The sequence below is a fragment of the Brevibacillus parabrevis genome (assembly GCF_022701015.1).
Lineage (GTDB): Bacteria > Bacillota > Bacilli > Brevibacillales > Brevibacillaceae > Brevibacillus > Brevibacillus parabrevis.
Genome location: NZ_CP064090.1, coordinates 5026405 through 5084075, shown reverse-complemented (window position 1 = coordinate 5084075; position 57671 = coordinate 5026405). Strand labels below are relative to the sequence as shown.

The 57671-nt window shown below is 52.2% G+C and carries 59 protein-coding genes and 2 other annotated features (2 of these 61 only partly in view); of the genes, 52 read left to right on the top strand and 7 right to left on the bottom strand.

From position 1 onward, the window contains the following. From hemY to IRJ17_RS23415, 4 genes are all read left to right on the top strand, one after another. Positions 1–174 carry the final stretch of a protoporphyrinogen oxidase gene (hemY, locus tag IRJ17_RS23430; RefSeq protein WP_173597479.1) on the top strand. It extends 1236 nt beyond the left edge of the window, so only the last 174 of its 1410 coding nucleotides appear in the window; its start codon lies off the left edge, out of view; it ends in the stop codon at positions 172–174. A gap of 176 nt (positions 175–350) precedes the next feature. Then, entirely contained in the window at positions 351–1817 is a 1467-nt protein-coding gene (locus IRJ17_RS23425; RefSeq protein WP_173597478.1) for a LysM peptidoglycan-binding domain-containing protein, read from the top strand. 14 nt (positions 1818–1831) lie between these two features. Continuing rightward, on the top strand, positions 1832–2830 hold the full coding sequence (locus IRJ17_RS23420; protein ID WP_122964245.1) for a phosphotransferase: 999 nt from the start codon (positions 1832–1834) through the stop codon (positions 2828–2830). Continuing rightward, complete coding sequence (locus IRJ17_RS23415) at positions 2817–3812, top strand: protein kinase family protein (RefSeq protein WP_122964244.1); 996 nt, start codon at positions 2817–2819, stop codon at positions 3810–3812. The genes IRJ17_RS23420 and IRJ17_RS23415 overlap by 14 nt, the downstream gene beginning before the upstream one ends. A gap of 40 nt (positions 3813–3852) precedes the next feature. Here the strand turns inward: IRJ17_RS23415 and IRJ17_RS23410 are convergent, their stop codons facing one another. After that, positions 3853–4038, bottom strand: coding sequence for a hypothetical protein (locus IRJ17_RS23410; protein WP_063230156.1), 186 nt, complete (start codon positions 4036–4038; stop codon positions 3853–3855). 176 nt (positions 4039–4214) lie between these two features. Here IRJ17_RS23410 and IRJ17_RS23405 point away from each other — a divergent pair, with 176 nt between their 5' ends. The 21 genes from IRJ17_RS23405 to IRJ17_RS23305 all read left to right on the top strand — a co-directional run bounded on the left by IRJ17_RS23405 (position 4215) and on the right by IRJ17_RS23305 (position 28015). Beyond that, a complete protein-coding gene (locus IRJ17_RS23405; protein WP_242772029.1) occupies positions 4215–6029 on the top strand; it encodes a PP2C family protein-serine/threonine phosphatase in 1815 nt (604 codons plus the stop codon). 15 nt (positions 6030–6044) lie between these two features. Next, positions 6045–7289: an ATP-binding protein gene (locus IRJ17_RS23400; RefSeq protein WP_122964243.1), complete on the top strand. Its 1245-nt coding sequence runs from the start codon at positions 6045–6047 to the stop codon at positions 7287–7289. A 105-nt stretch (positions 7290–7394) separates the two neighbouring features. Beyond that, positions 7395–7745 (top strand): STAS domain-containing protein, encoded by a 351-nt coding sequence (locus IRJ17_RS23395; RefSeq protein WP_063230159.1) that lies wholly within the window; start codon positions 7395–7397, stop codon positions 7743–7745. Between the two features lie 33 nt (positions 7746–7778). Beyond that, positions 7779–8025, top strand: a binding site (T-box leader). A gap of 40 nt (positions 8026–8065) precedes the next feature. Then, positions 8066–10738, top strand: coding sequence for a valine--tRNA ligase (locus IRJ17_RS23390; protein ID WP_173597477.1), 2673 nt, complete (start codon positions 8066–8068; stop codon positions 10736–10738). A gap of 43 nt (positions 10739–10781) precedes the next feature. Next, positions 10782–12155, top strand: a complete 1374-nt coding sequence (locus IRJ17_RS23385) for a bifunctional folylpolyglutamate synthase/dihydrofolate synthase (RefSeq protein WP_173597476.1) — start codon at positions 10782–10784, stop codon at positions 12153–12155. 1 nt (position 12156) lies between these two features. Continuing rightward, positions 12157–13539 carry a UDP-N-acetylmuramate--L-alanine ligase gene (murC, locus tag IRJ17_RS23380; protein ID WP_122964240.1) on the top strand — a complete coding sequence of 461 codons (1383 nt, stop codon included), beginning with the start codon at positions 12157–12159 and terminating at the stop codon, positions 13537–13539. 136 nt (positions 13540–13675) lie between these two features. Beyond that, a complete protein-coding gene (locus IRJ17_RS23375) occupies positions 13676–14677 on the top strand; it encodes a ketoacyl-ACP synthase III (protein ID WP_242772027.1) in 1002 nt (333 codons plus the stop codon). A 144-nt stretch (positions 14678–14821) separates the two neighbouring features. After that, positions 14822–16099 (top strand): hypothetical protein, encoded by a 1278-nt coding sequence (locus tag IRJ17_RS23370; protein WP_373926300.1) that lies wholly within the window; start codon positions 14822–14824, stop codon positions 16097–16099. Positions 16100–16269: 170 nt separating this feature from the next. Continuing rightward, entirely contained in the window at positions 16270–16509 is a 240-nt protein-coding gene (locus IRJ17_RS28245) for a DUF4321 domain-containing protein (RefSeq protein ID WP_122964237.1), read from the top strand. An 8-nt stretch (positions 16510–16517) separates the two neighbouring features. Next, positions 16518–17108, top strand: a complete 591-nt coding sequence (locus tag IRJ17_RS23360) for a Maf family protein (RefSeq protein ID WP_122964236.1) — start codon at positions 16518–16520, stop codon at positions 17106–17108. A gap of 101 nt (positions 17109–17209) precedes the next feature. Further along, complete coding sequence (gene radC / locus IRJ17_RS23355) at positions 17210–17908, top strand: RadC family protein (protein WP_122964235.1); 699 nt, start codon at positions 17210–17212, stop codon at positions 17906–17908. Between the two features lie 47 nt (positions 17909–17955). Next, entirely contained in the window at positions 17956–18999 is a 1044-nt protein-coding gene (locus tag IRJ17_RS23350) for a rod shape-determining protein (protein ID WP_063230168.1), read from the top strand. 15 nt (positions 19000–19014) lie between these two features. Continuing rightward, positions 19015–20001 (top strand): rod shape-determining protein MreC, encoded by a 987-nt coding sequence (gene mreC, locus IRJ17_RS23345; RefSeq protein ID WP_173597473.1) that lies wholly within the window; start codon positions 19015–19017, stop codon positions 19999–20001. Further along, complete coding sequence (mreD, locus tag IRJ17_RS23340) at positions 20002–20526, top strand: rod shape-determining protein MreD (RefSeq protein WP_122964233.1); 525 nt, start codon at positions 20002–20004, stop codon at positions 20524–20526. A gap of 40 nt (positions 20527–20566) precedes the next feature. Continuing rightward, positions 20567–23008 carry a peptidoglycan D,D-transpeptidase FtsI family protein gene (locus IRJ17_RS23335; RefSeq protein WP_122964232.1) on the top strand — a complete coding sequence of 814 codons (2442 nt, stop codon included), beginning with the start codon at positions 20567–20569 and terminating at the stop codon, positions 23006–23008. Between the two features lie 113 nt (positions 23009–23121). Continuing rightward, the gene (gene minC, locus IRJ17_RS23330; RefSeq protein ID WP_122964231.1) at positions 23122–23799 is read left to right on the top strand and encodes a septum site-determining protein MinC; all 678 of its coding nucleotides are present in this window, start codon (positions 23122–23124) and stop codon (positions 23797–23799) included. Positions 23800–23819: 20 nt separating this feature from the next. Further along, positions 23820–24614 (top strand): septum site-determining protein MinD, encoded by a 795-nt coding sequence (gene minD / locus IRJ17_RS23325; protein WP_122964230.1) that lies wholly within the window; start codon positions 23820–23822, stop codon positions 24612–24614. A gap of 58 nt (positions 24615–24672) precedes the next feature. After that, on the top strand, positions 24673–25803 hold the full coding sequence (locus tag IRJ17_RS23320; protein WP_122964229.1) for an FtsW/RodA/SpoVE family cell cycle protein: 1131 nt from the start codon (positions 24673–24675) through the stop codon (positions 25801–25803). Positions 25804–26037: 234 nt separating this feature from the next. Continuing rightward, a complete protein-coding gene (locus IRJ17_RS23315) occupies positions 26038–26238 on the top strand; it encodes a cold-shock protein (RefSeq protein ID WP_005832370.1) in 201 nt (66 codons plus the stop codon). A gap of 159 nt (positions 26239–26397) precedes the next feature. After that, positions 26398–27186 carry a M23 family metallopeptidase gene (locus IRJ17_RS23310; RefSeq protein ID WP_242772021.1) on the top strand — a complete coding sequence of 263 codons (789 nt, stop codon included), beginning with the start codon at positions 26398–26400 and terminating at the stop codon, positions 27184–27186. Then, positions 27179–28015 carry a M50 family metallopeptidase gene (locus IRJ17_RS23305; RefSeq protein ID WP_122964227.1) on the top strand — a complete coding sequence of 279 codons (837 nt, stop codon included), beginning with the start codon at positions 27179–27181 and terminating at the stop codon, positions 28013–28015. The genes IRJ17_RS23310 and IRJ17_RS23305 overlap by 8 nt, the downstream gene beginning before the upstream one ends. Here IRJ17_RS23305 and IRJ17_RS23300 read toward each other — a convergent pair. Further along, positions 28012–28503 (bottom strand): GNAT family N-acetyltransferase, encoded by a 492-nt coding sequence (locus IRJ17_RS23300; protein WP_217365240.1) that lies wholly within the window; start codon positions 28501–28503, stop codon positions 28012–28014. The genes IRJ17_RS23305 and IRJ17_RS23300 overlap by 4 nt on opposite strands. A gap of 151 nt (positions 28504–28654) precedes the next feature. Between IRJ17_RS23300 and IRJ17_RS23295 the strand changes: the two genes are divergently transcribed. The 7 genes from IRJ17_RS23295 (at position 28655) to IRJ17_RS23265 (ending at position 33993) form a co-directional block, all read left to right on the top strand. Continuing rightward, the gene (locus tag IRJ17_RS23295) at positions 28655–30145 is read left to right on the top strand and encodes an Rne/Rng family ribonuclease (protein WP_173597472.1); all 1491 of its coding nucleotides are present in this window, start codon (positions 28655–28657) and stop codon (positions 30143–30145) included. Positions 30146–30197: 52 nt separating this feature from the next. Then, positions 30198–30276, top strand: a sequence feature (ribosomal protein L21 leader region). Positions 30277–30286: 10 nt separating this feature from the next. Beyond that, positions 30287–30598 (top strand): 50S ribosomal protein L21, encoded by a 312-nt coding sequence (rplU, locus tag IRJ17_RS23290; protein WP_173597471.1) that lies wholly within the window; start codon positions 30287–30289, stop codon positions 30596–30598. 15 nt (positions 30599–30613) lie between these two features. Continuing rightward, on the top strand, positions 30614–30964 hold the full coding sequence (locus IRJ17_RS23285) for a ribosomal-processing cysteine protease Prp (RefSeq protein WP_122964225.1): 351 nt from the start codon (positions 30614–30616) through the stop codon (positions 30962–30964). Positions 30965–30971: 7 nt separating this feature from the next. After that, positions 30972–31265, top strand: coding sequence for a 50S ribosomal protein L27 (rpmA, locus tag IRJ17_RS23280; RefSeq protein ID WP_063230242.1), 294 nt, complete (start codon positions 30972–30974; stop codon positions 31263–31265). Between the two features lie 181 nt (positions 31266–31446). Then, on the top strand, positions 31447–32031 hold the full coding sequence (locus IRJ17_RS23275; RefSeq protein WP_122964224.1) for a Spo0B C-terminal domain-containing protein: 585 nt from the start codon (positions 31447–31449) through the stop codon (positions 32029–32031). Between the two features lie 13 nt (positions 32032–32044). Beyond that, positions 32045–33322 carry a GTPase ObgE gene (gene obgE, locus IRJ17_RS23270; protein ID WP_122964223.1) on the top strand — a complete coding sequence of 426 codons (1278 nt, stop codon included), beginning with the start codon at positions 32045–32047 and terminating at the stop codon, positions 33320–33322. A gap of 8 nt (positions 33323–33330) precedes the next feature. Then, positions 33331–33993, top strand: coding sequence for a PilZ domain-containing protein (locus tag IRJ17_RS23265; protein WP_242772018.1), 663 nt, complete (start codon positions 33331–33333; stop codon positions 33991–33993). Positions 33994–34519: 526 nt separating this feature from the next. On the opposite strand, the gene IRJ17_RS23260 is transcribed toward IRJ17_RS23265, so the two are convergent. Next, positions 34520–35350: a hypothetical protein gene (locus IRJ17_RS23260; protein ID WP_242772015.1), complete on the bottom strand. Its 831-nt coding sequence runs from the start codon at positions 35348–35350 to the stop codon at positions 34520–34522. Positions 35351–35781: 431 nt separating this feature from the next. Here IRJ17_RS23260 and IRJ17_RS23255 point away from each other — a divergent pair, with 431 nt between their 5' ends. Both IRJ17_RS23255 and IRJ17_RS23250 read left to right on the top strand, forming a co-directional pair. Beyond that, a complete protein-coding gene (locus tag IRJ17_RS23255) occupies positions 35782–36231 on the top strand; it encodes a DUF1641 domain-containing protein (RefSeq protein WP_122964221.1) in 450 nt (149 codons plus the stop codon). Between the two features lie 39 nt (positions 36232–36270). Then, positions 36271–37449 carry an NAD(P)/FAD-dependent oxidoreductase gene (locus IRJ17_RS23250; protein WP_173597470.1) on the top strand — a complete coding sequence of 393 codons (1179 nt, stop codon included), beginning with the start codon at positions 36271–36273 and terminating at the stop codon, positions 37447–37449. Between the two features lie 163 nt (positions 37450–37612). Here IRJ17_RS23250 and IRJ17_RS23245 read toward each other — a convergent pair whose 3' ends face one another. Then, the gene (locus IRJ17_RS23245) at positions 37613–37765 is read right to left on the bottom strand and encodes a hypothetical protein (RefSeq protein WP_167470286.1); all 153 of its coding nucleotides are present in this window, start codon (positions 37763–37765) and stop codon (positions 37613–37615) included. 187 nt (positions 37766–37952) lie between these two features. Here IRJ17_RS23245 and IRJ17_RS23240 point away from each other — a divergent pair, with 187 nt between their 5' ends. The 7 genes from IRJ17_RS23240 (at position 37953) to IRJ17_RS23210 (ending at position 45207) form a co-directional block, all read left to right on the top strand. Continuing rightward, a complete protein-coding gene (locus IRJ17_RS23240) occupies positions 37953–38396 on the top strand; it encodes an ACT domain-containing protein (RefSeq protein WP_122964219.1) in 444 nt (147 codons plus the stop codon). 24 nt (positions 38397–38420) lie between these two features. Continuing rightward, positions 38421–39722, top strand: a complete 1302-nt coding sequence (locus IRJ17_RS23235) for a homoserine dehydrogenase (protein ID WP_122964218.1) — start codon at positions 38421–38423, stop codon at positions 39720–39722. Then, positions 39722–40804 carry a threonine synthase gene (gene thrC, locus IRJ17_RS23230; RefSeq protein ID WP_122964217.1) on the top strand — a complete coding sequence of 361 codons (1083 nt, stop codon included), beginning with the start codon at positions 39722–39724 and terminating at the stop codon, positions 40802–40804. Before IRJ17_RS23235 ends, thrC begins: the two co-directional genes overlap by 1 nt. Next, a complete protein-coding gene (gene thrB / locus IRJ17_RS23225; RefSeq protein WP_122964216.1) occupies positions 40801–41730 on the top strand; it encodes a homoserine kinase in 930 nt (309 codons plus the stop codon). The genes thrC and thrB overlap by 4 nt, the downstream gene beginning before the upstream one ends. Before the next feature lie 23 nt (positions 41731–41753). Further along, positions 41754–42629: a prephenate dehydratase gene (pheA, locus tag IRJ17_RS23220; RefSeq protein ID WP_173597468.1), complete on the top strand. Its 876-nt coding sequence runs from the start codon at positions 41754–41756 to the stop codon at positions 42627–42629. 116 nt (positions 42630–42745) lie between these two features. Then, positions 42746–44167 carry a LysM peptidoglycan-binding domain-containing protein gene (locus tag IRJ17_RS23215; RefSeq protein WP_173598622.1) on the top strand — a complete coding sequence of 474 codons (1422 nt, stop codon included), beginning with the start codon at positions 42746–42748 and terminating at the stop codon, positions 44165–44167. Positions 44168–44178: 11 nt separating this feature from the next. Continuing rightward, a complete protein-coding gene (locus tag IRJ17_RS23210; RefSeq protein ID WP_122964214.1) occupies positions 44179–45207 on the top strand; it encodes a phosphotransferase in 1029 nt (342 codons plus the stop codon). Positions 45208–45267: 60 nt separating this feature from the next. Here IRJ17_RS23210 and IRJ17_RS23205 read toward each other — a convergent pair whose 3' ends face one another. Further along, positions 45268–47256 (bottom strand): bifunctional 2',3'-cyclic-nucleotide 2'-phosphodiesterase/3'-nucleotidase, encoded by a 1989-nt coding sequence (locus tag IRJ17_RS23205; protein WP_173598621.1) that lies wholly within the window; start codon positions 47254–47256, stop codon positions 45268–45270. Between the two features lie 256 nt (positions 47257–47512). Between IRJ17_RS23205 and IRJ17_RS23200 the strand changes: the two genes are divergently transcribed. After that, positions 47513–48082, top strand: a complete 570-nt coding sequence (locus tag IRJ17_RS23200; RefSeq protein WP_242772013.1) for a BofC C-terminal domain-containing protein — start codon at positions 47513–47515, stop codon at positions 48080–48082. 57 nt (positions 48083–48139) lie between these two features. On the opposite strand, the gene IRJ17_RS23195 is transcribed toward IRJ17_RS23200, so the two are convergent. Beyond that, positions 48140–49231, bottom strand: coding sequence for a hypothetical protein (locus tag IRJ17_RS23195; protein ID WP_242772011.1), 1092 nt, complete (start codon positions 49229–49231; stop codon positions 48140–48142). A 134-nt stretch (positions 49232–49365) separates the two neighbouring features. Here IRJ17_RS23195 and IRJ17_RS23190 point away from each other — a divergent pair, with 134 nt between their 5' ends. From IRJ17_RS23190 to yajC, 9 genes are all read left to right on the top strand, one after another. Further along, entirely contained in the window at positions 49366–49557 is a 192-nt protein-coding gene (locus IRJ17_RS23190) for a hypothetical protein (RefSeq protein WP_063230197.1), read from the top strand. Positions 49558–49681: 124 nt separating this feature from the next. Then, a complete protein-coding gene (gene ruvC, locus IRJ17_RS23185) occupies positions 49682–50182 on the top strand; it encodes a crossover junction endodeoxyribonuclease RuvC (RefSeq protein WP_063230198.1) in 501 nt (166 codons plus the stop codon). Continuing rightward, complete coding sequence (gene ruvA / locus IRJ17_RS23180) at positions 50179–50796, top strand: Holliday junction branch migration protein RuvA (protein WP_242772009.1); 618 nt, start codon at positions 50179–50181, stop codon at positions 50794–50796. The genes ruvC and ruvA overlap by 4 nt, the downstream gene beginning before the upstream one ends. Before the next feature lie 4 nt (positions 50797–50800). Further along, complete coding sequence (gene ruvB / locus IRJ17_RS23175; RefSeq protein WP_122964209.1) at positions 50801–51799, top strand: Holliday junction branch migration DNA helicase RuvB; 999 nt, start codon at positions 50801–50803, stop codon at positions 51797–51799. After that, on the top strand, positions 51796–52014 hold the full coding sequence (locus IRJ17_RS23170; RefSeq protein WP_063230201.1) for a DUF2905 domain-containing protein: 219 nt from the start codon (positions 51796–51798) through the stop codon (positions 52012–52014). Before ruvB ends, IRJ17_RS23170 begins: the two co-directional genes overlap by 4 nt. Before the next feature lie 183 nt (positions 52015–52197). Further along, positions 52198–54126 carry a SpoIID/LytB domain-containing protein gene (locus IRJ17_RS23165; protein ID WP_479722975.1) on the top strand — a complete coding sequence of 643 codons (1929 nt, stop codon included), beginning with the start codon at positions 52198–52200 and terminating at the stop codon, positions 54124–54126. A 43-nt stretch (positions 54127–54169) separates the two neighbouring features. After that, entirely contained in the window at positions 54170–55198 is a 1029-nt protein-coding gene (gene queA / locus IRJ17_RS23160) for a tRNA preQ1(34) S-adenosylmethionine ribosyltransferase-isomerase QueA (protein WP_173597464.1), read from the top strand. Between the two features lie 117 nt (positions 55199–55315). After that, positions 55316–56446 (top strand): tRNA guanosine(34) transglycosylase Tgt, encoded by a 1131-nt coding sequence (tgt, locus tag IRJ17_RS23155; protein WP_063230203.1) that lies wholly within the window; start codon positions 55316–55318, stop codon positions 56444–56446. A gap of 15 nt (positions 56447–56461) precedes the next feature. Next, positions 56462–56782, top strand: a complete 321-nt coding sequence (yajC, locus tag IRJ17_RS23150) for a preprotein translocase subunit YajC (RefSeq protein ID WP_063230204.1) — start codon at positions 56462–56464, stop codon at positions 56780–56782. Between the two features lie 60 nt (positions 56783–56842). Here the strand turns inward: yajC and IRJ17_RS23145 are convergent, their stop codons facing one another. Continuing rightward, entirely contained in the window at positions 56843–57244 is a 402-nt protein-coding gene (locus IRJ17_RS23145) for a TIGR04086 family membrane protein (RefSeq protein ID WP_122964207.1), read from the bottom strand. Between the two features lie 133 nt (positions 57245–57377). Between IRJ17_RS23145 and corA the strand changes: the two genes are divergently transcribed. Continuing rightward, on the top strand, positions 57378–57671 hold the beginning of the coding sequence (gene corA / locus IRJ17_RS23140; protein ID WP_063230206.1) for a magnesium/cobalt transporter CorA. 684 nt of this gene lie beyond the right edge of the window; 294 of the gene's 978 nt are visible here — the first part of the coding sequence; the start codon lies at positions 57378–57380; its stop codon lies off the right edge, out of view.

Below are 57671 nucleotides of genomic sequence, written 5' to 3'. Positions count from 1 at the left end.
TATGTAGTCGGACATCAGGCGTGGGTGCGGGACGTGAAACAAAAGCTGAAAGCCAGCCTGCCGGGGGTCATGGTGGCAGGGGCATCCTACGACGGTGTAGGTGTGCCGGATTGTATTGCCCAAGGAAAAAAAGCCATATTGGAATGGATCGCATCTGTGCAACCGGGGAGCTAACCCCGGTTTTTCCTTTTTTCGGTGCTAAACGGCTCGTCCTGTCCATATAGTATAGGGAAATGTCCTGCACTCGGTCGATCGGATGCCTGTACAACTCGTATCGACCTTGGCGCATCAAAGGCATCGCCCAAAAAAAAGCTTGGCGGAGCCCAAGTTTTCGAAAAGGAGGAGCACGAATGGCGTTACAGGATGGGCTGCTTTCGTTTGCCATCAAGGAGACCATTTTCCTCTCATCCGATAGAGCCGGAATCGGCGAATTGCAAGAGCTGGAACTGGTGCCTGATGTCGAGGTTCTGGAAAACGATTCGTATGTCTCGATCACGGGTTGCTTGCAATTGGTAGGAAAATACGAGCCGATCAGGGAGGCCGCAGAAGCGAACAGCGGCGGAACGGAAACTCTGGTTGAGGCAGTAACTTTTCCGCCGTTTCGTCAGGAAGCGTCGGAAGAGGTGCAGTACGGCTGGGAGGAGCAAATCGGCCATCGCATCCCGTTGAACATTACGATTCCGTTGGACCGGATTGCGGAAATTGGCGACATTTACGCGATTGTAGACAGCTTTGATTACAAGCTGGAATCTCCGCATCAAATGCTGATTGATGCAGATTTGAAAATCATGGGGATTCTTTTGGGCGAACAACAGGCTGCCCAGCCAGCGTCAGCCGATCAGGAACCGGCTGCAGAGGAAGCGAGAGCCTGGGAATACGCCCATGCGACGGACGAATCGTATCAGGAGTACGCTTCACCTGCCTCTCTGGACGAAATCGAGGAAAAGCTGAGTGCGCTCGAAGCAGAACTGGAACGGCAGGCATTGCCAGCTTCTTATGACTCGACTGAATCGCCGTCCGTTTTCGACGCTCCCGCGATTGCCTACAGCGATCCTGAGGATATCCCGTCGCAATACGGGGAAGTGCAGGAACATTATGGCGAGGTGCAGGAGGTGGCGCAAAGTGAGCCGCAAAAAGCGTGGATGGCCGATCCTGCCGCTTACGAAACGCACGGTCAGGCTGAGGCTCAGTACGACTCCCCTGCGTACGATGCGCTTGCCTATCAGGATGTTCAGGCCCGCGAGCAGGAGAGAAAACAGCATGACGCGGATGAACCTGTGCTTGCCATCCACGAACAGAACGAGATTGATTACGCTCCGGTAGCGAGTGAGCCTGACGAGTCTGCCTACGATGCGAATGCCGTACAAGAAGTGCATGCCGACCTCGAGGAAGAGGAAGCAGAGCCAGTAATTGCGCAGCCAGAAGTGGTGGAAGAGACAGAGCTGAAAGTAGCCATTTCCGGCAAGGCTTCCCGCGAAGAGAAGGCCAATGTCAACATCACCACCATCTTTTCGCAAGCCAGTCGCGCCAAACAGGAAGCGCAAGCCAGCGAAGCGGAGTCCTCGTCCAGCACCTCCCGCCACGGCTCTTCAGTGGGGGCGAGTCCCGGGACGATGGAGGCGATGCATAATCTCACCTCGTTCGTGCGGCGCAAGGAAGAGAGCACAAGTCAGTTGAAGATGTGCATCATTCAGCGTGACGAGACGCTGGAGCATATTTCCCAGCGCTATTCGTTGCCAGTGTCCAAAATCGTGGAAGTGAACAGGCTCGCTTCCGAACAGGTTGTCGCGGGACAAATTTTGTACATCCCGCAATAAAGGAGTGGGGGACCGTGGATAAGATCGATCTCTCCGAAGTTTGCCAGCATTATCGGGCGCGCGTGATTCGAATCACGCCGCTCGATGACTGCTATTTACTGGAGACTAACCGGGGCCCCAAGGAACTCCACGTCTGGCCGCGTGTGGATGTGATGCGCTGGTCGTTTGCCTGGCGCGAGCGATTGGCTCGTCAGGGGTTTCGCGTAGTGGAAAGGTTCATACGTACGCGAGAGACCAAGCCGTTTCTGGTTGTAGGCAAGCGTGGCGTCACCATGACCGACCACGCCCGGCACATCGAAGCGTGCGAGCCTGGGACGGAATGGGCTTACAGGTGTGGCCGAGTCATTGGCATGATGCACTTGTCTCAGCAGGAAAGTCCCATCTTGTCGGGGATCGATTACTTGAAGCAAGAGCAAATCGGTGCAGATGCCAAATGGACGAAGGCCAAGGCGTTCGCAGAAGCGTTTCGGAACAAGCACGGACGCGAGCCGGGAGAAAAAAGATGGGTAGCAGAGTTGATGCAGCCGATGCTTCAGCGAATGGAGCGCTCTTCGGCCATGCTCACTCATCCGAGTATTACGCCGGAAACCGTCAGTGTGTCGCATCGGGAGCTGCTGCGGGACAATTGGGGCATGGTGAAAGGCGAGCTGTACCTGAGGGGCTTTTTCCGGCCAGCCTTGTCCGTTCAGCAAAGAGACGTGGCGAGTTTTCTGCGGGATCATTACTTGACGCATAAAGATCTGGGGCAAATTGACGCTTTTCTCGACGGATACGAGGAGGTCAAGCCGCTCACCTACGGAGATTACACCGTCATGCTCGCTTTTATGGCTCGTCCTCGCGAAGTGTACAAAAGCATGGAAGCCTACACCAGACGGATTGCGAACAGGGAAGAAGCATCGGTAAAAGCGATCGAGCAGGCGCTGCGCATTCAAGAGTCGGTAGACCAGTTGCTTCAGCACATTGCGTACCGGGCTGAGCAGACGAGGAGGGAGGGAGTAGATGAGCCGATATGACGATGTTTATCCGTTGTTTCAAGAGTACGATATGTACGCGCAGAGCATCGATCTTCTAAAAGAACCAAACGTATTCAAGGCGACGACTCCCTACGGCTCTTACGTCTGCAAGCGGGCGAACGTGTCTGCCAAGCGGCTCGTTTTCGTAAGCGACATGCTGCGCCAGCTGCAGCAGCGAGGCTGGGATGGAGCGGTTCCTTTTACGTATACGAAATTCGATGACCCGTTTATTGTGCTGGGGGATGCGGTGTACTATGTGACGCCCTGGCAGCCGGGGAGCGAGGAGTGGACAGAGCAGCCGCTGGCGTGGGCAACTCCAGCCATCGAGCGGCTGGCCGAGCTTCATCATCTGACGCAAAACTATCGCTTCGACGATCCGCGACAGGTAGAGCCGCTGATCGACTCGCTGCTGAATCGCTGGCAGTATTGGCAAGGCCAGATGGAAAAGGCGGCGGAAGTGGCGGGAGGGCGGCAGTATCCTTCTCCGTTCGACCTCGTCTTTTTGGCAAACAAAGCGTTTGTGACGGAGATGAGCCAGACAGCCACCGACCTTTTGACCGACTGGAAAGAACGGCATGAGACACATGCGCATTTTCGCCTGTCGCTGATTCACGGCTATCCGCACCCCGCGCATATCGTGCCGGATCGCTCGGGGAAGGGAAAGCTGCTCAATTTTGATCGAGCCAGCTTTGACACGCCTGTGCGCGACCTCACCCTGTTTTACCGGACGTATTTCCAACTGGCGGGGGATGAAGCAGGCGCCTCCCAGCTGTACCATCGCTACGCAGCCATTTTTCCCTTGCGACCGGAAGAAATCGAGCTGTTGGCAGCGTTCCTGTCGTACCCGGAACGAATCATGAGGGACATCGACGTCTATTACCACAATCGCAAAGATTGGAGTGAGCTGTACGCGGTGAAGCGCCTGGAAAAAGATATGGACCGTCTGATGCGGTTGCACCGTTGGGTCCAGCAAGCTTTTTGACGAGCAACGTCTCACAAAGGTGGGGCGTTGCTTTTTGCATTTACAGCCACTCCAGCACGATCGCCACGTACAAAAGGGCGAGCAGGCCGAGAAGGATCACGTCAAACGAGGTGGGAAACAGGACGGTGCGGATGAACTGAAAAATCATCAAGGGAATCAACACTTGCTTGCATCCATATTTGATTCGCAGGTAGGTAGGGTTGTACTTCCAGCGAAAATTCATCATCGTTATCACCTCATTTCAGCATATGCGAGGTGGGCTGGGTCAGTGCCTAGATTTCCGCAGCGAAAAAACGAGATTTCTTTCTTGTTTACGTATATTTGAACATATGGGTTTGAGAATGGGAGGAAACGGGAACGTATAGGGCAGGAAGGCTAGGACGAACGTGTAAAGGTGAGCGAATGATCTGGAAAATAGCACTCTACTTGTCAGGGATAGGTATAGGTGTGTATTTGATTTTCTTATCGTGCGGCTTGCAGCGGCAACCGCATAGATGGTTTGACATTTCTTTTTTGCAAGGGATCGGACTGATTGCCTGGGGACTTGGCAGTTTGCTCGTTCTTGCTTTCGCCTGGATCGGTCACGGGCTAGGGGTGCCGTTTTGTTCAGGGACTTATCTGGCGGGCATCGTTTCCTTGCTCTTTTTGCTTTTGACGCACAGACCGCTGCGCGCGAAAACGCAAATCAAGGGTGCCCAGCTTTTAATGGACTGGCAAATGAGCACAAGGCAGCACACAGGCATCGTGCAGGTGATTCTTCTGGTCATCACTGCTTCCTTGCTTGCGCTGCCGGAAATGCCGTTTTATGCTAAAGTAGGATTGGCTATAGCTGTTGGCTATACGAGCGTTCGGACATACTTAAACAATAGGGACAACCAGCATCTCATGTCGGAGACGCTATCGTCGGTCAGCTCTCTGGAATCGAGGCTTACCCAGCAGCTCGCCCATACGGAGTGGATGAACAATCAGCTGTCTCTCGTTGAGGAACTCAAGCAAAATTACGAGGAATTGCTGATTGCGAGCAACAAAATCAGCGTGAGCGACGTCCATTACGATAGCATTCACCGCATAACGACTGAGCTTGTAGATGTCTGGTTTCATCAAATCAAAACACTTGCTTACATTGGCATCAGTTGGGAGTCCGAGCACGGGGATGTTTATTTTCACATGGAGCGGGGCAGACGCGACGACCATGGCGCTGCGCACTTCGTCGAGGAGCGGATTGTCGTCTCGGAGCAGTGGGACACCGCCAAGACACCCCGCTATGTCAGGCTGTTGGCTCAGACTGTATGCAACGAGTACGATATGGAAACAAAAGAGCTGGAGCAATCGTTTTTCCAGCTGCTGCTCGTGACCGTGCGGGGATTGATCTTGCGCTGCCTGCATGAGCACCAGTCGTCAGAGCTGAAAGAGCTTGAGCTGGAGATGGGCTTGGCTCGCAGAATCCAGTCCATGCTGATTCCGAAAGAGGAATGGCGGGTGGACGGATTGCGCGCCAGAACCGTTTTTGTTCCGGTCACTTACGTAGGCGGAGATTACATTGATTTTGTCCCGATTGATGAACGCTACACTTGTTTTATTGTAGCGGACGTATCCGGGCACGGTCTGCCTGCGAGCATTTGGGCGACAGGCATTCGCATTGCCGTAAGGGCGGTGCTGCAAAACAACGCGTCGCCGGACGACATTTTGCAGCGGTTGAATCAGCTGCTGTATACTGATTTGGCCAAAACGCGCTCGTACATTACCATGCTGGTCGCCGTCTACGACTCTGTCCAGCACAAAATTTTGCTTGCCAGGGCAGGCCATCCGCAGCCGCTCTATTTGTCGGCGACGAAAAAAGCGGTTCTGCGCTGCAACGGGGGCGTAGGACTAGGGCTTTTGGCGGATAGCACCTATCAGCTTGAGGAAGTACCCTTGAAAGAAGAGGGTATACTACTACTATACACAGATGGATTATTGGATACGGGAAGAAAAGATGTGCTGCGAAGCTCTCACGGTTTGCTCGAAGAACTTGCTGTTCTTTTGGACGAGCACGAGCCGGGCAGTGAAGAGACGATTGAGCGTGTGGAATCGTACCTGTGGGCGATGATGCGCCAAGGCCAGCAAACCGATGACATATCCGTTTTGATTTTGCAGTTTCAGTCCGGCTCTTCTGCTGGACATAGAGGAAAGGAAACTCCTGTACTGTTGGGAGTACCCGAGCTGAAGCGCCCGTGAATAGGAGGATGAACGGTGATTCTGTGTGAACAGTGTCCGGACAATCCCTCTTGTCGCAACTGTCTTCTGGAGCTCCGTTCTGGCGGGTCCGCCCAAAAAGTGTTGCCGCCGCGCAAGGTAAAAGTGACGGAGCTTGCGACAATGGAAACAAGTCAAGCGCAATTGATAGCAGTCAGCCGGACAGCTATCGGCCTGCTTAGTCCGTCCAAACAATTGCATGGACGCATGGAGGTCGAGCTCGCTTTCGATTTTCGCATTATCGGCAGCGGGCTGCAGGGAATCAACGGTGTTCCTTACTATGTCGTTGATATCGAGAAGGTTTTGCGCAAAGAAGAAGTTCTGGAGCGATTGCTTCTGGAAGAATTTCACACCTGGCATTTGCGTGGCGAATTGGACCCTACAGACGTATTAACTAATTGGAAAGATCGCGACGACGAGCGAGGACGGCTGATTAAACAGGAGCTGCAAAAGCTGTCGATCCTGCGGCAAATCGAATCGATCTTCCTCTACCTTTTTGATGACGGAAACATCCGCCCGCTTGGATCGAGTCGGGCAGATCCGGATGTCGAGACACAGATGCAGCGTCTGATCAACGAAGCGGCTGTTCGTGGCGCAGGCGAATCGCTGCGGGAGCAGATCGTCAGCGGCGACGGGAAAAAAGTATTCGAGATGTATGTTTCCGATCTCCCGGACCGTACCTGTGGGATTGCCCTGATCGATGTCACGGCAGCTATCGCGGAAGAACGGATGAGAAAGCGGCGCGAATGGGAGATTTACCGCGATATTTTAGGGGTGGTTACCGCCGGAAAGCTGCTGCTGCTAAGCGACGAAGAGCTGTTTTTTTTGCTGCGGGAGGGCCGGAAATCGCTGGCGATGGACATCAAGGAGCCAGGCGATCTGGCTTTGCTCAGGCGAGCGTTCAAGCGTGCTCTTGAGCCGTTGGGGCTTGTTGCCAACCGATTGCTGCAATTTTTGGTGGCGGTTAACGAAGCGGCTTCGAATACACTCAAGCATGGAAGCGGTGGAACGATTACTTTGTACATAGCAAACGATCTGGGACTTTGCCGGGTTGTCATTCACGACCAGGGGCAGGGGATTTTGCTGGAGGACTTGCCGCGAGCGACGCTGCAGCAAGGATTTTCGACGCGAAATTCCCTCGGTGCGGGCTTTCATGTCATGCTGCAATACTGCGATCGTATTTATTTGAGCAGCACAGCACAAGGGACCAAGCTTATTTTGGAGAGTGCGTTGCCAAGCTGATGAACATTGGGGAAAATACCAAATGTTTGCAAGTGGAGTGAACCGGGTAACATGAGAGAGAGAAAAGAATCAGGTGTACCGATACCTATTGAGAGGAGTTTGAGCATGGACTACCGAGCAACAGAGACGAACGGACAGGCGACGCTGTTTTTCGCTGGAGAGCTGGACATGGCGGTGGGAGATCGAGTGGGTGAACTGCTCCAGCAATACGGAGGGCGAAACCATTCCGTGACTGTCGATTTTCATGGTGTATCCTTTGTAGATTCTTCCGGTATTGGCAGTCTGTATTTCACAACGAAAGAATTGCTTGCCTCTGGCAAACAGGTAGAGATTGTCAATGTCCGGGAAGAAATTTTGGACATTTTAAGTGTACTGGGCTTTACCGAGGCGCTGGGCATTACGGTCGGAAAAGTAGGCGAAACCGGGTTTGACGCCAAACAGCGTGATTGTATATAATAAGCAAAGGCAATGATCCCACAACTACATATCGTATCAATGATGATCGGGAAGAGTAGGTCAGGAGCCCTTTTACAGAGAGGAGAATCAGTTGCTGGAAGATTCTCTAAGGAGACAATGGACTGAAGGTCGCCCGGGAGTTGTTTTTGGTGAACACGATGTGTCTAGCCGAAAGCGGTTCGCAGCCGTTATCTTGTTTGAGGGAACTTGCGATGGGCAGTTTTGCCTGTCGTCTGTTAACAAAGGTGGTACCGCGAAATGAAATCCTTTCGTCCTTTGGATGAAGGGTTTTTTTATTTTTTCTAGAGGAGGACCTAACTATGTCAAATCAGCCAACAACCGACATCGACCAATTGCTGCCGAAGAACTACGACCCGAAGGCAGCAGAGAGCAAATGGTATCCGTACTGGATCGAAAAGCAGTTTTTCAAGGCGGAACGCGACCCGGCGAAGCGTCCGTTCACAATCGTCATCCCGCCTCCGAACGTAACAGGCAAGCTGCATTTGGGCCACGCGCTTGATACGACGCTTCAAGATATCATCACGCGCGCCAAACGGATGCAAGGGTACAGCACGCTGTTCTTGCCAGGGATGGACCACGCAGGGATCGCCACACAAGCCCGTGTAGAAGCGACTTTGCGCGAAGAAGGAATCTCCCGCCACGACCTCGGCCGTGACAAGTTCATCGAAAAAGTATGGGAATGGAAGCATATTTACGCTTCGCACATTCGCGAGCAGTGGGAAAAGCTCGGTCTTGCCCTGGATTACTCCCGCGAGCGTTTCACGATGGATGAAGGCTTGTCCAAAGCGGTGCGCGAAGTATTCGTCCGCCTGTACGAAAAAGGGCTGATCTACCGCGGCAACCGCATCATCAACTGGGACCCGGCTGCCCGTACGGCTCTGTCCGATATCGAAGTTATTTACAAAGAAGTAAAAGGCGCGCTTCACCACATGCGTTATCCGCTGGCTGACGGTACTGGCTACATCGAAGTAGCAACTACCCGTCCGGAAACGATGCTCGGTGATACGGCAGTCGCTGTCCATCCGGAAGACGAGCGCTACAAGCATTTGATCGGAAAAATGGTCATTTTGCCGATTGTCGGCCGGGAAATCCCGATCGTAGCAGACACGTATGTCGATCCCGAGTTCGGTTCCGGCGCGGTAAAAATCACGCCTGCGCACGATCCGAACGACTTTGAACTGGGACTTCGCCATCAGTTGCCGCAAATCGTCGTCATGGACGAAACCGGAACGATGAACGAACAGGCAGGCATTTACAAAGGTCTGGACCGTTTTGCGTGCCGCAAGCAAATCATTAAAGATTTGACAGAGCAAGGCGTAATGTTCAAGGTAGAGGAGCACATTCACCAGGTAGGTCACAGTGAGCGCAGCGATGCTGTCGTGGAACCGTACCTGTCTACCCAGTGGTTTGTAAAAATGCAGCCATTGGCTGACCTGGCGCTTGCCAACTCCAACAGCGAAGAAAGCGTCAAGTTCGTTCCGGAGCGCTTCAAAACGAACTACTTGCGCTGGATCGAAAACATTCGCGACTGGTGCATTTCCCGCCAGCTCTGGTGGGGTCACCGCATTCCTGCCTGGTATTGCGCAGATTGCGGGGAAACCGTCGTATCTCGTGACGATGTAAGCGAATGTCCGAGCTGCCACAGCCACAAGCTGGAGCAAGACAACGACGTTCTCGATACGTGGTTCTCGTCTGGTCTGTGGCCGTTCTCCACGCTCGGCTGGCCGGAAGAATCCGAGGACATGAAGTATTTCTACCCGACCAATGTACTGGTTACCGGATATGACATCATTTTCTTCTGGGTAGCGCGCATGATGTTCTCCGGTCTTGAATTTACCGGAAAAAGTCCGTTTGAATCCGTGCTGATTCACGGCATTATCCGCGACTCCGAAGGCCGCAAAATGTCCAAGTCGCTCGGAAACGGTGTCGATCCGATGGAAGTGATCGAAAAATACGGCGCGGACGCTCTGCGTTTCACACTGGCAACAGGAAACTCGCCAGGGAACGACCAACGCTTTTACTGGGAAAAGGTGGAGGCAAACCGCAACTTCGCGAACAAGATTTGGAACGCCTCGCGTTTTGCCCTGATGAACTTGACCGGATTCACTTACGACGATATTGATCTCAGCGGCGAGCTGTCGACGCCAGACAAGTGGATTCTCTCCCGTCTGCAAGCGACGATCGCTGACGTGACGCGCCTGTCCGACGCATTTGAGTTTGGCGAAGCGGGCCGCGTGCTGTACAACTTCATCTGGGATGACCTGTGCGACTGGTACATCGAGATGGCGAAGCTGCCGCTCTACGGAAACGACGAAGCAGCGAAGAAAACGACCCAATCGGTACTCGTTACCGTGCTGGATCAAACACTCAAACTGCTGCACCCGTTCATGCCATTCATCACTGAGGAAATTTGGCAGGCGTTGCCGCACCAAGGCGAGAGCATTACCGTAGCTCCTTGGCCTGCGGTCAATGAGCAGTGGATTTTCGCTGAGGCAGAGGGCGAAATGAACTTGCTGATGGAAATTATCCGCAGCGTGCGCAACATCCGTGCGGAAGTAAACGTGCCGATGTCCAAGAAAATCGAGCTGATGATCAAGCCGAGCGATGCGATCTCGGCAGAGCGTCTGGCTCGCGGCGAGGAGTATATCGCGCGTTTCTGCAACCCGGAGACATTGACGATCAGTCAGGACCTGGCGACGCCGGAGAAGGCAATGTCTGCGGTTGTGACAGGAGCAGAGCTGTTCTTGCCGCTGGCTGGGCTGATTGACATCGAGCAGGAGCTGAAGCGTCTCGACAAAGAGGTGGCTACCTTGAACGGTGAAGTGGAGCGAATCGAGAAAAAGCTGAACAACGCTGGCTTCATGGCGAAAGCGCCGGAAAAAGTAGTGGAAGAGGAAAAGGCGAAGATGGCCGACTACATGGAGAAGCGCGATAAGGTCATTGCGCGACTTGCCGAACTGAAAGGCGAATGATCCGCCGTACCAACGCATATTTTTGAGAATGGAGCATTGTAGTATGCATGCAGAAGCATCATTTGTTGAATACAAAGAAGCGCTCGACTGGCTGCATGGACTGCTTCGCTTCGGCCAGCGGCCGGGGCTTGAGAGAATGCAGTGGGTACTTGAGCAACTGGGTCATCCGGAACGGAGAATCCCGTTTATTCATGTGGCAGGCACCAACGGAAAAGGCTCGACATGCGCATTCCTGACGCAAATGCTGATGGAGGCGGGTTACAGTGTCGGGACGTTCACTTCGCCGTATTTGCTAGATTTCCGCGAGCGCATTCGCTACAACGGGAGCATGATCAGCGAGGCTGATCTGCTCTCGCTGGTGAATGAAGTGAAAGTCTTGAGCGAGCGCTGCGAGCAGGAGACGGATTTTGGCTCGCCTACCGAATTTGAAGTCATTACGCTGATCGCCATTCTCTATTTTTCGAGAGTGGCGAGACCAGCTGTCGTCGTATGGGAAACAGGGCTTGGGGGTCGGCTCGATTCGACCAATGTCGTCCTGCCGCTCGTTTCTGTCATCACGAATATCGGCATGGATCATACACAAGTTTTGGGCGATACGCTGCAGGACATCGCCCGTGAAAAAGCTGGCATCATCAAGCCGGGCGTGCCTGTTATCACTGGCGAGACACGAGAGGAAATTCTCGCTGTGTTCAAGGAGCGGGCTCGCGAGACGCGAAGCACGCTGTACAGCCTGCACGAGCATTTTTTTGCCGAACAGGTAGAAGAAGAGCTGGGACAGCAGCGTTTCCGCTACGGCAGCATCCATCGGCGCGATGAATCTATCTATCGTTTGACGATGAACGGCATTCACCAGACGACGAATGCAGCGATTGCTCTGATGACCATTGATGTCTTGCGCAACTATTTTTCGTTCTTGCTGGAAGAAGAAGAAATATCGCGTGGCTTGCAACAAACACGCTGGCCTGGTCGTCTAGAAGTCGTCTCGCCAAGACCGCTTGTGATCTTGGACGGGGCGCACAATCAGGAGGGAATGGAAGCGCTGGTCAAAAGTCTGGAGCGGCTTTTGCCGAACGATGCGGGTCTGCACCTGCTCTTTTCCGGCTTGGCTGATAAACCGCTATCCGAGATGGCGAAAGCACTCGCTCCCCTCAAGGAGCGAATCCAATCCTTATACGTAACGGAATTTGACTTTCCGCGTGCAGCAGATGCAAGCACGCTGCGCGAGGCGTTTTTGCAAGGTGGATGGGCAGAGGAAAACCTCGAAGCCGTCCCGGACTGGCAAACGTTTCTCCTTTCTTGGATGCGGGAGAAGCAATCAGCGAAAGCGGATGACTGGCTGGTCGTCTGCGGTTCGCTCTACTTCATCGCCCAAGTGCGCGCATTCTTTCCCACTACAGTAGAAGAGGCAGGTGAATAGGGTGGATCAGGCTAGGCACGTCCACTTTGTGGGCATCGGCGGATATGGCATGAGTGCCATTGCCCGCGTCTTGATCGACCTTGGATACAAGGTAACCGGCTCCGATGTCGCCATGAACGATTTGGCGAAGAAGCTGGAAGCGAGAGGGGCGGTCGTTCATATTGGCCACAATGCTGCCCATGTAGAGGGAGCAGACAGTATTGTTTACTCTACCAGCATATCCCCGGACAATCCGGAGGTAGTCGCTGCGGAAGCGCTGGGGATTCCGGTCATGCACCGCTCCCAAATGCTTGCCCAGATTTTAAATGAACGAACAGGCGTAGCTGTTGCAGGCGCGCACGGGAAAACGACTACGACGTCCATGATTTCGCATGTACTGGAAGAGTGCGGCGTCGATCCGACCTTTATTATCGGCGGCGAGCTGATGAACGCAGGCACGAATGCCAAGGCTGGCACGAGTGATTTTGTCATTGCGGAAGCGGATGAAAGCGACGGTTCTTTTCTGGAATATCGACCAATGTACGAGATTGTGACCAGCATCGAACCGGATCACCTGGAGCACTTCGGTGGCGATTTCAACAATTTGAAAAAGGCGTACGTCCAGTTTTTGAGCCATCTCAAGCCGGGCGGCAAAGCCATTTTGTGCATCGACGACGCGCATGTGCGCGAGGTGCTGCCTTCCGTTGCAGGTACAGTGGTAACGTATGCAATTGATCCGTCGTTTGCAACGCAAGCCGAGTTTCGTGCCGAGGCAATCGAGTGCGGAGATCGCTGCAGCACATGCCAGGTGTACCACCAGGAAAAGCTGCTCGGCACGCTCTCGCTTACCGTACCGGGCAAACACAATATCGCCAATGCGCTCGCTGCCATCATCGTCTGCCTGGACGCCGGGCTTTCGTTTGAGCAGATCGCAGGAGCTTTGACATCTTTTCGCGGGGCGAAGCGGCGGTTCCAGATCATCGGGGAAGCGCGCGACATTTTGGTAGTCGATGACTATGCGCACCATCCGACAGAGATCATCGCGACACTGAATGGGGCGAAAGCATCCGGCCGTCGAGTCATTGCGGTGTTCCAGCCGCAGCGCTACACGCGAACGTACTTCCTCATGGATGAGTTCAGTCGCGCTTTTGCCCAGGCTGATGAAGTAATCGTCACAGACATCTACTCTCCGGCCGGAGAAGCCAAAATCGAAGGGGTAACTTCCGAGGTGCTCGTCCAAAAAATCAGGACCAACAGCCACCCGCGCGCGCAATACATTCCGACCAAGGAACAGATGCAGGAAAAACTGTTCAAGGAATTGCAAGCAGGTGACCTGGTGCTGACCATGGGAGCGGGAGATATTTGGAAGTCTGCCTACTGGTTGGCGGAAAAGCTGGAAAAATAAGAAGCATACGCAGTGAAAGACCTGGTTTCGCAAAGAGCCAGGTCTTTTTTTTGTGGACAAAAACATAAAAATTAGTACCAGATAATAATATCTAGTGTTATGATGTGGTTATAATAAACCGAGGTGATGATTCGATATGATGAACACAAGTGTTGTACCATCCCGTCTCACAGCGATTGGAACTTATGTGCCAAGCCGTGTGCTTCGCAATGCCGATCTGGAAAAAATGGTCGAGACTTCGGACGAGTGGATTTTGCAGCGCACCGGAATACATGAGCGGCGAATGGCGGCAGACGATGAATTTACGAGCGACTTGGCGATCGCCGCTGTGCAAAATATGGCGGACACCTATCAAAAAGAGCTGACGGACGTCGATCTGATTCTGGTTGCGACCAGCACCCCGGACTATCCGTTCCCCAGCGTCGCGAGCCAAATCCAGGCTCATTTTGGCATCGCACAGACGGGGGCCATGGATCTTGCCGCTACGTGCGCAGGCTTTACTTATGCACTGCACACAGCGAATGCCATGATCAGCTCCGGACTGCATCGCAAAGTGCTGGTAGTAGCTGCCGAAACATTGACCAAAGTGACGGATTACACTGACCGGACGACTTGCATCCTGTTTGGCGACGGTGCAGGCGCTGTCCTCGTGGAGGCGGACGAGGAGGCTCCCGGTTTTCATGCAGCTTATTTAGGCTCCAAAGGAGATGGCGGAATCCACGTGTACCGCTCCGGGCTGTCGACAAACATGGATGGCAAACAACTGACGGGCGGGGGCTGCATCGTCCAAAACGGCAGGGAAGTGTACAAGTGGGCAGTCACGACAGTGCCAGTCGGCATGCAAGCCGTCGTTGACCGCGCGGGAATCACGCTGGACGAGGTGGACTGGTTCATTCCGCACAGCGCCAATCTGCGCATGATCGAATCGATTTGCGAGCGCAGCGGCTTTCCGATCGAGAAAACGTTGTACAGTCTGTCCTATTACGGCAATACATCGGCGGCTACCATTCCGCTGGCGCTCGGGCTTGGCATTCAGGAGGGCAAGGTAAAGGCGGGAGACAAAATTTTGCTGTACGGATTTGGCGGAGGGCTTGTCCACGCCGGGCTGTTGCTGACCTGGGACCCGAAAAAGGCGTAACTGCCGAGCAGCTTTTCCGCTTTTTGGAAAGAGCTAGATTTTAAACTGCTAGAGAATTTGCTAGATTTGCTAGATCATAGTCATAACCCGTCCCGCCCAGACGTAAGCTAGTACAAAGAGCCTGCAAGCTGGGAGGGCATGAGCGTGAACGGAGAAAAGAAAAATCATGTAACCGTCAAGATGAATGGAAGGTTTTGGGACGAAAAACGCGAGACACAAAAGCAGGAAGCAAGCGCAAAACGTACGCCAAAAGACGACACGCCGCGTGTGAAAATTCAGGGTCCAACCGTGATTCCGCCACAGAAAAAGGAAAACGACGCCTGGGAACGAATGATGCAGCTCAGAGGCGCAGCCCAGCGGGAGACGAGCAGGGATGTGACGCCAATTGCAGTCGAGTCATCGGAAGAGATCCCGTGGCAGGAAGAGGTTACAGAAACAACAGAAACATACGGCAGCTACAGTCACACGCCTGCCAAACGGCTCCTGTCGTTCTGGCCTAAGGCACCGATCTGGCGCACGGCTTTGACGACGGGCGGGGCTGTCGCAATCGGACTTCTTTTCGGATTTTTGGTGCTGAACATTTTTTCGCAGGAACAATTTTCGCAATCGTATGGAAGTGTGTTGAGCGATACCGTGCAAACGTTGACGGCCCAAGACACCGAAAGCGATTCGAGCGGGGAGCAGAAGCCGCCTGCTTCGTCTGAGGAGGCAGGTGCAAAAACGTCTGGCGAGAATGCGCCTGCTGGCGAACAGCGCGATGTTTCGTTACAGGTGCCGCAAATCAGCATGTTCGTCGCACAGGCAGGTGTCTTCCAACCGGACGCCTCCAAGCAATCCGCAGTGGAGCCGCTGGCCAAGGCGGGGATTCCGCACCTGCTGTACAAAGATACAGACGGAGGCAAACAGTATATGTTCGCTGCTGCTGCCCCCACCAGAGACGCCGTACTGGGCTTTGCCAGCAGTTTGAAAAACAAAGGAATGGATGTATACGTCAAAGAATTTGCGTTTCCCGCTTTTCAGGGAGCAGTCCCGGTAAGCAAATCTGCTGCTGATGCAGAAGGGCAGAAAGTGCAGGCGTTTTTTGACAACGGCGTGAAGCTCGCCAAGACGCTTTCGGCGCAATCGGGAATGATCATTACGTCGGGACAGCTGTCTGCCACTCCGCAGGAAACAGCCGATTTGAAAGAGTGGCATCGCCAATTTTTGGAGGACAGCCGACTGATTCAGGTGCAGACTGCGTGGAAGCCGCTTTTTGAAGGAATGGTAAACGGGATCAATCAGGCACTGGCAGCCCGCGACAAGATGGCGGAAGCGAGTGCGGGAAAAAAAGGAGAAAGCGCCGAATCGTATGCGTGGCAAGTGCAGGCGGGCGTGCTCGGTTATTTGGAAAACTACGCGAGTTGGGTGCAATTGGCGCGTTGAGAGAAACGATGAGGTGGCGATCAGGCTTTCGCAAGATTTCTTGCAGGAGGCCTTTTCTTTTTATACAGTAACTACCAAGAGCAATCAGGGATTGTTTCACCCCTTCCCATTTGCTAAACTTATGGTTGGCAAAAAGAGAATCCCTTCTAAAAAGGGAGTTGGGAAAAGGAATGGGGAAAGAAACGCTTACACTCGTGTTTCTACTGGTAAGTGGTCTACTGTTTGGCAGCATCGTCGGGGAAATTCTCGGTCCCTGGGTGCCTTTTTTGACCAAAAGCAAGATGATCACATGGTCACCTGCGGCAGATTTAGAAATTTTGAAGTACGACCTGAACTTTCAGGTAAAACTAAATCTAGCCAGTATCGGGGGACTTGCCCTCGCGTTTTGGATACATCGACGGATAAAGTAGGTTGAAAAATGACGACGAAAAAACAGGATACTCTCATTCTTGCTTCATCATCGCCTCGCCGCAGAGAGCTGTTGCAGGCGTTGGGGATTCCGTTTACGGTAATGACGAGCGATGTCGACGAGACGACTGCGCCAGGCTTGTCGCCAAAAGAAGTAGTGGAAGAACTGTCTCTGCGCAAGGCAAATGCAGTGGCCGATCGCTTGACAGAAGGCGTCGTTCTCGGGTCCGACACGATTGTCGTCCTGGATGGACAAATACTGGGCAAGCCAGAAGACGAAGCGGACGCGTTTCGCATGCTGTCCATGCTTCAGGGGCGAGAACATACCGTTTACAGCGGAGTGGCCCTGATTGACGCAGCGATTGGACGCTCTGAGGTGGCGCATAGCCATACCCAAGTGAAGATTCGCCCGTTGAGCGAAGCAGAGATCAAGTCGTACATTGCAACGAAGGAGCCGATGGACAAGGCAGGCTCCTATGCGATTCAAGGAATCGGAGCCACGATTGTGGAGGGGATCACCGGAGATTACTTTACGGTAGTCGGATTGCCGCTGTGCTTGACCTCCAATCTGCTTGCGCGTTTCGGGATGTCCATTTTGTAAAGTTGTTTCGCTTTATTGAAAAGTGACAACGGCCAACCGCCCCATGACCTTCATCAGAGCCAGCCGTTGACGAATTTGAAAGAGGCTGGAGGCGGCGAAAAATGGCAGCAAATACCTGTAACAAAACAGACGTCAAAAACGTCCCTTACTATGACCGTCCACGTGAACGACTGCTTCGCGAAGGAGCGGTCCATCTGTCTGATACAGAACTTCTTGCCATTTTGCTGAGGACAGGCAGCGAGCGGGAGACAGCCTATCAGTTGGCGCAGCGATTGTTAGCCAAATTTGGTGACTTGCGTGGATTGGCGCAAGCCTCTCACGCTGAGCTGAGAGAACTGAAGGGGATCGGCCAGGTAAAAGCGGTTGAACTGCATGCCGCTTTTGAACTCGGACGCCGCTTGGTGGGCATACCGCGGATAAGCCGTGCCTCCATCCGTTTGCCGCGCGATGTAGCTGACCTGATGTCGCCTGAGCTTGCTCATCTGACACAGGAGCACTTTGTCTGCCTCTTTCTAAATACGAAGAACCACGTGATTGGCAAGCAGACTATTTTTGTAGGCAGTCTGGACGCTTCCATCGTACACCCTAGAGAAGTCTTTAAAGAAGCGATCCGTCGTAGCAGCGCATCGGTGATTTGCCTACATAACCATCCGAGTGGAGATCCGACACCTAGCAGGGAAGATATCGCGATTACGCACACATTGCGTGAAGCGGGCGAACTGGTAGGGATTTCATTGTTGGATCATGTGATTATCGGGGATGGCAGGTACGTCAGCTTAAAAGAGCAAGGGTACTTGTAGGAGTTAATAATGCTTGTCATTTGTATATTATTGGAAGGAGTTTTTTTATGTTTGGTGGATTTACACGTGACTTGGGGATTGACCTCGGCACTGCCAATACACTTGTTTTCGTCAAGGGAAAAGGAATTGTCGTGCGTGAACCTTCTGTAGTAGCGATTCGCACGAACAACAATTCTATTGAAGCGGTGGGAAATGCGGCCAAAAGCATGATCGGCCGTACACCTGGAAACATCGTGGCTGTTCGTCCGATGAAGGACGGAGTGATCGCAGATTTTGACACGACAGCAACGATGATGCGTTATTTCATTAATCAGGCTCAAAAAAACCAGGGCCTGTTCAGCCGTCGCCCGAATGTAATGGTTTGTGTGCCTTCTGGCATTACCGCTGTAGAGAAGCGCGCCGTTGAGGATGCGACGAAGCAGGCTGGTGCGCGCGAGGCTTACACGATTGAAGAACCGTTCGCAGCGGCTATCGGAGCTGATCTGCCTGTTTGGGAGCCTACCGGAAGCATGGTTGTCGACATCGGTGGGGGTACGACAGAAGTAGCGATCATTTCTTTGGGCGGAATTGTTACTTCCCGTTCCATCCGCGTGGCTGGAGATGAGATGGACGAGGCGATCATCCAGTACATCAAGCGTCGCTACAACCTGATGATCGGGGAGCGCACAGCAGAGACCTTGAAGCTGGAGATTGGCTCCGCCATCGCACCGGAAGAACCGGAGAACGTCGATATTCGCGGTCGCGACCTCGTAACAGGCTTGCCTAAGACGCTCTCTGTCAGCAGCACGGAAATTGCCGAAGCCCTGGCAGAGACAGTCGCAGCGATTATCGAAGCTGTGAAGGTGACTTTGGAGAAGAGCCCGCCGGAACTTGCGGCAGATATTATGGATCGCGGGATCGTGTTGACAGGTGGTGGCGCGCTTCTGCGCAACATGGATCGTCTGCTCAGCAAGGAAACAGGTATGCCCGTGCACGTTGCGGAAAATGCGCTGGATTGCGTAGCGATCGGAACAGGTCGGGCATTGGAAAATATCCACCTGTTCAAATCGAAACAAGGCATCACCTCTTCCCGACAAAAACGGGGTAAATAAACGGAGGTTTCGGGCATGTCGTTTTTCGGGAATAAGCGGCTAATTATTGTACTTGTAGGCTTGGTCCTCTTAATCTCCGTCGTTGGCTTCACTTCTCGTGAACGGGATAACCTGACATGGCCAGAAATGTTTTTCAAAGATACGTTCAGCGTGGTGCAGGGCTTGTTTTATCGCCCTGCCCAAGCTGTTTCTGGCTTTTTTCAGGAAATTGAAGAAGCGTACAGTGTATATGAGGAAAATAAGGCATTGAAGGCGGGACTGGATCATTATGCCCGTTTGACAGCAGAGTTGCACGATCTCAAAGCGCAGAATGAACGGCTGCGCAAAGACCTGGAAGCGAAAAATACGCTGAAATCTTCGTATAATCTCCTGTTTGCGGAAGTCGTGGCTCGCAATCCCGATACGTGGAACAACGTGATTACGATCGATCTGGGGCTGAAGAGCGGCATTAAAAAAGATATGGCGGTCATTACGGCAAAAGGGATGATCGGGCGTGTACAAAGTGTTGCCAACTTTTCCGCTACGGTTGAACTGTTGACAAGCTATGAGCGGCGCGATCACATTTCAGCCGATATTCAAGCCACGCAGGTTGTGGACGGCAAAACGATTTATGAGCCTATCAGCGGCGTCATCGAGGAATACGACCCGCAGGAGCGCTTGCTCGTCATGCGCAAAATTCCTTGGGGCAAAAAAATCGAACCGAAGCAACAAGTCATCACCTCCGGGCGCGGGGGAGTCGTTCCGCGGAATTTGCCGCTTGGCTATATTGTTCGGATCGTCCCGGATGACTACGGGCTGACTCAAACGGCTTACATACAGCCAAGCGCAGATTTTTCGCAATTGAGCGAAGTGATGGTGGTAGAGCGTGACTTTACCATTTCCCCAAACGGAGAGCTGATTCCGAAGCAGCCAACTGGAGAGGCGCCTGCGACAGGAGGAAAAACGGCAACGCCCAATTCGACGGGAACACCTTCCACTGGAACTGGCGGAGGTGGACAGTAGATGGCGAGGTTTTTATTGACACTGGGTGTCGTGGTCTTGTTTGTTCTGGAAGGGACAGTCATGCAGGTCCTCTCACCTGATCTATGGGGACTGTCATGGATGACAGTCCCTCGCTTCGCGCTCGTATGCTGTATTTTCATTTCCATGTATCTCGGCAGACGGGAAGGGCTGTACTACGGGTTGGCATTCGGATTTTTGCAGGATGTTTTGTTTGGACAAGTCATCGGCATTTATACGATGTCGATGATGGTTGCCAGCTATTTTGCCGGCTTGATTGTCTTGCTGTTCCAAAGGGGCATCGGAATGGTGTTCGTGACAAGCTTTTTGATTTTGTTTGGACACGAGTGGCTCTTGTACTCTCTGTACCGTCTGTTCTCGGTCGCTCCTTACGATGTGCAGTGGATTCTCACTCATCAAATTTTGCCAAGTGTATTGTTGAATCTCGTTTTTGGCCTGATTGTGTACGTGCCGATCAAGAACGGATGCAACAAGGTACTCGCCAAAAAGGAAATGCACATGGACTGAAATGGAGACGGGGAATTTCCCGGAAAGGAGAGGATCACTCGTGGAAGAAACCAAAGAACCCAAATCGCACATACCCGTGCGTCTTAATATTTTGTTTCTGATCGTCTTCCTGTTTTTTGCTGCGATCATTTTGCGGCTCGCTTTCGTCCAACTGGTTGAAGGGGAGCAGTATCGGCATGAACTGGAAAAATTCAGTATCCGCGAGTTGCCAATCCCTGCTCCGCGCGGACGAATCATGGACAAAAACGGCGAGGTGCTCGTATCCAACAAGCCTGTTTACACTGTTCAATACGTCGAGGAGCAAGGACAAGACATTGATGAAGAAAAAGTCGCTGACCGACTCGCGAAAATCCTGATTCCTGATATCGGAAAAACGGGAACGGACAAAGAGTTGCTCAAAAAGACGATCGACTTGGGCTCCACTTTGCCGATTGCTTTTAACAATGAGGAAACAAACGCGTTGAAAAGCAGAGTAGCTGCCAAGCTGCAAGCTGTTCCCAAGCAGGAAGCGGTGGACAGCATGTCCGATTTCGAGCTGGTGAAGACGGCTCTGTATGTAGGGTTGCGCGTACGTTCGCCATTTGATGACAAGCAGCGAAAAGACGTGATCAAAAAGCTCAATGCCAACAACAAGAGCGCAGAGAAAGCCTTGACGGAAGACAACGTTTCCGATTTTGAGCTGCTGAAGATGGCGATCAGCGCCAACATGCAGCTGACGCTCACGTTGGACAAGGAAGATCGCGATGCCCTCAGCAAGGAAGTGAAGGCGCAAATTCGCAAACTGCCTGCCCCCAACGGACTGTCTGACAAATCCGACATGGAGCTGTTGCGTTACGCCTCGCTGTTTGAACTGGATGTACAACTTCCGCTCAAACCGGAGCAGCGGCAATTTCAATGGCACAAGCTCTCACTCTTGCAGGAGATGCGCTCGCCGCAGATGGCGAGCTATATCCCGCGGCGTGTGAAGGTAAACATCACAGACAATGAGATGTTTCAAATCGAAGAACGCCGTACAGAGCTGCCTGGGATTAGCGTTGTGCTGGAGCCTGTCCGGCAAATTTTCCGGGACCCGGATGGCTCTGCCTTCGGAACGCACTTTCTCGGCTACATCAACGCGATTCGCCCCGAGAGCCTGAAAGAGTATCAGGCGCAAGGCTACAATGCGATTGACCGCGTTGGTGTCACCGGACTGGAAAGCTCCTATGAGAGATATTTGCGCGGCAAGGACGGCGTCATGGATGTCTTCGTAAACAAAAACTCGGAGACGGTGAAAAAGGAAATGCGGCCGGGAAGAGAGCCGGAGCCGGGCAACGACCTCGTGCTCGCGATGGACTGGCGCTACCAGAGCAAGGTGGAAGCGATCCTGAAAGAAGAGGTAGAGGCGTTTAAAAAGCGGCCTACTACACCAAAAGAGTTCAAGGATGCGCACGTTTTGGTAATGAATCCGAATACGGGCGAGATTTTGGCGATGGCCAGCTACCCGGATTACGATTTGAACCTGTACTACGATCGCAAGGCGTTCAACGAAAACTACACCTCGCTCATTTTGCCGAACGAGTCCAACCGGTTCATTTATACACCGTACCCTCCTGCCTCTACTTACAAGCCGTTGTCAGTCATGATCGCGTTGCAGGAAGGGCTGACGACGCCAAGCGAACCGATTAATGACCGTGGGGGCTTGAATGTCGGTACTTCTTACAAGCGCAACTGGAAGGCTGGCGGACACGGTATCGTCAACGCGCGCCGCGCTTTGCAAGTTTCGAACAATACGTACATGTACGAAATGGCGATCCGCTTGGCGAGAAAAGGTAAAGAAGGCTGGGAGAAACAATTTTCCGTGCTGGATTACTACAATGCCCAGTTCGGACTTGGCGTCAAAACAGGCATTGACCTGCCGGGCGAGAAGACAGGCTGGGAAAACCCGAACCTGTACTACGGGAACTTGGCTGACGCGATGATCGGTCAGTACGATTTGTTTACACCGATACAGATCGGGCAATATGTCTCGACGATTGCCAATGGCGGGTACCGGGTTCGTCCGCACCTGGTCAAGGAAATACGCAAAGGCACAACCGATCCGAAGCAAAAAGGACAGACGCTTGCACAAATTGAGCCGCAAGTTTTGAATCGGGTCAACATCGATCCCAAGTACATCCAGGTTGTAAAAGAAGGGATGCGCATGGTTACGCAGCCAGGCGGTACGGTTCAGCGTTTTAACGGCTTGCCGTTTGCCGTGGCGGCGAAATCGGGTACAGCGCAGACCGGAAAAAGTGCGGAAAACGCGCTGGTTGTAGGCTTTGCGCCGTATGAGAAGCCTCAGCTCGTGTTTGTCGTCGTCGCACCAAACAGTTTGCGGGACGGGACATCCAGTTCGGATGCGACTGGTCCGATCGCGCGCCGTTTGCTGGAAGCTTACAATGAATTGAATCCGGGAGTTTTGACAAACGGAGTACCGATTCCAAATCCGCCCTCCTCTAAATAAATAACGGGACGAGACCTTCGCCCAGCAGCATTTGACCCGATTCGGCAAATTTTTCATGCAGAGCAGGAGAAATCTTTCTGTATGGCGAATGGTATCGGTCGAGGTGAAACCGGGTGACGACTGTGAAAAGCAAGGTCACAATCAAAGGGACTAAAGAAGGTCTCGTCTTCTTTATGGATGATGCCTGTTCCTTCGACGAACTGCTGGCCGATGTGCGTGAAAAAATAGAGCATAGCCACCAACAGATATTGTCGGGGCCACTGATACGGGTATCCATAAAATTGGGGAAACGTTACTGCACTCCTGAACAACAGGAGCAGTTGACACAAATTATCCGGCAAAAAGGAAACCTGGTGATTCACACGATCGAAGCCGACGTGATCACACGGGAGGAAGCTTTTGCTGAACGCCTAAAAACCCATTTTTCCATACAGGTAAACACCGTTCGCTCTGGTCAAGTATTGGAGTTTGACGGAGATTTGCTTTTATTGGGGGATGTCAATCCCGGGGGAACGGTTCGCAGTACAGGAAGCATTTATGTGCTAGGTCATCTGCGTGGTTACGCCCATGCAGGTATTTCCGGCGATGCACAGGTGATTATAGCGGCTGCGGTCATGAGTCCTACCCAGTTGCGGATTGCCGATGTGATCAGCAAGCCTGGAGAAGAATGGACGAATCATTCCGGAGGGACAGAGTTTGCCTATCTGGACAATGAGACCATGCTCGTAGCAAAAATGAACTACTTGTCGCGAATACGCCCGGATCTTGGCGCGAACAAGCGTGAGGGTTGAGGGAAAGAGGAGGAACGGACGTGGGTATTGGAATAGTCGTAACTTCAGGAAAAGGCGGCGTGGGCAAGACGACCACATCCGCGAATTTGGGAACAGCACTTGCATTGCTGGGCCAAAAGGTGTGCATGGTAGATACTGATATCGGTTTGCGCAATCTCGACGTGGTCATGGGTCTTGAGAACCGGATCATCTACGATCTGGTGGACGTGGCAGAAGGCGCTTGCCGACTTCCGCAAGCGCTGATCAAGGACAAGCGCTTCGAGAACCTTTCCCTGCTGCCTGCTGCCCAGACAAAGGACAAATCGGCAGTCTCGCCTGAGCAGATGGAGGAAATCATCACGCAGCTCAAGCGTGAATTTGATTACGTGATTATCGACTGCCCGGCAGGCATCGAGCAAGGTTTCCGCAACGCAGTAGCGGGAGCCGATCAGGCCATCGTCGTGACGACTCCAGAAAAGGCGGCTGTCCGTGACGCGGACCGCATTATCGGCCTTTTGGAGCGGGAAAAAGTGGGGATGCCAAAGCTCGTCATCAATCGCGTGCGCTCTCACATGGTAAAAAACGGCGACATGCTTGACGTGGAAGATATTTTGGATTTGCTTGCCATTGACTTGATCGGTGTCGTGCCTGATGATGATCATGTCATCAAATCGGCCAATCAGGGCGAGCCTGCTGTCATGAATCATGAATCGCGTGCGTCGATCGCGTATCGCAATGTGGCGCGCCGCTTGCTCGGAGAAGCCGTTCCTCTGCAACCGCTGGAGGAAAAGGCTGGGGTCTTCACGAAAATGCGCAAATTTTTTGGGTTAAAATAGGGTATACTTGGCTCCCCTTCTGTTAAAGAGGGGAGTCACGTTTTCTAGGAGGAAAAACATGGACCTGGAAAAACGACATTTAAAATCGATTGACTGGACCATTATCTTGATTTTGGCCGGGCTTGGCATCTTCAGTTACTTGGGCATTTCCGGATCAGCTGCCGGATTGGACACGGCCCATCGACAGGTGATGTGGTACGTCATCGGATTTATCGTGCTCGGAGGGGTATTGCTTTTTGACTATCGGCTCTTTCACAACTTCTCCTACGTCTTGTACACGTTGGGGCTGATTTTGCTGATCGGAGTCTTTAAGACAACGCCGATCAACAACACGACGAGCTGGTATAACTTGGGGCCTGTGTTGTTCCAGCCTTCAGAACCGATGAAGCTGTTTACGATTTTGACGGTCGCCCGCTTCATGTCCAAACGGGCGGAGGACCCGGATCGTTTTTACTATTTTTACAAGCTGATTCCGGTAGCGGCTCTCGTAGGCGTTCCTTTGCTTTTGATTTTGGTGCAGCCTGACCTGGGAACAGCGATGGTCTTTACAGGGATGCTTGCTACCATGCTGATCGTCGGTGGAATCCGGATGAAGCATGTATTGTACTTGGGCGGCATTATCGGCAGCTTTTTTGCGGCGATGACGCTTTTGTACGAGTACAAGCAAGATGTTTTTTTCAAGATCATCAAGCCGTACCAGTGGGATCGCGTCGTCTTTTGGATGGACCCCGATCTGGACCCGATGGGAAAAGGCTTTCAGTTGAAGCAGGCACTGATCTCGATTGGTTCGGGCCAACTGTTCGGAAAAGGTATTAACACGCCGACACAGGCGAGCTTTGGCTGGGTGCCTGTCGGGGAAAGCGATTTTATTTTCACGGTCATTGCCGAAAAGCTCGGCTTCATGGGCGCAGGGCTGTTGATGATTTTGTTCTTCGCCTTGATTTACCGCATGATTCGCATCGCGATGGAAGCGAAAGATCCGTTCGGCTCCTACGTGGTGGCGGGCGTGGTGGGGATGCTCACCTTCCAGATTTTTGAGAATATCGGCATGACGATCCAGTTGATGCCGATTACAGGGATTCCGTTGCCCTTTATCAGTTACGGGGGGAGCTCGTTGATCACCAACTTTTTGATCATCGGGGTTGTCCTCAATATTGGCATGCGCAAGGATAAGTTGCGATTTGACTAAATGCGTGACAAATCGGAAAGTATATGATAAAATCATCCTAAGTTAACCATTTTTACAAGTTATAGTGGTTTGGATGATTGGTTATGGAGTCGTACGGTTGTGAGAGACGTCACCATTGGTCAATCGCAATTTGTCCGACTTTTTTCCTTGACGCAAAAGGCTTATCTGTAAAAAAGGGGTTAACGCTACACTCTTTCGCCTCATGGGGCGTAATGTTCAGGGAGGTTTTGTTTCATGCAACAAGGTATCGTAAAATGGTTTAACGCAGAAAAAGGATACGGTTTCATCCAAGTTGAAGGTGGAGACGACGTATTCGTTCACTACAGCGCGATCCAGTCTGAAGGTTTCAAATCTCTGGACGAAGGTCAAAAAGTTGAGTTCGAAATCGTTCAAGGTAGCCGTGGACCACAAGCTGCTAGCGTAACTAAACTGTAAACTTCGACAGATTCAGAGACAGTCTCTCAACAGGGAGACTGTCTTTTTTGCATTTTCGCCATACGCGAGAGCAACGAAGAACGCACGAGGAGACGACGGCATAAAGCGGGTAGACAAGTCATAAGATGGAACAAAGGCTTGGCCTGCGGAGGGATGGACATGTTTGGTGGAGCAAATCGTGTAAAAGAAAGACGGCGGGAGCGACTGGAGCGACTGGAGCGAATCCGTACACAATCACGAGACAGTTTCTCTCCTTACGTGGATGATTGGAAAGATCCCATTGATGTGCAGTCTGATCCATACGATTTTCCCCTTAGGGAAAATGATGAGGAAAACAAGCCGCCTTCTCACGAAAAATGGGGGCTGCAAGTGTTTGCTTCCATTCTTTTGCTGGGAACGGCCTATTTATTGTTCCAGACGTCCTTGATTCCTGCCAACTGGAAAGACTCTGCGCGCGAGGTCATGACCCGGGATTTCAATTTCACTGGCGTAGCGGATTGGTACGAGGCGCGTTTTGGACCGATCCCCACCTTGTTGCCTGCGATGCAGGGACCGAGTGCGGTTCCTGCAACCAGCACAGCCAAAGATGTCGCTGTCTGGCGGCTGCCGGCAAGCTGGAAAATCGTGAAGCCGTTTGAACTGCAAAACGCCAAGGTCGTATTGGATACGGGCTTAGGGGAGCAAGTGAAGATCGGGGAGGCCGGGTGGGTTACGTACGTCGGAGAGCAGTCTGGCTTTGGCACGACTGTGATCGTCCGGCTGACAAAAGGCCGGGAAGTGTGGCTCGGCAATCTGGACAGCGTCGGGGTGACAAAAGACGAGGTGCTATCACCCGGTCAAGTGATCGGCACAGCGCGGGTGGTGAACGGAAAAGAGCGTCACCTGTACTTTGCGGCCAGGGCAGAGGAAGAGTTCGTCGATCCGCTGGAAGTGATCCCGTTTGAATAGAGGGGGATGGCTGGACATACGCTTTCGCATTCACCTGCTCTTCTGGGCGGTAATCGGTGTGTCTGTGCTGACAGGCCACTTTTTGGAAGTAATTACGCTGTTCGTGATCGTGCTCATACACGAATTGGGACATGTGGCAATGGCTCGGGAGTTGGGGTGGAGAGTGCATGAAGTCCAGCTGCTCCCTTTTGGCGGAGTGGCGACAGTAGAAAACAGCTATGCGACAGACCCGATGGATGAGATTGTCGTAGCGTTGGCCGGGCCGTTCATGAATGTAGTGATGATGGCGGCATCGTACCTGTTTTGGTATACAGGTGTCTGGACGGAGGACTGGTCCCGGTTTTTTCTCGTCAGCAACGCCACGATTGCTTTGTTCAATCTGCTGCCGATTTGGCCGCTGGATGGCGGGAGGATCGTGCTCGGGGTGCTGTGCTGTTTTTTGTCTTATCGGCAGGCAGCGATCGTCTCCATGACGGGCAGCACCCTTTTGGCTGGCATCCTGGTCGGGGTGTCCGGCTTTGATCTGAAGCTCAACCTGATCATCATCGGGCTGTATTTGCTGGCGATGAACATTCAGGCATTCGTCCGCTTTCCGTACCAGTTTTTTCGCTTTCTGGTGGAAAAGTACGGGCGCAGGCAAGAGGAAACAAACGTACAGGCTATCCGCGTCCGTCCAGAGGAGACGGTGTTGGCTGTATCCCACAAGCTGCGGCGTGGCCGCTCTCACCTTTTTTACGTACAGGGGGCGGGGCTGTTGGCAGAGGAGCAGCTGCTGCACGCCTTGTTATTCGAACAGAAACACGATGCTGCGGTCGGCAAGCTCCTCTAGTTTTCAGCGGGAGATGGGCGCCACTCCATCAGCAGGCAATCGCGCAAGCTTCCTTCGTGCCACTCGTGCCGGGGAAGCTTTTTCTTTTGGCGAAAACCGCATTTTTCATAGCAGCGGATCGCCCGTTTGTTCCATTCTTGCGGGTCCATGACAATGACCGCTGCTCCCAACTGATGAACATAGCGGATTACAGCCTGTACCAAGTCAGCGCCTATCCCGCGATTCCAGTAGGCCGGCTCGCCGATAAACTGATCCATGCCGTAGACGATCGTGTCTTTGGCGTAACCGTACTCTTCCTTGGTCGCAGGATCGAGCGGATAAAACTGGAGGTAGCCGACAGGGACCGCTTCATGGCAGACGAGACAGCGCGTCACGCCTTCATCATCGTCTGTGGAATAAAAATGCTCCTGGACAAGTGCGGCGTCATGGGGGCGGTCACGGCCTTCGTAAAAAGCGAGAACCTGCTCGTCCGAGAGCCATTTGAGCAAATGGACGGCATCGTCGGGCACAAGCTGTCTGATGGATTGCTCCGCTGCGATGACTTTTCTTTTACGGCAGGCTATGATAGATTACTTCCTGTATGTCCGGCAATCCTGCCTGGGTGCCGGAAAAAGGACGGAAGTGCGGAGAGTGAGCGTAATGAGACAATTGGCTATCAGCGGCAGAAGCGGCGTGCAGATCGCGTATTTGGCAGACGGACAGCTGATCGAATGGCGGACGCAGGAGACGGGCGGGCTTGTCAGCGCCGGGGAGATTTACTACGGGCGGATCGCGGGCGTAAAACCGGGCATCCAGTCTGCCTTTGTCGACATCGGCTGTGGACAAAACGCGTATTTGTACGTAGATGATACGCTGAACAAAGGAACGGCGGGAAAAGGGAAGCCGAACATTTCCGAGCGGGTGCAAGTTGGTCAAGCGGTTATTTGCCAGGTGACAAAAGAAGCCTCTGAATGGAAGGCTCCAAAAATCTCGTTGAAAGTCAGTCTCCAGGGACGTTACCTCGTGTATCTGCCACAAGAAGCGGGGATATCTATATCGCGAAAAATCAGCCAGCCGGAAGAACGGGCACGACTGGAAGAAACCATCGCGCCGCTGCTCGTTGAAGGGGAAGGCGTCATTGTGCGGACGGAAGCGGCTGGCGTGGACGGACAGCAGCTGGCAAACGAACTGGCCTATTTGCGCAAGCGCTGGGAAGGCGTCTGCCAGCAAGCGGAGGCGAAAAAGACGCCGGGTCGGGTCGGTCACGATCTCGATGGAATCGAAGCGATATTGCGCGAAGCTTTGGCGGAAGGGCTTGATGAGGTGATCGTGGAGGATGCTGCCACGTATCGGCAAATCAAAGACATGCTGACGGTCTTTTCTGCCGACGCGGAAAGTCTGCTGCGCAAGCATACAGGCAAAGAGCCGCTGTTTGACGCGCTGCGCTTGGAGGCCAAGCTGGAACAGGCGCTCAGGCGTCAGGTGCCGCTGGCAAACGGCGGACATCTGGTGTTTGACAAGACAGAAGCCATGACCGTGATCGATGTCAATACCGGCTCTTTTACCGGAGCGGGCGGCCAGCAAAGGGAGCAGGCAGTCACGGCAACCAACGTGGAGGCGGCCAAAGAAATAGCCAGACAGCTCAGATTGCGCGACATTGGCGGGATCGTCGTCATCGATTTTATCGATATGAAAGAGTCTGCCAACAAAGAACGCGTGCTGTCGACGCTGAAAAGAGAGCTTGCCCGCGATGCGACATCTTCTACAGTCCATGGCATGACAGCGCTTGGACTGGTCGAATTGACGCGCAAGCGGGTGAGAGCGAGTCTCTCTGAGCGGCTGATGGAAACGTGCGCGGTGTGTGATGGGCGCGGGCGAATTTTGCGCGGGGATGAGAGCATCCGGCGGTTGCAAAACGAACTTGCAGGATTGGCCCGTTCGCAGCAAGTGGAGGCAGCTGTGGTGGAGCTTTCCGGCAGATTGTTCCAACTCGTTGAGCAGTTGGAGACGACAGGGGATGAAAAAAGCTGGCCGCTACGCGTCTTCAAGCGTGAGGAGCCGCGGCTCGCTCCAGACGAGTACCGGATTGCATATGCGGGAAATACGGCAGAAGCAAAGCGTCTGTACGAAAAACAATGGAAAATAACTTGACTGGGCAATTGCAGCTATGATAACCTAATGGTTGTCATGCAGCTATGCCCCGTGCATACTGTAACCGCACGAATCGGGTACATAAGTCGCCGCCAGACGGCGCACCTGTAGAGGCGAGTCTGAGTATAGGAGGTGCACACAGTGTACGCAATTATCGAAACCGGTGGAAAGCAATACAAAGTTGAAGAGGGTTCCGTTCTCTTCATCGAGAAATTGGCTGGCAACGAAGGAGAATCTGTTACTTTTGACAAAGTTCTCTTCGTAAGCAAAGACGGCAAAGTTACTGCAGGAGCTCCTACAGTAGCTGGTGCAACGGTAACTGGTAAAGTAGAAAAACACGGTAAAGCTGCAAAAATTATCGTGTACAAATACAAAGCCAAGAAAAACTACCGTCGCAAACAAGGTCACCGTCAACCGTTCACCAAAGTTGTGATCGAAAAGATCAACGCTTAATTTTGGTGACCTGATATGATTGAAGTGATCGTGAGCCGTGCGCAGCACGGTATCCATGAAATTTGTATTTCCGGACATGCCAATGCGGGTGCCTATGGGGCGGACATCGTTTGTTCTGCCGTGTCAGGCATCAGCTTTGGTATATTAAACAGCGTGCAGCCGTTGACAGGACTGACACCGCAAGTATCAGTCGCCCAAGAAGGTGGCGGCTTTCTAAAATGGACGCTGGCTTCGCAAGAAGCGGCGGACATACTAGAAAAGCAGCAGCTTTTGGCTGAGAGCATGGTGATCGCTCTGTTATCGGTAGAAGCGCAGTACGGGAAATACGTAAAAGTGAATGACCATAAATGGCAGGGAGGTGTCTGATATGAACATGCTGTTTAATTTGGACCTTCAGTTTTTCGCATCGAAAAAAGGGGTAGGTTCCACTAAAAACGGACGCGATTCCATTTCCAAACGTCTGGGCGTGAAACGTGGTGACGGTCAATTCGTTACTGCCGGAAACATCCTCGTTCGCCAACGCGGAACGAAGATCTACCCAGGTACGAACGTAATGAAAGGCGGAGACGACACTCTGTTTGCAACTGCAGATGGTGTTGTTCGTTTCAAGCGTCTGGGCCGCGATCGCAAACAAGTTGTGATCGAGCCAGTTGCTTCCGAAGCGTAAATATTTTTCCAAAAGAAAACCCAGCATCGGTGCTGGGTTTTCTTTTTGGTTTCGGGTAGGCGGATTTTGGGAATAAGACTTGTGTCAAAATAGTTGGGCGCAGCCAAGTTTTCTCATTGTCTGGCCCCCTTTTATGGTACAATAGTTAAGAAAGAAATTCTTATCGACTTGGGTGAATGTGATGGGGGACGAGCGGAGACTGCTTACGCATCAGACAGACCAGCTGTTGGCCGTACTGAACCGGCAGCGGCATGACTGGTTGAACCACGTTCAGGTTCTGCTCGGCTATTTGCATATGAACCGTACTGAGCAGGGAGAGGCGCATTTGAAGCGCATCGCGCAGATGGCGATGCAGGAATCGATGGTCGCCCGTTTGAACAACTCCCTGTTGTCCGTCTTCTTCTTGACATTCAATGCGCTGAACAAGGAAATGCTTTTGGAAGTAGACGTGTGCAATGACGTGGATCTCACGCGAATAGCATTAGGCGAGCAGCACTTGTTTCAGTTGGTGTCAGAGATATTATGCACAGTGAACGATCATGTAGACCAAAGCGGCTACGAACCAGCCAGTATGCAAGTAAGCTTGCAGGCGGATCAACGAGGCGTTCATTTTCGTTTTGACCTGGCCGGAGAGCTGAATGCATCCGGAATGGAAAAATTGGAAAAGCTGATACGGAATAGCGAGCAAAGTACGGTGGAGGTCACCGAGTGGATACATACGGAAGACGAATGGGTCCTGGATTTGCTGGTTCCATTCGCGCAATGAAAGAGGTGGCACCATGTTTGTCGATCAGGTAAAAGTTTATGTCAAAGGTGGAGACGGCGGTAACGGAGCCGTTTCTTTCCGCAGAGAGAAGTACGTGCCACTGGGCGGGCCAGCAGGTGGCGATGGTGGAAAAGGCGGAGATGTCATATTCGAGGTGGACGAAGGACTGCGCACGCTCGTAGACTTCCGCTACCAAAGACACTTCAAGGCGACACGCGGCGAGCACGGCCGCAACAAGTCGCAGCACGGAGCAGGTGCGGAGGATATGGTTGTTCGCGTACCGCCGGGAACGACTGTGATCGATGACGATACAAAAGAAGTCATCGCCGATCTGATCGAGCATGGTCAGCGTGCTGTGATCGCCAAAGGCGGACGCGGTGGACGGGGTAATATCCGTTTTGCCAATTCGTCGAATCCGGCGCCGCATATTTCCGAGAACGGCGAGCCTGGCCAAGAGCGCTACATCGTCATGGAGCTGAAGCTGATTGCCGACGTCGGTCTGGTTGGTTATCCGAGCGTAGGGAAGTCTACGCTGCTCTCCAGTGTGACCGCAGCGAAGCCAAAAATTGCTGCCTATCACTTTACTACATTGACTCCGAATCTCGGTGTCGTGGATTTGGGCGAACAGAGCTTCGTCATGGCTGACTTGCCAGGGCTGATTGAGGGAGCGCACGAAGGTGTGGGGCTTGGTCATCAATTCCTGCGCCACGTAGAGCGCACTCGTCTGATTGTCCATGTCATTGACATGGCGGGAGTGGATGGACGCGATCCGTACGAAGACTATTTGCAGATCAACCGCGAGCTGAAGCTGTACAACCTGAAGCTCGAAGATCGTCCGCAAATCGTTGCTGCCAACAAGATGGACGTGCCGGAAGCGGCCGAAAATTTGCAGCGCTTCAAAGAAAAAGTGCCAGGTGTTCAAGTTTTCGAAATCTCGGCAGCGACCCAGCAAGGTGTCAAGGAACTGATGTACGCAGTAGGCGAGACATTGTCCACAATTCCGGACAAGCCGACAGTCGAAGAAGTACAAGAAGTGGAAGAGCGCGTGATGTTCCGTGCGGAGAAAGAGCCGGAGCCGTTTGAAATCACTCGCGACAACGAAGTATTCGTGATCAGCGGTGAAAAAATCGAGAAATTGGTGCGCATGACGAACCTCAACAGCTATGACGCAGCTCAGCGCTTCGCGAGACAGATGCGCAGCATGGGTGTGGACGAGGCATTGCGCAAACACGGTGCAAGAGACGGGGATACCGTTCGGATTGGCAAATTAGAGTTTGACTTTGTGGAGTGACAAACAGAATGATTGATATCCCATCCCTCACCCCTTTTATGGCGGACAAACGCCTCCAACGCGGTGCTTCATTGCCGATGATGATCTCTAGACAGGTCAAATCGCCCATTCAAGTAATGGTTGAGCATGTCAAAAGTAGTTATCTCGTCGTTTCTCTTGAGATGAAGGCCGATGCAAAGGCCGAACTGCTCGGATCAACGGTGCGTGTTCGGTGGGAATCGGATGCGGCGATTAACACGATTGATCTGGAAGTGATTTCGGAAGAAACGATATGGCCTATCAAGCTGTTGGCGATGGTTCCGGTCAGCGTCGGCGTCGAGATTGCCACAAGCCGCAAGCAGGAACCCATTCCGCCCGGGATTGACATTCGCGTCCCGTACAAGGTGATGGGCGCAAGACCGATCGAGGAAAAAGGGGAGGCTGTGCTGCTGAAATTTTCCCCTACACGACTGATACTCGCAACAGAAGGTTATGTGGCAAAAGGGGAGTTTCTCCACCTTTCTTTCACGGTTCCTTCGACTGGGCAAGAAATCGTCATGATGGCAAAAATCGTGGAAAAGACCTTCGAAGACAAGCAGACAGTAATCGAGTTAATTTTTACGGATATCAATGAAAAACATCACCAAGTCATCAAAGATTACTATAAAAAGCTCTCAAAAACGATTTCCTAAGATGTGGAATCCTTGGAAAGAGTAATAAATAATTGAATAAAGCAGTTCAAGGTTTGAGCACGGGAGTAAACCGTTCTCAAACCTTTTAATTTTTAGGAGAAGGCGGGAAATTCTAGCGATTACTGGGGGATATGGCAGCTGAATTTGATGCTGAAAGTATTGTGGTTACTCCAACATAACATCATGGTGTGTTGACATAAGAAGGAAGTGAGCAAAAATAACATCAAAGATGATCGGGTTACAAAATGCGGTAATTAAATCTTTGCCTTCCTTTGTAATCTTTCTAGATATTTTTGTCATCACTTTAGCGAGAAATCATTATCCATCCTTAAAGCAGTAAATATGATTTGTAATATTCACATCATAAAAACTGCATGTCAATTATCGGAACTCAAATAATTGAACATGCAGTCTTAATGAAGGAATACACTTGCCTAAATTGGAGTTGAACAAATATCGATACTTTAAAAAATTCAGTTGTTTTCAATTGAAAATTCTTCTAAAGATTTTATGTTTGGCTCAGGTATCACTTTTCCTTTTTTGTTTCTTTATCTTGGAAAGCCCAATCATTATCTTCTTTAACGAAGACAAATTTATGATTGTCTCCATTTGATTGAGATTTGAAAAGTACGATAATGATTTTCGATTCCTCACCTATAAATAAGCCGGGATAAATGTCCCCATTCTCAATTTCGTTTCCTTCAAAAATGGTCTTATAAATTTTAGAACGTAATGACTGGAGCTCTTTATTACTAAAGCCATCAATTTTCTCAACTTCTCCGAGGTCGTAATATTTCAAATTCTCACTTTCTAAGTTAAATGTTTCAAGTGCATCATCAAATGCAATCTTTATCTTTTCGTTAATTGAGTTATCTACGTATTGCATCCATTTATTTCTATCATTATCGGTAATCATAAGTTTTTCCGACCCAAGTTTAGCTTTGGACTTGTTAGCCGTAAAGGAGACATACTCTTCAGTACTATCCTTTTTGGTATCAATAGTAGGACCGTTATCTTGGTAGATCTCAGCATATGTATCTACACGCCATTTACCGGATTTTTTTTGTGTATTTTTTAAAGTGACAGAAGGCATTCCATTAGATGTATCATAATCATCATCACTTGCAACAACACTTCCATTATACTTTAAAGTACCCTTAACATAGACACCAGTGCCTGACTTAGGGGATCCATCAGTAAATGCTCGGGCATCACCTCTAACAACATAAGAAGTGCTATTAGGGGTATAACTCATAGAGGCGCTAGCAGTAAGGTTTTTCCATGCTGCTGATGCTGATAAGGCACTCGCAAAAATGCAAGTAACTACAAATAAAGAGATAGTTATTTTCTTTTTCATACTTTAAATTCCTCCACATGAAATATTTTACATTTACAACTACAAATTACTATTGTGACTAAAATTTTTCAAGTGAAAAAAATGTGAATATTATTTTTACCTTACTTTATAATTTGTTAAATTCAAGTTGCCCCCTTTTAGATCTCAAAGTTTTTTCCTTTGCTGTTCCCGCGAAGAAGGTATATAGTAGAGTACATAGAGTTCTAAATCGAGCCTGTTCACCTGATGGATTTGTTCTGTGCTTTTTCCTGAATATCACTTTGTGAAATCATGCACTTTTGATTATTCCACGTAGCTGTATCATTCGCTTTGTGAAAAATATTACAAGCACACGTGCTTTTCGGTATTTTGGGAGAATAGCGGCCGTAACTCGTATGAACAGGCATCGAGAATGAAGGCCTCTATTCCAAAGCAAAGGAGGACGTTTTTCCATGTCTCAAACAACCACGCAACAAGCTCAAGCAGAAGTAGCAAGCACAGCTACTCTGGCACCTGAGCAACAAATGGATGTACTCGATCAGTTGATGAAACCAGAAATTCAAGAATCCCTGAATGTATTGGTGGCAAACTTGCCAAAACTGGCCGAGATGACAACTATCCTCACCAAAACGTACGACCTGGTAAACACCGTAGCTAACGATCATGTACTCATCGACGACATCAAGGGCGGTATGGAAGAGTTCGTCAAACCGATTTCCGACAAGGCAAAAGGCATCGCGCAAGCGGCTATTGAAGCAAACGACCGCGCGCACACTGAGGAAACGACCGTTGGCTTGTTTGGCATGCTCAAAATGCTGAAAGATCCGCAAGTGCAAAAAACATTGCGTTTTGCACAAGCATTCCTCGAAGTTTTGGCTGAGCGCCAACAACAAAAACGCTAATTACGATAACCTACGAGAGACAAGGACGGAGGATTAGGCATGGCGAAGCATATTCTCATTCTGGGCGGCGGCTACGGCGGTTTGCTGTCCGCTTTGACTGCACGCAAATACATGACGGCGGAAGAGGCGACGATCACGGTTGTGAACCGTTTCCCTACGCACCAAATCATCACGGAGCTGCACCGTTTGGCAGTAGGCAACCTGTCTGAACAAAACGTGGCACTGCCATTGGAAAGACTGCTGCGTGGAAAAGACATCAACCTGGTGATCGACACTGTTGAAAAAATCGGTCTGGAATCGCAACGCGTCACTTTGACGAGCGGCGAGAGCATCAAATACGATGCACTCGTAGTTGCTCTGGGCAGCGAAACCGCATTCTTCGGTATCCCTGGCTTGCAAGAGTACAGCTTTACGCTGAAATCCGTAGAGGAAGCAAACCGTCTGCGCGCGCACCTCGAAGAGCGCGTAGTGGAATACAGCAAGAGCAAAAACAAAGCCGATGCGACTTTCGTGGTTGGCGGCGGCGGTCTGACCGGCATCGAGCTGGTTGGCGAATTTGCTGACATGCTGCCTGATCTTTGCCGCAAGTACGGCGTAGATTTTGCAGACCTGTCCATCTATTGCGTAGAGGCAGGACCATCGATCCTCGCGGGCTTTGCTCCTGACCTGGTAGAGCGTGCAAAAACTAGCCTGGAAAAACGTGGCGTTCAGTTCCTGACTGGCGTTCCTGTAACCGAAATGAAAGAAACAACCGTTTGCCTGAAAGACGGCAACACCATCGAAACCAAAACAATGGTTTGGACTGGTGGCGTTCAAGGAAATCGCGTAGTGGCTGAGTGCGGCATCGAAGTAAACCGCGGTCGCGCAACTGTGACTGAGTTCCTGCAGTCCACTTCTCATCCGGAAGTATTCCTCGCGGGAGACAGTGCAGTGGTTATGGGGCCAGAAGGCCGTCCATACCCGCCAACTGCTCAATTGGCATGGCAAATGGGTGAAGTGGTTGGCTACAACTTGTTCGCTCACTTCAACGGCTCCAAAATGGACACGTTCAAGCCAGTCTTTTCCGGTACTCTCGGAAGCTTGGGCCGCAAAGATGCCATCGGAACCATCGGTGCAAGCCAGTTGAAGCTGAAAGGCTTGCCAGCTACGCTGATGAAGGAAGCGAGCAACGTGCGCTACCTGACTCACATCAACGGCTTGTCTTCGCTCGCGTACTAAACCAAAAACAACCATACGAACAAGCGTCAAACCCCGGGATACACAAATCCCGGGGTTTTTTTCTTTACAAAACAGCTCGCTCGCTTTTAGCAAGGGAAATGCGCCTGCTTGCGCCTGACCATACGCCTGTGGCCGTTTGCTGAAAAAGCTTGGCCGTTGACGGCTATTTATTGCCGCTCGGGTCCTCGATGATGTTAGGCGATTGCGCCATTTTTTTGCCCCGAAGATCAGAACCGAACTGCTCCAGGCTGCTCGGTTTTCCAGCCGGATGATTGTTGCGGCGCTCCGATTTGTCTGACTTTCCGCGTCCTGCCATTCGTGCTTCACCTCCTCTTTTTCTTGCCGCTTTTAGTGTGTACGAAGATCGACATAGCCATGTAACCCAGGTGAACCGAATATGGTTCCATGAAAAAAGTTGGCGATGAAGGATTGTCACAGCGAGTACTATCCGTTATAATGTCCTCTATGAAGAAACAACTGTTTTTCTCAGGAGGACACAACGCGTGAAACGGGAAGAGAAGTTCTACTTGATACGATCTGACATCTTACCAGAATCAATCGTCAAGACGATCGAAGCGAAAAAGATGCTGGAATCCGGCGAAGTGGACACCGTGAATGAGGCAGTAGATCGAGTGGGACTGAGCCGGAGTGCATTTTACAAATACAAGGACGGGATATTTCCCTTCAATGCCATGATGAGCGAAAAGATCATGACGATCACGTTTTCGCTGGAGCACATGTCCGGTTATTTGTCGAAGGTGCTCACGTATGTTGCAGAACAAGGCGGGAACGTCCTGACGATCAATCAGACGATTCCGCTGCAAGGGATTGCCAATATTTCCATGTCTGTCGATATGGCCAATCTGCGCGTATCCAGCACGGAATTTCTGGAAAGCTTGCAAGAAATCCCCGGCGTTCGCAAAGCGATGATCGTCGGTAGAGGGTAAAAGAAGGGTAGGAGGAGAGAAACAATGGAGAAGCAAAGCATCAAGCTGGGGTTAATGGGGTTTGGAACAGTCGGGACTGGGGTTGTCCGCATCATTTCTGCTCATCAGGACGATTTGCAAAAGCAGACCGGACTGGGGATTGAGATCACGAAGATTCTCGTGCAGGATGCCGAGAAGTCGCGCAATATCGCAGCCATGGAAAATTTGCTGACGACAGAGCCTGCCGAGCTTCTGGATGATCCGGACATCGAGGTAATCGTCGAGGTGATTGGCGGCATCCACCCGGCCAAAGAATACATCCTCCAGGCGCTGGAGCGCGGCAAGCACGTAGTCACTGCCAACAAAGATTTGATGGCCTTGCATGGGGCTGAAATCTTGAACAAGGCGCAAGAAAAAGGCTGTGACGTGTTTTATGAAGCGAGCGTAGCGGGCGGGATTCCGATTTTGCGCGCTTTGGTGGAAGGCTTTTCCTCCGATCGCATTACGAAAATGATGGGGATCGTCAACGGGACGACCAACTATATTTTGACCAAAATGAGCCAAGAGGGCGCAGACTACAGCGACGTCCTCAAAGAAGCGCAAGCGCTGGGCTACGCGGAAGCGAATCCTACCTCCGATGTCGAAGGTTTTGACGCAGCCCGCAAGATGGCGATTCTCGCCACACTCGGTTTCCGCGTGCCGATGAAGCTGGAAGATGTGGATGTCAAAGGAATCAGTGCGGTAAGCAAGCAAGACATCGCATACGGCAAGCAGTTGGGTTATGAAATCAAGCTGTTGGGTCTGGCCCGCCGCGACGAGGAAGCGATCGAGGTAAGCGTACAGCCGACGATGGTGCCGAAATCGCATCCGCTTGCTTCTGTCAACGGCGTGTTCAATGCGGTGTACGTACACGGGGAAGCCGTAGGCGAGACGATGTTTTACGGCCCGGGCGCAGGCGAGCTTCCGACCGCAACCGCAGTCGTGTCCGATCTGGTCACGGTTGTGAAAAACAGAAAGCTGGGCGTAAACGGACGCGGGATGGTTGCGCCGTACAAGGAAAAAGTGCTTAAAGACGACAGCCAAAAGCTGTCCAAATATTTCCTGCGAATCGTGGTGGCGGACAAACGCGGCGTTTTGGCAAAGATTACCCAGTTGCTGGCGGACAAAAACATTTCGCTGGAGCAAGTCATTCAGCAGCCGTACAACAATGGCGGCGAAGCGGAGATCATCATGGTGACGCACCAATCGTCCAAGAGCGATATGGATGGGGTCATCGCCTATATGGAACAAATGGACATCATCTCCAAAGTGGAGAGCTGCTACCGTGTAGAAGGGGGAGACAAGTAATGAGTTTTGATCGTCAATCTGGCATTATTGCGCGCTACCGGGAGTTTCTTCCGGTTACGGACAAGACACCGCTGGTCAGCCTGCACGAAGGAAACACTCCGCTGATCCATGCGGCGAACTTGTCCAAGAAGCTGGGAGTCGAGCTGTATGTAAAATATGAAGGACTGAATCCGACAGGCTCGTTCAAAGACAGAGGCATGGTTATGGCTGTTGCCAAAGCAGTGGAGGAAGGCAGCAAAACGATCATGTGCGCTTCCACCGGAAATACGTCTGCGGCAGCAGCGGCGTATGCAGCGCGTTCCGGTCTGCGCTGCATCGTCCTGATCCCGAGCGGCAACATCGCGCTGGGCAAGCTGGCGCAAGCGATCGCATACGGTGCCGAGGTCATCGCCATCGACGGCAACTTTGACGAAGCGCTGAATATCGTGCGCGACATTACGGCGAAAGAACCGATTACGCTGGTGAACTCCGTCAACCCTTACCGGATCGAGGGACAAAAGACAGCAGCGTTCGAAGTGTGCGACGCTTTGGCAGATGCACCGGACATTTTGGCGATTCCCGTAGGAAATGCCGGAAACATCACCGCCTACTGGAAAGGCTTCAAGGAGTATAAGGAAGCAGGCAAATCAAGCCGTTTGCCGCACATGTACGGCTTCCAAGCGGCGGGGGCCGCTCCGCTGGTGCTCGGACAGCCTGTACCCAATCCGGAAACAATCGCGACTGCGATCCGCATCGGAAACCCTGCGAGCAAGGACGGCGCTTTACATGCGATTTCTGAATCGAACGGTCTTGTTGACAGCGTGACAGACGATGAAATTTTGCAGGCATACCAGCTGCTGGCCAAAGAAGAGGGCGTTTTCTGCGAACCGGCTTCTGCTGCCTCCCTGGCCGGAATTATCAAGCTGCATCGAGCAAACAAACTGCCGCAAGGTGTCAAGGTTGCGTGCGTTTTGACAGGAAACGGCTTGAAAGATCCAAACATCGCCCTGAAGCTCGTTGGAGAAGAGCCACGCTCAGTGCCTGCGACACATGAAGCCGTCATGGAGCTGGTTCGCCAGAGCGGGAGAGAAGTCGTCTCATGAGCAGTCAGCGTGTAAAAGTAACGATTCCCGCAAGCACAGCCAATCTGGGGCCAGGCTTTGATGCTTTGGGAATGGCATTTCAATTGTATTCCGTAGTAGAAATGGAAATCAGTGACCGGACCACCGTCGAGCTGGTTGGCAAAGAGCTGGAAGGCACACCTGCGGACAAAAGCAACTTGTTGTATCAAGTAGCAGCGAGTCTGTTTCAGGAAGCAGGGCTTGCCGTGCCGGAGCTTGCCATACGCGCATCGAGTGAAGCTCCCCTGACCCGCGGGCTGGGGAGCAGTGCGGCTGCGATTGTCGGAGCATTGGTGGCGGCCAATCAACTCGCTGGCGAGCCATTTAGCCACGAGCAGCTTTTCGCCCGCGCCACAGCACTGGAAGGACATCCAGACAACGTCGGAGCCTCCCTGTTTGGCGGGATCATCGTGGCGACTATGCCAGAGACGATCGAAGAACCTGTTCCTTACGTTCGATTTTCCCCTCCCGCCGGATTGCAGACACTCGTCGTGATCCCGGATTTCATGCTGGAGACGACAAAAGCGCGGAACGTCCTGCCACAGGTGTACAGCAAAGAAGATGTTGTATATAATGTGGGACATAGCAGTTTGCTTGTTGCCGCTTTGGCACAAGGCAGACTAGACCTGATGGGACGGGCCATGTCGGATCGGCTGCATCAGCCGTACCGCGCTAAACTTGTACCTGGCTTGAACGAAATCCTGGACAAAGCGACTGAGCACGGTGCCGTAGGCGCTGCCTTGAGCGGCGCGGGACCAACCATCCTGTGCTTCTTTTCTTCCGCGGAAGAGGAGGGGCAACTGCGCGCATTCGTGGACAGAGTGATGAAAGGACACGGCATTGCCTACCGTGTAATGATTTTGCAGCCGGACGAAAATGGCGTACAAGTAGAAATCCATCAGAGATAGAGCATAGTGGATAGGAGAACGCCATGGAGAAGAAACTTGCTTTTCTCGGACCACGCGGAACATTCACAGAAGAGGCGGCGCGGACTTTGACGCAACGCCAGCCGCTCTCGCTCGTTCCGTATCCGAGCATCATCGATGTGCTGGATGCTGTTTCCAACAAGGAAGTGGCATTCGGGGTCGTGCCGATGGAAAATTCCATCGAGGGTACCGTCAATTCGACTTTGGACTGGCTCATTCACGAGGTCGATTTGCCGATCCTGGCTGAGCTGGCGCTGCCGATTACGCAGAACTTGCTGGTAGCCAAAAGAGAGCAAGCCTTGCCTTTGTCTGCAATCACAAAAGTGTTGTCGCACCCGCAAGCGATTGCCCAGAGCCACAATTTCTTGCGGGAAAACTTGCCGCACGCCAAGATCGAGTACATGAACAGCACGGCACTGGCTGCAAAAACGGTGAGCGAGCATCCCGAGGAGCCGTGGGCTGCTGTTGGCACGAAGCTGAATGTGGAGATTTACCCGCTGGAGTTCGCCCGCGAACAAATTCAAGATTATTCGAATAACTACACGCGTTTTGTGCTGGTCGGCACGGAGCCGCTGGAGTTGCAGGCGTCCTCACGCGAGAAAACGACGATACTTGTCACGCTGCCGGAAGATTTCCCTGGTGCGCTGTATCAAGTGTTGGCCGCGTTTGCCTGGAGAAAGGTCAACCTGTCGCGGATTGAGTCCCGGCCGACGAAAAAAGCGCTGGGAAGCTACTACTTTGTCATCGATATCGAGCAAAAAATGGACGATGTCCTCTTGCCGGGCGCATTTGCCGAGATTGAAGCTATCGGTTGTCAGGTGCGTCAGCTGGGAACGTATCCGTTTTATATGCAAGGAGCCAAGCTGGAAGCCAATTTGTAAAAATTGGCTTCTTTCTTTTTTCTCCCCTGCAAGCGTAAAAGCGAAGGCCGCCAAGGAGCAAAAAGCCCATGGGTGCATACCATGGTAGGGAGTTTTTACGCAAGGGAGGAGAAACATTGAGGATTCACATCGTACAAAAGGGCGACAGCATGTGGAAGATCGCCAAAAGATATGGCGTCGATTACAAGGAACTGCTTCGCTTAAACAGCCAGGTCAAAACTCCCGACACGCTCTATCCAGGAGCAAGAATCAAAATCCCGACGAAGAGCGTTCCTGTCAGGCCCCAGCCACGAACAACGCCTCATCCGATGAGTGAGGCAGCTCCATATGTAAAAGAACGTCCGCGGACAGAAGCAGAGTCGGAGGAAGTGCCGAGACAAATTGAGCGGCGGCCGATTGAGCCTGAGGAAGAAGTGCAAATCGAATCGGAAACGAGAATCACGCAGGAAGCGCCGTCTACACCTCCGGCAAAGGAGCGGCCACCAGCGTCTCCAGGCCCACTCGTGTCTCCGGAGACGATCCAGCCCACACCAACGCCTGCACCTACACCTGTGCCGACTTTGCAGCCGCAAAGGGTGCTTCCGCCTGCGCCTTCAGCGCCGAATATCATGTCGGAGCCTACGAGTCCGCCGGCACTGCCGACACCTACACGGCCGTTCGTTCCGCCTGCGCCGCCAACACAGGTCAGTCCGTACATTTACCAGCCGCCTAGTCCGCCAAACATCGGGATGCCGAACATACCGCCGATGCCGCCAACACAGATCAGCCCATTTCAGCCGCAAACACCGCCAGCTATCATGTGCCCGCCATGCCCGCCTGTGCAGGTGCAACCAACCCGACCGCCAGCCCAAGTGAGGCCGTTTACACAAATGCCGCCCGCACAGGTTCGTCCAATGCAACCAATGCCGCCCATGCAGCAGCGTCCTATGCAGCCATTCATGCCGCCTGCGCCGCAGCTTAGGCCATGCCCGCCCGTGCGACCATGCCCACCGTGTGCCGCACCGAGGATGCAACAGCCAATGCCTCCTGGCAGGCAGCAGCTACTAAGCCCTCAACAGATGGGGCCAATGCCATCCCAAAGACCGTTTGGCGGCCCTGGTCAGCCGATGTTTCCTTATCGGCCATTTATGGGTCCGGGGCAAATGATGCCGCCATTTCCGGGGATGGGCATGATGCCATTCGGACCGCCACCACCAATGCCACCAATGATGCCGCCGATGATGCGACCAATGCCGTTCCCTATGCCGCTCTATCCGATGCCCATGCCGTTTCCGCCGCCACCGCCACCGCATCCGCCAAGACGGCCGCATCCGCAGTTGCCTGTATGCCCAGAACCAGTGGAATCATCGTCTTCATCATGTGAGTGTTCCTCGGACAGCCCGGAATTGAGAAGGCGCAGAAGCGCGAAAAGCAGCCGTGGCCCGCAGCCGTTTCACAACAACATGATGTTCCCTCCTTCCCAATGTGTCGCTTCCATGCCGGAACAAGGCGCATGGCCTAACTGGGGAGACGGACTCGATGAATCCTCTTCGTACTGAGAGGGACGGTTATGAACAAAGGACTCATACCAGCGATCGAAAAAGCTTTTCGTTGTGAGGTGCACGGGGTTAAGCCTAAGAGGAATGTCAATCTGCTCAAAACAGACCGGGGACACTGGATCATCAAAGGGTATAAGCAGTTGGAAAAAGCAGTATGGGTCACGGAGTTAGCCGACGCCTTGAGGCAAAAAGGCTTTGTTCACACAGTTCACTACGTATCAACTACCGAGGGTGCCAAAATATTTCCTTTCGAGGATCGCTATTACACCATCATGAAGCTGATTGATGGCGAGGAAGCGGATAACGCGTCACTCTTTGATGTGAAAAAGACAGCAGAGACGTTGGCGCGGTTTCATGTCGCGGCTCAAGGCTTCCCTGTCGTTCATTCCTATGCCTACGAGGGCAAGCCAGCCTTGCTCGACAAGTGGGAGAGTCGGATGGAATACTTTGAACGACTGACGTGGATGATTGAGCAAAACGGCCCGCAAAACAAACTGGAGCAAGTCATTGCCCACGCTGCCGATGAGGTGCTGCGTGACGGTCAGCAACTGCTGCAATCCGCCCACAAGCTTCCGCTGATTCCGGAAATGTATATGGCGATGGAAAGAGGCACATTGGCGCATCGCGACGTCGCCAGCCACAATTTTTTGCTGACGCAGCGAGGGAATTGCTATTTGATCGATCTGGATACGGTCGGACACGACATCCAGCTTGTCGATCTCGTCCAGCTGATGTCGCGCATGCTGTTGATGCAGGAATATCGGATGGAATCGTTCGTAGAGGCGATGGAGGCATACAGTAAAATCAATTACTTGAGCGACACCCAGATTTGGGCGGTTCATCAATTGCTCCGTTATCCGGACAATTTTTTGCGCGAGGTGACCGGGCTGTATAGCAGGCGTCCCGGTTATCATATGCGCGGCGTTTTGCAGCTGGTGATGCTGGAGGGAAGACTTGCCCAAAATCGCCAACAATTTTTGAACGATGGGGAGCGCATCTTCCAGCGTTCGCCCTGGGGTGAATATCATTTTGTCGGATAACCGATTTTGGCAAGAAAAAACATCCCTCGATCATGAGGGATGTTTGTCTTGCGTCGAAGCTTATTTGGAAGCTGGTTTGGACAAGTCGATGGAGAATTTGGCGAAACCGGATTCCAGTTGGCTGATGAATTTCAGGTTGGACATTTTTTCTGCAAATGGCTTCGCATCTGGCGAAGAAGTGAAGGTTACGTTCACTTTTTCTTTGATTGGCGCAAATGTCCAGTTGTTGTCAGCCGCAGGGTTGATGTCTTTTTGGCTCAAGATGTAGTCGATGACAACTTGACGGTTTTCGTCTGGAGAATCGATGATGATGTTTTTGCCGTCCAGACCTGGGAAGCTTCCGCCGCCGCTTGCACGGTAGTTGTTCGTTACGACGATGAACTTGTCTTCCGGTTTGACAGGCTTGCCGTTGTAGGACAGGTTTTTGATGCGGTTGGCATCTTTGTTAGCCAGCTTGCCGTCTACAGCGTATTTGGATGGTTGAGTCACATCGATTTGATAGGTTACGCCATCGATTACATCGTAGTTGTAAGTTGGGAATGCTTCGTTTACGAGCGGTTGCTCTTCTGTTTTCTTCACATCGATCTGGTTGAATTGGCCAGCGGAGCGCTCCAGCCATTCTTGCAGCTGGGAACCGTTGATCAGGACAGCTTTCAACGTGTTTGGATAGATGTACAGGTCAGATACGTTTTTGATGGCGATTGTGCCGGCAGGGATGTTCGTGTAGTAAGTTGCGCCGTTGCGGCCGCCCGCTTTGAACGGTGCTCCTGCGGACAGCACTGGAATGCCGTCGTATTCGGTACCTTTCACGTTTTTCTCAACGAACCATTTTTGTGCATTGGTCACGATCTGGATGGATGGGTCATCTTGCACCAGCGCGAAGTAGCTGAAGATAGGGGAAGATGTTTTCCCTACTGCGGAACGCACCCATTCCACTGTGTGATCATGATCTTCTTTTACAGCGTCCAGTACGGCCTTGTCTGCATCAGCCAGGGACGCTTTGTTTGTTTTGTCGTAGATTGGAACGGTTTTGGTAACGGATTCCGTTACTTTCCATTTGCCGTTTTCTTGGGTGAGTGTCAGGTCGATCACGCCCAGGTTGTTGCCCCAGTAGCCAGGCATTACAGCCGGTTTGCCGTTGATGGTGCCTTTTGTACCGTCAACGCCAGGGATGTTTTCAAAGCCAGGACCCGGGAATACCAGGTGGGAGTGGCCGAACAGGATGGCGTCGATGCCATCGATTTTGCTCAATTGGTAGCTGGCGTTCTCCAGGTTCGCTCCGCCTTCAACAGGACCGATGCCAGAGTGAGGAACCGCGACGATGATGTCTGCTCCCTTTTTCTTCATTTCAGGGATGAATTTGTTGGCGCTTTCCACGATGTCTTTGGCGATGACTTTGCCTTCCAGGTTCGCTTTGTCCCACTGCATGATTTGCGGAGGTACAAATCCGATTACGCCGACTTTCAGCGTCACTTCTTTTCCGCTCTCATCCTTGAATTTGCGCTCCAGAATTTGGTAAGGGGTGAACATGTTTTTATCGTTGTCCGGATTTTTATCCTTGTCGTCAATGTAGACGTTGGAGTTGATGTAAGGGAATTTTGCACCTTTCAGGCTGCGATCGAGGTGCTCCAAGCCGAAGTTGAACTCGTGGTTTCCGATGTTGCCCAGATCGTAGTTCAACAGGTTCATCGCTTTGTAAACCGGGTGAGTTTCTCCGTCTTTCAAAGGATCGATTTTAGCAACATAGTCGCCGAGCGGGTTTCCTTGCAACAGGTCGCCATTGTCGATGAGAATGCTGTTTTTCGCTTCGTCTCTCGCTTTTTTGATCAACGTCGCTGTTTTGGCGAAACCAAATTCATCTGTGGACTTGTCTTGATAGTAGTCATAGTTCACGATGTTGGTGTGGATGTCAGTTGTTTCGAGCAAGCGGAGTTTCAGGGTGGAACTAGCTGCGGCGCTCACAGGCGTAGTAGAGAAAGTGAGAGCGCTGACAACTAAAGAAGTGCTGAGGAGAAAAGCGGTCAGCATTTTTTTGTTTGCCTTTTTCATGTTTTGATTGACCTCCATAAGTTCACAATGAATACCAAGCAAAAATAGTTTATCACTAGAATCAATAGATTGGTAGATAATTGCAGGTTAAGATTATTAAATTTTGGCTATTGACAAAAATCATAAAATGTTTCCTCGTTTTGTCGTTTCGTGGAAGTGAATTTCTAGCCAATTACGAATGTTGAGTGATTCATGTATGGCCCCGATCCAACATGGCGACACTAGAAAAAAAGCTTGTGAAGGGGTTCATCGAACAATGCGAAAAAAATGGATGGTGTACGCATCGTGGAGCGCGGCGCTTCTCACAGGTGTCGTATTGGGCATCCTGCTGGCAGGCAGCGGAAGCAAAGGGACGGGGCTTTCGCAGTTGATGTACACGGGCATAGGCAGGACGGCCGAGGTGACAGGGAAGCCATATGAGCTTGTATTGACGCGAAGCTATTTGTGTGGTGTCCGAGACGAAGAGCGGCGTCCTGTCGGCACGGGATATCTCCCTCAAGCGATGGGAGAATACAAAGGCTGGGAGATCGTGACTTCCGATGCCGCCAAGATGATCCTGATGAAAAGGGAGCAGGACATTTCTCCTGCCTGCAAAGAAAACGGTCATTTCGGACTGTCAGCGGACGGCATGCTGACTTTGTTTCACGGTGTGCCAACGGAACAGGACGTCATCCAGACTTTTTACCGGATCAATACGGAGAAAATGGAAGCGAATCTGCCCAAAGAAGAGCTGGAGAACTTAAAGCGAGGCATTCGCATCCGCAATCTCGCGGAGTACAACAGCATTCTTTCCACGTATGGGGAGTTTCAACTGGATTCGCCATGATCATCAGGGAAGGGAAAAGCCGGAGAGCGATTCCGGCTTTTTTCTATATTTATAGCCTTATAGCTCTACCGCGATGACGCGCCATCTGTCCCACGGAACCGGGCGATGGAGGACAAACGTCCACTTTTCCTTGCGCTCGTCGTTGTTCCGCGTGAAGTAGGTCAGATGAACGGGCACTTCCAGCAGCAAGGGACCTTTTTCATCGGCAGGGATGACCATCTCGGTTTTGCGAATCGATGCTACTTGCGCCAGGCGATCTGGCAGCGGAAAGCCGTCTGTCGTCATCCGCAGCGAATGAATGTCCTGTTCGTGCAGGGCGGTCAAAAAATAGCCGACCAGCTCTTCGGCAGATGCCCCGATCAAGTTCGCGGCCAGAGAGCCGGAAGCTTTTTGGATCATCAGGCTGTGGCTCGGGTCAGGCTCCTTGCGTTTGTGGGTAGAGCTGCCAAAAAAGTGGATGCAAAAGTGTCCGGGAAAGTCGTTTCCGGCGATAGCCCCCGCACCGTGAGGCATGCCGTGCATCGAGGCGGCGAAATAAACGCCGTTGACCTCCACGAGAATCGCCCTGCGCTTCCAGCTCCATTTGCCCTGATAAATTTTTTTCATCGTTTGGGTATCCGTACGTGTCAATGGTTGCACATCGGCATGGCGACTGCCCGCCCGGCGCTGGACGTGAAACCGTTCCCCTGTTTCCAGGTCGATGACGGTTGCGTATTCCATGCGGCCGAAAGTCTGCTTGACTTGTTCCCACGGAGTTGCTTTGGCGTAGTGCACACTTTCCACTTTTGCTACCAGATCTTCGATTTTTTGTTTCAAGTTTGCGCCCAGCATGTATTGCAGCGGGCGTTCCTTTTCAAACAAATTCCCGTCGTGATCGTACAAGAAATAGCGATTGTGCACGACAAGAGTCGCGCGGACCCAGTATGGATTCACATAGGCCGCGACTGTCTTTGCACGCAGCAGCTGCTTCACAAACGAGTGCTGGGCGCGAAACGTCAACGTGGAGTGAAAGGAAGAAGCGGGTGAGACCGAGACAGATACCGTGATTTCTTCTTTGCTTTTGGCATGGGCAGATTGGGCGGATGGCTCCGGGATCAACAGCGTCAGGAGAAGACAGATGAATACGAAAGCAAATCGTAAGTGTCGCACCGGATGAAAGCACCTCCACCAGTTATGTTGTCTTGACAAAAGCAGGGCAATGAGGTGTAAATCTTGGCATCATAAGCGTTGTGGTCGCACGCCATACTGTAGGCATACGGTGATCGAAGGAGGAGTCTTTTCATATGTCTACCATGCCAAGAGGTAGCTACAAAGACCAGTTCCATCAGCGTTTGTACGTTCAGTTGAATCAGGGACACAACAAGCTCAATTACCAGCAGATCAACAAAATCCAGGAGCAAATGCAGAGCGGTGTGGATGAATATGCCCACATGCAGCATGATGTGTCAGATACACTCGGGATGAACAAACACTAAAGCGACGCCGTATGGCCCGTTCCTCGCAAGCAGGAGCGGGCTTTTGCATGGAAATACACGTTCGCTTTTCGGGCGCTTTGTGATACAGTAGAGAGTAGAAACTTAAGCCTACGGAGAGTGGACTATGCGCATTTTAGGAATCGACCCTGGCATTGCGATCGTTGGGTTTGGGGTTCTGGATAAGCAGGGTAGCCAATTGCGTCCCGTCCAGTATGGAAGCATTCAGACAGAGGCAGGCTTGCCTGTTCCGCTTCGCCTGAAACAAATTTTTGAAGCGATGCAAAGCTTGCTGGAAACGTATCGACCAGATGAAATGTCAGTAGAAAAGCTGTTTTTCAATAAAAACGTGACAACCGCCTTCACCGTCGGGCAAGCGCGCGGCGTCATCCTGCTCGCGGCAGAGCTTGCCGGGGTGCCCGTGTACGAATACACGCCGATGCAAGTCAAGCAGGCGGTGACCGGGTACGGTGGGGCAGAGAAGAAGCAAATCCAGGAAATGACCAAGCTGCTCTTGCGGCTGAAAGAAGTGCCAAAGCCGGATGACGTGGCGGATGCGTTGGGGATTGCGATTACGCACGCACAGTTTAAGGCGTTTATCTCCATCTCGGAAGGAGTTCAAAAATGATTGATTTTGTGGAAGGGACACTTTGTTACCTGGATTCAGAATACATAGTCGTAGAGACTGGAGGGATCGGGTATCGCCTGTTCTGCCCCAATCCGTACCAGTTCGTTCGCTACGAGGGCAGCAAGACGAAGCTGTATACGCACCATCATGTCCGCGAAGACGCGATATTGCTCTACGGCTTTGCGACCCGCGACGAACGCGATTTGTTCCGCAAGCTGCTCGACGTGAGCGGCATCGGGCCAAAAGGCGGCCTGGCGATTCTCGCGGCTGCTACACCTGAGCAGCTCGTGATGGCCGTGCAACAAGAAAATGTGACATACTTGACCAAGTTCCCCGGGATCGGCAAAAAGACGGCACAGCGCATTATTCTCGATCTCAAGGACAAGTTGGTCGGCTATACGCCATCGGCGATTTTGACTGTCGCAGCCGGCGATCTGACGGCAGGCGAGCAGGCGGTATCCGCGTTGAACGAAGCGCTCGACGCTTTGAAGGCGCTCGGCTATTCGGATGGCGAGCTGCAAAAAATCAGAAACGCGCTGTCGGAGAAATCCAAAGAGGGCGAGAGTGTTGAAAAGCTCATCAAGCAAGGGCTTGCCCTGCTCATGAGGGGGTAGGATTTTGGATCAGCGAATTATTACGACGCACATGAACTGGGAAGAGGATGCTGCGGAACTGAGCCTCCGTCCCCGTTATTTGAATGAGTACATCGGACAGCAGCATGTGAAGGAAAACTTGAAAATTTTCATCGAAGCGGCGAAAATGCGCAAAGAGTCGCTGGACCACGTCTTGCTGTACGGGCCGCCTGGATTGGGAAAAACGACGCTTTCGCAAATTATCGCCAACGAGCTTGGCGTCAACATCCGCACGACATCCGGGCCAGCCATCGAACGCCCTGGTGACCTGGCGGCGATTTTGACCAACTTGCAAGAGGGCGACGTGCTGTTTATCGACGAGATACACCGACTGAACCGGAGCGTCGAGGAAGTGCTGTACCCGGCCATGGAGGACTTTGCGCTCGACATCATCATCGGAAAAGGGCCAAGTGCGCGCAGCGTTCGCCTCGACTTGCCGCCGTTTACACTGGTGGGAGCGACGACGAGAGCAGGGATGCTTTCCGCTCCGCTCCGCGACCGATTCGGCGTGGTCAACCGGCTGGAGTTTTATACGGTTCCCGAGCTGACGTTTATCGTGTCGCGGGCTGCTGACATTTTGCAAGTCATCATTCGTGAGGGCGGGGCAGAGGAGATTGCCAGACGCTCGCGTGGCACCCCGCGCGTGGCGAATCGTCTGTTGAAGCGCGTGCGCGATTTTGCTCAGGTCAAGGGCGAGGGCGTCATCACGACAGAGATTGCGCAAGAAGCGCTGGAGCGGCTGCAAGTAGATGCATGCGGACTGGATCATATCGACCACAAGCTGCTGCTTGCGATTATCGAGCGCTTTGACGGCGGTCCGGTCGGACTGGATACGATTGCCGCCACCATCGGGGAAGAGGCGCAAACGGTAGAAGACGTTTGCGAACCGTATTTGATGCAGATCGGCTTTATGCAGCGGACGCCGCGGGGACGTGTGCTCACCCCGAGTGCGTACCAGCATTTTGGGCGGGAGATGAAATCGTGAATCCAATAGCCAAGCTACTCGTCATCGGCGGGGCCGTCCTGATCGTCATCGGCTTGTTGTGGCAGGTGGGCGGACGCTTCTTGCCTTTGGGGCGCCTGCCGGGAGATATCGTCGTGGAAAAGGAAAACGTCAAGTTTTATTTTCCGATTGTGACGTGTATTGTGATTAGCGTCGTCCTGTCGCTTCTGATGTATGTCATCCGGCTTTTCAAGTGAGAGCGCTTCTCTTTTGCACATGTAGAACAAAGCTTACGCCATCGGAGCTGGGTGCCCGATGGCTTTTTGCATGCAAGCGGATTGGTCCCATTTTGGGAAAAAGGGCAGGAAAATCTCCTGTGATTGTCGAAAAAGATGGGAGCGCATGCCAATTTTCGACGAAATCAGGAGAAAGGAAGGACGTTGGACGACATGAAAAAGAAGTGGATGGGGAAAGTCCTTTCGGCGGGTCTGATCACAGTGGCTCTCCTGGGAGGAACAGTACCGACTCAGGCGGCTGGCGACAACAATATCCGGGTAGCACTTTTTGTGGATATCGGAAAAGGATACAGGGGAGTAGTCCCTTCTGTTACACTTACGGCTGAAAAAGGGATGGAAGTGACGTTGACAGGCCCGGAAGGCAAAATAGAGCTGCCTGAATTGGATGGAGACGCTGTCCGCTACCGGGTGGACGAGTACCATCTGGTTGTAGCGCAGACTTCTGACTGGAATCAGGCGCAGCAAATCGCTCAACTCATGAGCCAGAAAAAATACGAAGGCTCGATTCAAGTGGTCAATCGGGGCGGACAAACGCTTTATCAAATCGTAAGCGGCACGTACGATACGTATCAGGCCGCAGCTGCACAGGTGGCGGCAGTAGCACAAGCGACAGGCCAGAAGCCGATCGTTCAAGGCCCTCTTCGCTTGGAAGCTGGTCAGTTCAAGAGCTTGAGCGAAGCGCAGAAGTGGCAAGAAGCTTTTGAGCAAAAAGGAATCGCGGCTTATCCCGTGCTTTTGTCCAACGGCGAGAAGGTCAAATACGCGATATGGATCGGCGACGAAGTCAGTCAGGAAGCGCTCTCGTCCCTGGCGCGCAAAGCGAGCAATGCGCTGCCGAACTTTTCTTACTCGGCACCTTCGAGCCAATCTTACGTCGTGCTGAAGCAAGACGTATTCGGATCGCCGGACGAGCCGATCTGGAAGTACGTGTTCTCGCCGCAAGCCAAGCTGACAGTAGAGGCGAAAAAGGCGGACGGCGAATCATTGCTCGGGGTCGTGGAGCGCGATCAGCGTACATACCGGGGAGAGATGGAGCTGTCGGAATACAACGGTCATTTGACGGTTGTGAATGAACTGCCGATGGAACAATACTTGTATGGGGTTGTCGGTTCGGAAATGGCTCCGGGCTGGCCGCTCGAAGCGCTGAAAACACAGGCGGTGCTGTCGCGCACTCGCGCCTTGTGGCAAGGAAACAAATACGGGATTGCCAATGTCTCCGATACGGTGATGGAGCAAGCCTATTACGGATATGGAAAAGAGTCGGAAGACGTTCGCGAGGCGGTTGATGAGACAAAAGGAGAGGCCATTTATTACCAAGGAAATCTGGTCGAGTCCTTGTTTTATTCCAATGCAGGCGGGATGACTGCTGACGGTACGGAAGTATGGGGCAATCCCGTTCCGTATTTGCGTTCGGTGGAAAGCGATGACGCGCTGCCTGTAGACGGTGTGAATGCGTGGTATCGCGTGCAGCTTGCAGATGGCTCGATCGGCTATGTCCGCGGCGACCTGATCAGAGAAAGCGGCACAGATGACACGGGAGCGAGGATGGCTGTCATTACGACAGAAAATACGAATCTGCGTCTGGGACCAAGCACAGCGACCCGGGTTTTGTCTACGTTGCCGAACGGAGCGGAAGTGACGATTCTCTCCCAAGAGGCAGAAGAGAATGCCTACGCGTGGACGCGCGGGCCTTTTACCTCGGCTGAATTGACGGCGATGATCAATGCGAATCAGGACAAAAACAAGGCTCCCCGCATTCCCGGGAACGTCACCAGTCTGAAAGTGACGAAGCGAGGACCATCGGGACGTGTCATCGCGATGGAGGCAAACGGCATTCCGATCAAGGTAACGGCACCGGATGCTTTCCGTTCGATCTTTTCCCAGGGCGGTACGGCATTGCGCAGTACAAAATTTGACGTAGAGGTAGTCAAGGGTGGACAGTTCCTGTTCCGCGGAAACGGTTTCGGACATGGACTGGGTGTATCGCAATACGGCGCTCGTGCCATGGCACAGGGCGGGTATGACTATCAGCAGATTTTGCAACACTATTACCAGGATGTGACAATCGACTAGCAAGCTTTTGCCACATGAACTGTCATTAAAGGAGTAACGAGTCGTGGACGTGCAACAATTTGATTTTGATTTGCCGGAGCATCTGATTGCCCAGCATCCTTTGGAAGACCGGACATCATCGCGGCTGCTTGTTTTGGACAAACAGACGGGGGCGATTGCGCATCAGCGGTTTACCGATCTGATCGACCATTTGCAGCCCGGAGATGTACTGGTTATGAACGACAGCCGTGTGCTTCCGGCCAGACTGATCGGGGAAAAGGCCGAGACGGGAGCGAAAATCGAGATCCTGTTGTTGAAATCGCTGGGAGACGATCGCTGGGAAACGCTGGTGAAGCCTGGAAAGCGAATGAAGCCGGGAACCGAGGTCGTTTTCGGAAACGGTCTTTTGCGTTGCGTATGCGAGGAAGCGACGGAAACGGGTGGGCGGATTGTTCGTTTTTTGTACGAGGGAATTTTTTACGAGATTCTCGATCAACTGGGATCAATGCCGCTGCCGCCGTACATCCATGCGCAGCTCGAAGACAGCGAGCGCTACCAGACCGTCTACGCGAGAGAGCGGGGATCGGCGGCAGCTCCGACTGCTGGCCTGCACTTTACGAAGCCGTATCTGGAACAAATTGCGGCCAAAGGCGTACAGCTTGCTTACGTGACGCTGCATGTGGGGCTAGGAACGTTCCGGCCTGTGTCGGCTGATTCTGTCGAGGAGCACGTCATGCATGCCGAGTATTACGAGATTCCCGAAGAAACCGTGGAGCTGGTGAACAAGGCAAAAGCGGAAGGGAGAAGGGTCATCGCCGTCGGGACGACTTCGTGCCGGACGCTGGAAACGGTCGGCCGGGCCAACGAAGGCAAGCTGGTGGCTGCGTCCGGCTGGACGGACATTTTCATTTATCCGGGCTATACGTTCTCGATACTGGACGGACTTTTGACGAATTTCCACTTGCCCAAATCGACACTCGTCATGCTGGTCAGCGCGCTGGCAGGCAAAGAACATGTCATGAATGCGTACAAGACGGCAGTTCGTGAGGAATACCGCTTCTTCAGTTTCGGAGACGCCATGCTGATTGTCTAAAAAACGCCACATCCCACCCGCATAAGTGCACACTTATAAGTCGGGTGGGTTTACTTCACTCTCAAGTTTTCTTATAATAGGAAAGACTTACATACATAGCTTGAGGAGTGCGACAATTTGGCTGTACGTTACGAATTAATCAAAACATGCAAGCAAACAGGCGCCAGGCTCGGTAAGCTGCACACTCCGCATGGGACGATCGACACTCCTGTCTTTATGCCAGTCGGCACGCAGGCGACAGTCAAGACGATGAGTCCCGAAGAGTTGAAGGCGATCGGAGCGGGCATTATCCTCAGTAATACCTACCATCTGTTTCTCCGTCCAGGGCATGAAATTGTCCGGGAAGCTGGCGGACTGCACGGCTTCATGAACTGGGACCGTGCCATCCTGACCGATTCTGGCGGATTTCAAGTATTCAGCTTGAGCAACCTACGCAAGATTACGGAGGAAGGGGTTTCCTTCCGTTCACATCTTAACGGAGAAAAGCTGTTTATCGGCCCTGAGGAGGCCACACAGATCCAAAACGCGCTCGGAGCCGATATTTTTATGGCATTTGACGAGTGCGCCCCTTATCCTGCGGAGTACGATTACGTGAAAAAGTCGATGGAGCGCACAACCAGATGGGCAGAACGCTGCCTCAAGGCACATGCGCGGCCAAACGACCAGGCGCTTTTCGGAATCGTGCAAGGCGGGATGTTCAACGACCTGCGCGAGCAGAGCGCCAAAGATCTCATTTCCATGGATTTTCCAGGTTATGCGATTGGCGGTTTGAGCGTGGGAGAGCCGTTCCCCTTGATGTACGAAGTGCTGGAACATACGGTTCCGCTGCTTCCTGCAAACAAGCCTCGCTACCTCATGGGAGTAGGATCACCTGACGCTCTCATCGACGGAGCGATCCGCGGCATCGACATGTTTGACTGCGTACTGCCGACGCGGATTGCCCGCAACGGGACATGCATGACAAGCCAGGGAAGACTGGTGATCCGCAATGCGAAGTTCGCGCGAGACTTTACTCCGCTCGACCCGAATTGCGATTGCTACACCTGCAAGAATTACACCCGCGCTTACATCCGCCATCTCATCAAGGCGGAGGAGACCTTTGGCATTCGTTTGACCACCTACCACAATCTGCATTTCCTTGTGAAGCTGATGGAGCAGGTGCGCCAAGCGATTGCGGAAGACCGCTTGCAAGATTTCCGGGACCAGTTTTTCGCTCAATATGGATTGGGTGAAGATAGATCTTTTTAATCGAGGGGGATTTTCATGGAAGGCTTGACACAGTTTTTACCGATTATCATCATGTTTGCGATTTTCTACTTCTTGCTGATTCGCCCGCAACAAAAGAAAGCAAAACAACGCAACGCCATGCTGGCTGCTGTCAAAAAAGGCGACAAGATCGTAACAATCGGCGGCATGCACGGCACCATTCAAGAGTTGACTGACGATACAGTGACTCTGCGCATTGCCCACAACGTAAACGTTACATTCGATCGCGGTGCGATCAACAGCGTGACATCCGCAAGCAATGAGCCGGCGAAAAGCGAACCAGCTAAAGTCGAATTGGAAAAAGAAGAATCCAAATAAAGCAAAGAAAAAGCAGGTGGGGAAAATCCCGCCTGCTTTTTTCTTGGACGCATAAGCTTGTTAGCGTCTGGGCTTGAAATTTTTCGGCTTTTGGCTGGAGTTGGCGGAATTGACGCCGAGAATGCCACCCAATGCTGCAACTCCGAACGCACCGAGCAAAAAGAGGAACGTACCCCATTGCATCGGGGCATCGAATCCCAGAAAACCGATCAAAAGAATCAGGAGAAAATAAGAAAATCCGGTCAGACCCCCGTAGTACCAGCCTTTGCCGCCACAGCGCTTTCCGGTGACGAAGCCGCCGACCAGAAGAGCAACCGCATTGATGATGTACGTAAAATAAGGCAAAGAGCCTTCGCGCATGCTGGTGAAGCTCAGAAGCAAGGTTGCGAGCAATGCCCCGAACAAAACAAGTCCTGTCGTGTACAATAGACCTGTCAGCACAGAGGTGGATGCACTCCGCACAATGTTTACCCCCTCACTGATCAACTGTTTGTACCATCTATATGAATGGCCTGGCCGCTCTATTCATCTTCGCGTTGAACATTAGGAGGAATTTTCGTATGATGGATGGGGAACGAGACGGGGGTGAGGAAGGTTGATCAAAACGTACTTTTATAACCACTCAGAGCAGAAGATGTTTCATGATGTTGATCTGGCGACAAAAGATCAATGGTTGAAATCTCCGGAGGATTTGCTCTGGATCGATCTGTATGATGTGGGGAACAATGAACTGCCCTATATTGCCAAGATCTTCGACTTTCACCCACTGGCAATTGAGGACTGCCTGCACGTCAGTCCACGTGCCAAGGTAGACAAGTACGATGATTACTATTTCTTCGTTTTTCACGCCCTGCGTTACAATGAAGAAAGCGATGACGAGATTACCACG

Bases quoted from the DNA above. Each gene is read 5' to 3' on its own strand.
- IRJ17_RS23275 (WP_122964224.1), top strand. From the start codon at position 31,447: ATGGGGGACGAGCGGAGACTGCTTACGCATCAGACAGACCAGCTGTTG.
- IRJ17_RS23260 (WP_242772015.1), bottom strand. From the start codon at position 35,350: ATGAAAAAGAAAATAACTATCTCTTTATTTGTAGTTACTTGCATTTTT.
- ruvC (WP_063230198.1), top strand. From the start codon at position 49,682: ATGCGCATTTTAGGAATCGACCCTGGCATTGCGATCGTTGGGTTTGGG.
- IRJ17_RS23205 (WP_173598621.1), bottom strand. From the start codon at position 47,256: ATGAAAAAGGCAAACAAAAAAATGCTGACCGCTTTTCTCCTCAGCACT.
- IRJ17_RS23390 (WP_173597477.1), top strand. From the start codon at position 8,066: ATGTCAAATCAGCCAACAACCGACATCGACCAATTGCTGCCGAAGAAC.
- obgE (WP_122964223.1), top strand. From the start codon at position 32,045: ATGTTTGTCGATCAGGTAAAAGTTTATGTCAAAGGTGGAGACGGCGGT.
- yajC (WP_063230204.1), top strand. From the start codon at position 56,462: ATGGAAGGCTTGACACAGTTTTTACCGATTATCATCATGTTTGCGATT.
- IRJ17_RS23350 (WP_063230168.1), top strand. From the start codon at position 17,956: ATGTTTGGTGGATTTACACGTGACTTGGGGATTGACCTCGGCACTGCC.
- IRJ17_RS23410 (WP_063230156.1), bottom strand. From the start codon at position 4,038: ATGATGAATTTTCGCTGGAAGTACAACCCTACCTACCTGCGAATCAAA.
- IRJ17_RS23425 (WP_173597478.1), top strand. From the start codon at position 351: ATGGCGTTACAGGATGGGCTGCTTTCGTTTGCCATCAAGGAGACCATT.
- mreD (WP_122964233.1), top strand. From the start codon at position 20,002: ATGGCGAGGTTTTTATTGACACTGGGTGTCGTGGTCTTGTTTGTTCTG.
- IRJ17_RS23200 (WP_242772013.1), top strand. From the start codon at position 47,513: ATGCGAAAAAAATGGATGGTGTACGCATCGTGGAGCGCGGCGCTTCTC.
- IRJ17_RS23250 (WP_173597470.1), top strand. From the start codon at position 36,271: ATGGCGAAGCATATTCTCATTCTGGGCGGCGGCTACGGCGGTTTGCTG.
- pheA (WP_173597468.1), top strand. From the start codon at position 41,754: ATGGAGAAGAAACTTGCTTTTCTCGGACCACGCGGAACATTCACAGAA.
- ruvA (WP_242772009.1), top strand. From the start codon at position 50,179: ATGATTGATTTTGTGGAAGGGACACTTTGTTACCTGGATTCAGAATAC.
- rpmA (WP_063230242.1), top strand. From the start codon at position 30,972: ATGCTGTTTAATTTGGACCTTCAGTTTTTCGCATCGAAAAAAGGGGTA.
- IRJ17_RS23245 (WP_167470286.1), bottom strand. From the start codon at position 37,765: ATGGCAGGACGCGGAAAGTCAGACAAATCGGAGCGCCGCAACAATCAT.
- IRJ17_RS23265 (WP_242772018.1), top strand. From the start codon at position 33,331: ATGATTGATATCCCATCCCTCACCCCTTTTATGGCGGACAAACGCCTC.
- IRJ17_RS23320 (WP_122964229.1), top strand. From the start codon at position 24,673: ATGGACCTGGAAAAACGACATTTAAAATCGATTGACTGGACCATTATC.
- mreC (WP_173597473.1), top strand. From the start codon at position 19,015: ATGTCGTTTTTCGGGAATAAGCGGCTAATTATTGTACTTGTAGGCTTG.
- IRJ17_RS23385 (WP_173597476.1), top strand. From the start codon at position 10,782: ATGCATGCAGAAGCATCATTTGTTGAATACAAAGAAGCGCTCGACTGG.
- thrB (WP_122964216.1), top strand. From the start codon at position 40,801: ATGAGCAGTCAGCGTGTAAAAGTAACGATTCCCGCAAGCACAGCCAAT.
- IRJ17_RS23315 (WP_005832370.1), top strand. From the start codon at position 26,038: ATGCAACAAGGTATCGTAAAATGGTTTAACGCAGAAAAAGGATACGGT.
- IRJ17_RS23255 (WP_122964221.1), top strand. From the start codon at position 35,782: ATGTCTCAAACAACCACGCAACAAGCTCAAGCAGAAGTAGCAAGCACA.
- IRJ17_RS23210 (WP_122964214.1), top strand. From the start codon at position 44,179: ATGAACAAAGGACTCATACCAGCGATCGAAAAAGCTTTTCGTTGTGAG.
- IRJ17_RS23405 (WP_242772029.1), top strand. From the start codon at position 4,215: ATGATCTGGAAAATAGCACTCTACTTGTCAGGGATAGGTATAGGTGTG.
- IRJ17_RS23395 (WP_063230159.1), top strand. From the start codon at position 7,395: ATGGACTACCGAGCAACAGAGACGAACGGACAGGCGACGCTGTTTTTC.
- radC (WP_122964235.1), top strand. From the start codon at position 17,210: ATGGCAGCAAATACCTGTAACAAAACAGACGTCAAAAACGTCCCTTAC.
- IRJ17_RS23295 (WP_173597472.1), top strand. From the start codon at position 28,655: ATGAGACAATTGGCTATCAGCGGCAGAAGCGGCGTGCAGATCGCGTAT.
- IRJ17_RS23310 (WP_242772021.1), top strand. From the start codon at position 26,398: ATGTTTGGTGGAGCAAATCGTGTAAAAGAAAGACGGCGGGAGCGACTG.
- IRJ17_RS23285 (WP_122964225.1), top strand. From the start codon at position 30,614: ATGATTGAAGTGATCGTGAGCCGTGCGCAGCACGGTATCCATGAAATT.
- IRJ17_RS23235 (WP_122964218.1), top strand. From the start codon at position 38,421: ATGGAGAAGCAAAGCATCAAGCTGGGGTTAATGGGGTTTGGAACAGTC.
- IRJ17_RS23375 (WP_242772027.1), top strand. From the start codon at position 13,676: ATGATGAACACAAGTGTTGTACCATCCCGTCTCACAGCGATTGGAACT.
- IRJ17_RS23190 (WP_063230197.1), top strand. From the start codon at position 49,366: ATGTCTACCATGCCAAGAGGTAGCTACAAAGACCAGTTCCATCAGCGT.
- IRJ17_RS28245 (WP_122964237.1), top strand. From the start codon at position 16,270: ATGGGGAAAGAAACGCTTACACTCGTGTTTCTACTGGTAAGTGGTCTA.
- IRJ17_RS23360 (WP_122964236.1), top strand. From the start codon at position 16,518: ATGACGACGAAAAAACAGGATACTCTCATTCTTGCTTCATCATCGCCT.
- thrC (WP_122964217.1), top strand. From the start codon at position 39,722: ATGAGTTTTGATCGTCAATCTGGCATTATTGCGCGCTACCGGGAGTTT.
- IRJ17_RS23415 (WP_122964244.1), top strand. From the start codon at position 2,817: ATGAGCCGATATGACGATGTTTATCCGTTGTTTCAAGAGTACGATATG.